The sequence below is a fragment of the Humidesulfovibrio idahonensis genome (genome assembly GCF_054657715.1).
The window spans coordinates 1143180-1200850 of record NZ_BAAHYE010000003.1 but is presented as its reverse complement, the minus strand read 5'-3'; the positions used below and the strand labels follow the sequence as shown (position 1 = coordinate 1200850).

At 67.9% G+C, this 57671-nt stretch carries 46 protein-coding genes (2 of these 46 cut by a window edge); 13 read left to right on the top strand and 33 right to left on the bottom strand.

The features are described from left to right. The 4 genes from ACYQ4W_RS11710 to ACYQ4W_RS11695 all read right to left on the bottom strand — a co-directional run. On the bottom strand, positions 1-898 hold the 5' portion of the coding sequence (locus ACYQ4W_RS11710) for a glycosyltransferase family 2 protein (RefSeq protein WP_459856766.1). 233 nt of this gene lie to the left of the window's left edge; 898 of the gene's 1131 nt are visible here — the first part of the coding sequence; its start codon is at positions 896-898; its stop codon lies off the left edge, out of view. A 14-nt stretch (positions 899-912) separates the two neighbouring features. Further along, complete coding sequence (locus ACYQ4W_RS11705) at positions 913-2106, bottom strand: radical SAM protein (RefSeq protein WP_459856764.1); 1194 nt, start codon at positions 2104-2106, stop codon at positions 913-915. Continuing rightward, entirely contained in the window at positions 2103-3080 is a 978-nt protein-coding gene (locus ACYQ4W_RS11700; protein ID WP_459856762.1) for a radical SAM protein, read from the bottom strand. The genes ACYQ4W_RS11705 and ACYQ4W_RS11700 overlap by 4 nt, the downstream gene beginning before the upstream one ends. Before the next feature lie 215 nt (positions 3081-3295). After that, positions 3296-4588, bottom strand: coding sequence for a radical SAM protein (locus tag ACYQ4W_RS11695; RefSeq protein ID WP_459856760.1), 1293 nt, complete (start codon positions 4586-4588; stop codon positions 3296-3298). A 239-nt stretch (positions 4589-4827) separates the two neighbouring features. On the opposite strand from ACYQ4W_RS11695, the gene ACYQ4W_RS11690 reads away from it, so the two are divergent. The 8 genes from ACYQ4W_RS11690 to ACYQ4W_RS11655 all read left to right on the top strand — a co-directional run bounded on the left by ACYQ4W_RS11690 (position 4828) and on the right by ACYQ4W_RS11655 (position 14605). Further along, entirely contained in the window at positions 4828-6858 is a 2031-nt protein-coding gene (locus tag ACYQ4W_RS11690) for a tetratricopeptide repeat protein (RefSeq protein ID WP_459856757.1), read from the top strand. Between the two features lie 85 nt (positions 6859-6943). After that, positions 6944-8113 carry a DegT/DnrJ/EryC1/StrS family aminotransferase gene (locus tag ACYQ4W_RS11685; protein ID WP_459856755.1) on the top strand — a complete coding sequence of 390 codons (1170 nt, stop codon included), beginning with the start codon at positions 6944-6946 and terminating at the stop codon, positions 8111-8113. Then, on the top strand, positions 8110-8874 hold the full coding sequence (locus ACYQ4W_RS11680) for a class I SAM-dependent DNA methyltransferase (protein ID WP_459856753.1): 765 nt from the start codon (positions 8110-8112) through the stop codon (positions 8872-8874). Before ACYQ4W_RS11685 ends, ACYQ4W_RS11680 begins: the two co-directional genes overlap by 4 nt. A 176-nt stretch (positions 8875-9050) precedes the next feature. Then, entirely contained in the window at positions 9051-9962 is a 912-nt protein-coding gene (locus ACYQ4W_RS11675) for a radical SAM protein (protein ID WP_459856750.1), read from the top strand. Beyond that, positions 9959-10903, top strand: a complete 945-nt coding sequence (locus tag ACYQ4W_RS11670) for a glycosyltransferase family 9 protein (protein WP_459856748.1) — start codon at positions 9959-9961, stop codon at positions 10901-10903. The genes ACYQ4W_RS11675 and ACYQ4W_RS11670 overlap by 4 nt, the downstream gene beginning before the upstream one ends. Beyond that, positions 10903-11841 (top strand): class I SAM-dependent methyltransferase, encoded by a 939-nt coding sequence (locus ACYQ4W_RS11665; RefSeq protein ID WP_459856746.1) that lies wholly within the window; start codon positions 10903-10905, stop codon positions 11839-11841. Before ACYQ4W_RS11670 ends, ACYQ4W_RS11665 begins: the two co-directional genes overlap by 1 nt. Next, complete coding sequence (locus ACYQ4W_RS11660; protein WP_459856744.1) at positions 11838-13403, top strand: TIGR04372 family glycosyltransferase; 1566 nt, start codon at positions 11838-11840, stop codon at positions 13401-13403. The genes ACYQ4W_RS11665 and ACYQ4W_RS11660 overlap by 4 nt, the downstream gene beginning before the upstream one ends. Further along, complete coding sequence (locus ACYQ4W_RS11655; protein ID WP_459856742.1) at positions 13400-14605, top strand: class I SAM-dependent methyltransferase; 1206 nt, start codon at positions 13400-13402, stop codon at positions 14603-14605. The genes ACYQ4W_RS11660 and ACYQ4W_RS11655 overlap by 4 nt, the downstream gene beginning before the upstream one ends. A gap of 271 nt (positions 14606-14876) precedes the next feature. On the opposite strand, the gene ACYQ4W_RS11650 is transcribed toward ACYQ4W_RS11655, so the two are convergent. Then, positions 14877-16895: a glycosyltransferase gene (locus ACYQ4W_RS11650; RefSeq protein WP_459856740.1), complete on the bottom strand. Its 2019-nt coding sequence runs from the start codon at positions 16893-16895 to the stop codon at positions 14877-14879. Further along, positions 16892-17686, bottom strand: coding sequence for a hypothetical protein (locus tag ACYQ4W_RS11645; protein WP_459856738.1), 795 nt, complete (start codon positions 17684-17686; stop codon positions 16892-16894). The genes ACYQ4W_RS11650 and ACYQ4W_RS11645 overlap by 4 nt, the downstream gene beginning before the upstream one ends. Positions 17687-17953: 267 nt before the next feature. On the opposite strand from ACYQ4W_RS11645, the gene ACYQ4W_RS11640 reads away from it, so the two are divergent. The 5 genes from ACYQ4W_RS11640 to ACYQ4W_RS11620 all read left to right on the top strand — a co-directional run bounded on the left by ACYQ4W_RS11640 (position 17954) and on the right by ACYQ4W_RS11620 (position 27266). After that, positions 17954-18952, top strand: coding sequence for a class I SAM-dependent methyltransferase (locus ACYQ4W_RS11640; RefSeq protein ID WP_459856736.1), 999 nt, complete (start codon positions 17954-17956; stop codon positions 18950-18952). 5 nt (positions 18953-18957) lie between these two features. Then, positions 18958-20004, top strand: coding sequence for a radical SAM/SPASM domain-containing protein (locus ACYQ4W_RS11635; RefSeq protein ID WP_459856734.1), 1047 nt, complete (start codon positions 18958-18960; stop codon positions 20002-20004). Then, the gene (locus tag ACYQ4W_RS11630) at positions 20004-20822 is read left to right on the top strand and encodes a class I SAM-dependent methyltransferase (protein WP_459856731.1); all 819 of its coding nucleotides are present in this window, start codon (positions 20004-20006) and stop codon (positions 20820-20822) included. The genes ACYQ4W_RS11635 and ACYQ4W_RS11630 overlap by 1 nt, the downstream gene beginning before the upstream one ends. Positions 20823-20925: 103 nt before the next feature. Further along, entirely contained in the window at positions 20926-26844 is a 5919-nt protein-coding gene (locus ACYQ4W_RS11625; protein WP_459856729.1) for a glycoside hydrolase family 99-like domain-containing protein, read from the top strand. Further along, the gene (locus ACYQ4W_RS11620; RefSeq protein WP_459856727.1) at positions 26841-27266 is read left to right on the top strand and encodes a cupin domain-containing protein; all 426 of its coding nucleotides are present in this window, start codon (positions 26841-26843) and stop codon (positions 27264-27266) included. The genes ACYQ4W_RS11625 and ACYQ4W_RS11620 overlap by 4 nt, the downstream gene beginning before the upstream one ends. Positions 27267-27281: 15 nt before the next feature. On the opposite strand, the gene ACYQ4W_RS11615 is transcribed toward ACYQ4W_RS11620, so the two are convergent. From ACYQ4W_RS11615 to ACYQ4W_RS11485, 27 genes are all read right to left on the bottom strand, one after another. After that, on the bottom strand, positions 27282-29417 hold the full coding sequence (locus ACYQ4W_RS11615; protein WP_459856725.1) for an N-acetyl sugar amidotransferase: 2136 nt from the start codon (positions 29415-29417) through the stop codon (positions 27282-27284). A 1-nt stretch (position 29418) separates the two neighbouring features. Then, positions 29419-30057: an imidazole glycerol phosphate synthase subunit HisH gene (gene hisH / locus ACYQ4W_RS11610; RefSeq protein WP_459856723.1), complete on the bottom strand. Its 639-nt coding sequence runs from the start codon at positions 30055-30057 to the stop codon at positions 29419-29421. A 33-nt stretch (positions 30058-30090) separates the two neighbouring features. Continuing rightward, positions 30091-30816 (bottom strand): phosphocholine cytidylyltransferase family protein, encoded by a 726-nt coding sequence (locus tag ACYQ4W_RS11605; RefSeq protein WP_459856721.1) that lies wholly within the window; start codon positions 30814-30816, stop codon positions 30091-30093. 55 nt (positions 30817-30871) lie between these two features. Beyond that, positions 30872-31471, bottom strand: coding sequence for a gamma-glutamyl-gamma-aminobutyrate hydrolase family protein (locus ACYQ4W_RS11600; protein ID WP_459856719.1), 600 nt, complete (start codon positions 31469-31471; stop codon positions 30872-30874). Continuing rightward, positions 31468-33822, bottom strand: coding sequence for a PEP-utilizing enzyme (locus tag ACYQ4W_RS11595; protein WP_459856717.1), 2355 nt, complete (start codon positions 33820-33822; stop codon positions 31468-31470). Before ACYQ4W_RS11595 ends, ACYQ4W_RS11600 begins: the two co-directional genes overlap by 4 nt. Positions 33823-33866: 44 nt before the next feature. After that, entirely contained in the window at positions 33867-34661 is a 795-nt protein-coding gene (locus tag ACYQ4W_RS11590; RefSeq protein WP_459856715.1) for a class I SAM-dependent methyltransferase, read from the bottom strand. Continuing rightward, positions 34658-35896, bottom strand: coding sequence for an SGNH/GDSL hydrolase family protein (locus tag ACYQ4W_RS11585; RefSeq protein WP_459856713.1), 1239 nt, complete (start codon positions 35894-35896; stop codon positions 34658-34660). The genes ACYQ4W_RS11590 and ACYQ4W_RS11585 overlap by 4 nt, the downstream gene beginning before the upstream one ends. 9 nt (positions 35897-35905) lie before the next feature. Then, positions 35906-36457, bottom strand: coding sequence for an adenylyl-sulfate kinase (locus ACYQ4W_RS11580; RefSeq protein ID WP_459856711.1), 552 nt, complete (start codon positions 36455-36457; stop codon positions 35906-35908). A 47-nt stretch (positions 36458-36504) separates the two neighbouring features. Continuing rightward, entirely contained in the window at positions 36505-38349 is a 1845-nt protein-coding gene (asnB, locus tag ACYQ4W_RS11575) for an asparagine synthase (glutamine-hydrolyzing) (RefSeq protein ID WP_459856709.1), read from the bottom strand. A gap of 39 nt (positions 38350-38388) precedes the next feature. Next, entirely contained in the window at positions 38389-39414 is a 1026-nt protein-coding gene (locus ACYQ4W_RS11570; RefSeq protein ID WP_459856706.1) for an N-acetylneuraminate synthase family protein, read from the bottom strand. 3 nt (positions 39415-39417) lie between these two features. Then, the gene (locus ACYQ4W_RS11565) at positions 39418-40167 is read right to left on the bottom strand and encodes a GNAT family N-acetyltransferase (protein ID WP_459856703.1); all 750 of its coding nucleotides are present in this window, start codon (positions 40165-40167) and stop codon (positions 39418-39420) included. A gap of 15 nt (positions 40168-40182) precedes the next feature. Beyond that, on the bottom strand, positions 40183-41247 hold the full coding sequence (locus ACYQ4W_RS11560) for an NAD-dependent epimerase/dehydratase family protein (RefSeq protein WP_459856700.1): 1065 nt from the start codon (positions 41245-41247) through the stop codon (positions 40183-40185). Positions 41248-41263: 16 nt separating this feature from the next. Continuing rightward, positions 41264-42421 carry a DegT/DnrJ/EryC1/StrS family aminotransferase gene (locus ACYQ4W_RS11555; protein ID WP_459856697.1) on the bottom strand — a complete coding sequence of 386 codons (1158 nt, stop codon included), beginning with the start codon at positions 42419-42421 and terminating at the stop codon, positions 41264-41266. Next, positions 42418-43440 (bottom strand): Gfo/Idh/MocA family protein, encoded by a 1023-nt coding sequence (locus ACYQ4W_RS11550; protein WP_459856695.1) that lies wholly within the window; start codon positions 43438-43440, stop codon positions 42418-42420. The genes ACYQ4W_RS11555 and ACYQ4W_RS11550 overlap by 4 nt, the downstream gene beginning before the upstream one ends. 4 nt (positions 43441-43444) lie before the next feature. Next, positions 43445-44101 carry a cytidylyltransferase domain-containing protein gene (locus ACYQ4W_RS11545; protein WP_459856693.1) on the bottom strand — a complete coding sequence of 219 codons (657 nt, stop codon included), beginning with the start codon at positions 44099-44101 and terminating at the stop codon, positions 43445-43447. Between the two features lie 22 nt (positions 44102-44123). Next, positions 44124-47066 (bottom strand): hypothetical protein, encoded by a 2943-nt coding sequence (locus tag ACYQ4W_RS11540; RefSeq protein WP_459856691.1) that lies wholly within the window; start codon positions 47064-47066, stop codon positions 44124-44126. Between the two features lie 4 nt (positions 47067-47070). Then, positions 47071-47826: an acylneuraminate cytidylyltransferase family protein gene (locus ACYQ4W_RS11535; RefSeq protein ID WP_459856688.1), complete on the bottom strand. Its 756-nt coding sequence runs from the start codon at positions 47824-47826 to the stop codon at positions 47071-47073. 102 nt (positions 47827-47928) lie between these two features. Then, positions 47929-48891: a GDP-L-fucose synthase family protein gene (locus ACYQ4W_RS11530; RefSeq protein WP_459856686.1), complete on the bottom strand. Its 963-nt coding sequence runs from the start codon at positions 48889-48891 to the stop codon at positions 47929-47931. A 9-nt stretch (positions 48892-48900) separates the two neighbouring features. Beyond that, positions 48901-49989 (bottom strand): GDP-mannose 4,6-dehydratase, encoded by a 1089-nt coding sequence (gmd, locus tag ACYQ4W_RS11525; RefSeq protein WP_459856683.1) that lies wholly within the window; start codon positions 49987-49989, stop codon positions 48901-48903. 90 nt (positions 49990-50079) lie between these two features. Further along, entirely contained in the window at positions 50080-50871 is a 792-nt protein-coding gene (locus tag ACYQ4W_RS11520) for a glycosyltransferase (RefSeq protein WP_459856680.1), read from the bottom strand. Positions 50872-50963: 92 nt separating this feature from the next. Beyond that, the gene (locus ACYQ4W_RS11515; protein WP_459856678.1) at positions 50964-51938 is read right to left on the bottom strand and encodes a UDP-glucuronic acid decarboxylase family protein; all 975 of its coding nucleotides are present in this window, start codon (positions 51936-51938) and stop codon (positions 50964-50966) included. A 90-nt stretch (positions 51939-52028) separates the two neighbouring features. After that, positions 52029-52679: a hypothetical protein gene (locus tag ACYQ4W_RS11510; protein WP_459856676.1), complete on the bottom strand. Its 651-nt coding sequence runs from the start codon at positions 52677-52679 to the stop codon at positions 52029-52031. 7 nt (positions 52680-52686) lie between these two features. Continuing rightward, positions 52687-53859: a DegT/DnrJ/EryC1/StrS family aminotransferase gene (locus tag ACYQ4W_RS11505; protein WP_459856674.1), complete on the bottom strand. Its 1173-nt coding sequence runs from the start codon at positions 53857-53859 to the stop codon at positions 52687-52689. Next, positions 53856-56132, bottom strand: coding sequence for an STT3 domain-containing protein (locus ACYQ4W_RS11500; protein WP_459856671.1), 2277 nt, complete (start codon positions 56130-56132; stop codon positions 53856-53858). The genes ACYQ4W_RS11505 and ACYQ4W_RS11500 overlap by 4 nt, the downstream gene beginning before the upstream one ends. Positions 56133-56256: 124 nt before the next feature. Continuing rightward, positions 56257-57018: a hypothetical protein gene (locus tag ACYQ4W_RS11495; RefSeq protein WP_459856669.1), complete on the bottom strand. Its 762-nt coding sequence runs from the start codon at positions 57016-57018 to the stop codon at positions 56257-56259. A gap of 9 nt (positions 57019-57027) precedes the next feature. Further along, complete coding sequence (locus tag ACYQ4W_RS11490; RefSeq protein ID WP_459856667.1) at positions 57028-57594, bottom strand: hypothetical protein; 567 nt, start codon at positions 57592-57594, stop codon at positions 57028-57030. Then, positions 57591-57671 carry the 3' end of a hypothetical protein gene (locus ACYQ4W_RS11485; RefSeq protein ID WP_459856665.1) on the bottom strand. It continues 459 nt past the right edge of the window, so 81 of the gene's 540 nt are visible here — the last part of the coding sequence; the start codon falls outside the window, past its right edge; its stop codon occupies positions 57591-57593. Before ACYQ4W_RS11485 ends, ACYQ4W_RS11490 begins: the two co-directional genes overlap by 4 nt.

Sequence of the window (57671 nt, the reverse complement as noted above, 5' to 3'; positions counted from 1 at the left end):
TGGGGTAGAAGACGTCGTAGTTCTGCAGCACGTGGTTGATCATGGTCCAGCGGAACAGGTCGTGGGGCGGGTGGTTGTCCAGGTTGCCCACGCTGTTGATGTTGCCCAGCACGGGGTTGGAGCCGAAGTTGTTGCCGCCGTGGCGGCGGTAGCAGCCGTGGATGGTGGGCACCAAGAGCGAGTCGCCGATGAGATGGCAGAAGTGCGCGATGTAATAGTCCGCGCAGATGCGGAAGGTGGTGCCGTCCGTGGGCATGATGAGCTCCACCGTGCTGCGGCGGAAGACCATGGAGCTGGAGGTGGCCCAGATCCAGATGCCTGTTTGGAAGCTGGTCTTGCGCACGTGGCGGTAATAGCCCTTGGACTGGTGGTCCATGTGCTGGCCGCCTATTATCTCGCCCTTGCCGTTGATCTGGTACTGGTTGGAGCTGGTGAAGGCCACGGTGGCGACGCTTAAGTGCGCGCGCATGTGCGCCTCCAAGAAGTCGTCCAGAAGCACGTCGTCGGCGTCGAGCATGACCACGAAGCTGCCCGTGGCGAGCTTGAGCCCGTCGCGGAAGGCCTCCATCTGCCCACCGTTTTCCGCCCGCTGCACAAGGGTGAACCGACCCTTGGCCTCCGGGCTTTCCACATAGGCGCGCACCACCTCCACCGTCTTGTCGGTGGAGACGTCGTCGACGATGATGCACTCCCAGTTGTCGTAGCTTTGCCGCGTGACGGAGCGCAGGCAGTCCACGATATAGGCCTCGTAGTTGTAGCTGGTGACGATGAAGCTGACGCGGGGGGGCTGCATCTCCGCGCGGGTCAGGCGTTCGTCCAAAAGGGCCTGGGGCAGGGTCAGGGGCGGCTGGTCCGGCTGCACCGGCGCGCGCCGCGCAATGAGGTCGTGAATGCTCATGTCTGCTGCCTTGGTTACAGTGCCCAGCCGGCGTCTTCGGACTCGACGACCTTTTCCTGCTGGCTGATGAAGTGGCGGGGATCGTCGATGGGCGCGTCCGTCTTGATGGGCGCGATTTCGCCAAAGCCGAAGAACGCGGCGTAGTCGCCGTGGAAGCCGTCGCAAATGGCCTTTGCGCCGCAGGCGTCGCAGGCGGGCGCGAACTTGTAGCCGCAGTGCTCGCGGGCGCGGATGAAGGCGCTGTGCCGGTATTCTTCCTCAGGGCTGATGGACGGGTCGGTGAGGTAGTTCGGCACGGATTTGAACATGGGCGAGCGGAAGTTGGCCTCGCGCAGGCTGAGCAGGGGCGAAAGCTCGCCCGCGCGCATGCGCTGGGGCTTCATGTCCGTCCACGACCAGGACGCGTAGTCCCACTCGTGCACGTCGTAGGGCAGCTGCTGGAAGTTGTACAGGTGCTTGCGGTAGGCTTCCGGCACCTGGCACAGGGGGAAGTAGCGCACGTTGGCCTCAATGCCCGCGGCGTTCAGAATGTCGAGGGCGGCGATGAGCGGCGGCGCCACCTTGGAGTAGGCGGCCACGTCGTCCAGGGAGCGCTCGCCCTTCTGCTGGTCCTCAAAGGGATTGAAGGCGATGAAGTTCACCGCGCGCGCGCCGACCTGTTTGGCCAGCTCGGCCACGTTGGACAAGTGGGGCAGGGCGGAGTTGGTCAAAACGCAGTTGAAGCGCACGGGCATGCCGATGGCCACGCAATTGTCCAGGGCCTCCATCTGCTTCTTGTGTGCGCCGGGCACGCCGACAACGTCGTCGTAGTTGGTGCCCAGGCCATGCACGCTGACGAGCAGGTCGCGCACGCCGGAGTCCTTAAGGCGCTGGCAGGCCTCGCGCCGGGCCAGCACCAGGGCGTTGGTGATGAGCGTGGGCAGCAGGCCGATGTCCGCGCTGTGGCGGCACAGCTCCTCAATGCCGGGAAAGATGGTGGGCTCGCCGCCCTGGATGTCGATGGCGCAGTTGCCATAGTGGTTGCGCAGGGTGTCCACGATGCCCTTGGCCTTTTCCAGAGACATGAACGGATGCTCCGGGTGGTCCTTGGCTTCGATGCGGGTTTGGAAATAGCAGAAGCGGCAGCGCAGGTTGCAGGTCTGGCCGAGCCAGACGACGCCGCGGCGGGTCAGCACGCGTTTGGTGGTCTTCACGACATCTCCGCTCATTTGATGCTCCCGGCGCAAGCGCCGTTGGTTTTGCCGGCGCACGCGCCATCGGATGTTTCGGGGCAGCCGGCCTCGCCGTGCCCGTCGGCCGCGCCCTCGGCGCCCTCGGCGCTCTCGGCGTCCAGGCGCTGGGCGATGCGGTCGCGGTATTCCAGCTCCGTGTCGCGCTCCATTTCGTTCATGTACCAGTTGGGACCGGGGTTCCAGTCCTCGGCCAGGCCGCCGCCGTAAATCTCCACGCGGCCGCGCAGGGCCTTGGGCGAGCGTATGGCCAGCAGAGCCTCCAGATTGCCGGGGCTCACGTCGTCGATCTCCTGGGCGCTGGGCCTGCGCTTGAGCGGAATGGCGCAGCCGCAGCGCGGGCAGGCGCGCTTCTTCTGCTCGTCGTAGTCGCCGGGCACGCGCTTCCACCAGCCGGGCTCAACCGGCCATCCGCCAGGGCCGTCGAAAAGCATGTCGAAGCTGGCCGCCACCTCGCAAAAGAACGCGCCCTTGGGCGTGATGGAGGCGGACCAGTACTTCTGGATCCAGCAGTCGTCGATGAGCCGCCACATTTCGTCCTCGTCGGCCACCACTTCCTGGGCGGCCACAAGCAGGGGCTGGTGCAGAATCTGGTCGACGCTGTGGTCGTTGAAATAGAAATTTCCGTACACCTCGCGGATGAGCGCGCCGTACTTTTCGCCCTGGGCCTTGGGCACCGTGGACCAAAGACCGCGGCGCTTTTTGCCGGGAATGGTGGCGGCCAGGTACTGCGCCATCTCCGCAAACTGCGGGTGCAACAGCGGCTCCCCGCCGATCATGCCCACCATGCCCGGAAAGTCCACCAGGGAATCCACCGCGCGTTTGAAGGTGTCCATGTCCATGAAGAACGGCTTGCGGTGGTGCCCGGTGAAGCGCGTGCAGTTGGAGCAGCGGTTCATGCAGGCGTTGGTCACGTCGATCTGGATAATCTGCATCTCGGCCAAAGGAATCATAGCGGCTCCTTTCTCCCCGCGCTGGCCCGGGCCTGGGCCTGGGCTTCTGCGCGCGGGGGCGTGTGCGGGGTGCGGCGCGCTGGTGGCGGCTGTATGGCCTCTCTTCAGCGGTCCGTCGTGTCAAAAACGCGACGCCTCCGGCCGGAGCAACCGTGCCGGGCGAACGTTGCCGGGGTGGGATGCAAGCACCGGGCCACTGGAGCTTTGCGCCGTCCTCAGCCTTGGGGGCGTTCGCGCAGCCGGGCGATGGCCGCGCGCATGTCCGCCAGGGGCCGGCGCTTGAGGGCGAAGGCCGGCAGATACTCGCGCCGGGCCTGCACCAGCGGTTCGCTGCCGGGCATGTGCGCAAAGGGCGCCAGGCCTGCCAGGCCGTGCAGCAGCACGTATTTCGGGTCCAGGCCGTCGCAGTAGGGCATGGCGGCGCAGTTGGCGCACAGGGGCGGAAAAACCTTGAAGTCGTCGCCGCGCACGGCCACGGCGTCCACCGCGCCGTCCGCGCCGAAGTCCAGGCGTCGCGGCCCGCGCTTCAGGGCGTAGATCTCGCGGGGGCCATCCTCCGGCACGGGCAGCACCTCGGCGCAGTAGTCCGGCTCGCGGTCCGGGTTGCCCGCGCGGTTCATCCACTCGTGCGGGTCGTGGTGCACGCCCACCACGCCGACGATGTGCCTTGCCAGCTCCGGCGCGGCGCACAGGGGCAGGTAGCGCACGGTCACGGCCGCGCCCGCGGCGTTCAAAATGCCCACCGCCCGCGTCAGCGGCGCGGCGATGGCCGTGTACGGCGCTTGCAGCCCGGCGATGCTGGCCGGAGAATCCCAGCGGTAATAGGCGTTGAACACGATGAAATTGTGGTGGTACACCCCGTGGGCGGCCGCAAGCTCGGCGATTGCGGGCAGCTCGTGCACGTTGCCCGCGTGCACCACGGTGTTGGCCGCATACTGAAAGCCCTTGGCGTCCAGCTCCGCCATGGCCGCCAGGACCTTTTGCAGCGAGCCGCGCGTGGCCTCGCGGAAGCCTTCCTCGGTGGAGGAGTGCAGCGAGAAGAGAAAATCCGTCACGCCCGCGTCCAGCAGGGTGTCCAGAAGCCGCTGCCCTGGGCGGGCGGGCGTTTTGCCCAGCAAAAATTGCCCCAGGGTGATGACGCGCACGCTCATGCCGCGCTCCACGGCCCGGCGCACCATGTCCGGCAGGCCCTCGTGCATGGTGGGCTCGCCGCCGGTGATGTCGAAGTTGACGAGGCCGCCCTCTGCCATGCGGTCGATGATGGCCAGACAGTCCTCGGTGCTGCGGAAGCTGGCGTGGCGCAGGGCGTCGAACTGCCCGGCCTTGCCGTCCGCGCCGGCCTTGGCCTCGGCCATGAAGCTGTAGTAGCAGAAGCGGCAGGAGTGGGCGCACTTGAGGCCCACATCGAGCACGCCGCTGGGCGAAAGCGCGCCCGGAGGGTGAAGGAGGATGTCTGCGGTGCCGGCCGGCATAGTGGTCGGCTTGTTCGTCGGCATTGTGGTGGCCATGTCTGCCTTAAGCCCCTTTGCTGCGGTTGCGTGGAGCCATGCGGGGGCATCGCCTCCGGTCCGGTCATGCCGGTCGGCTCAGATCATCTGTCCAACGTCTCTGGATGTTAGCAGCTTTGCCCCCAGGCCATCAAACACTTTCTCCCGCCGCTGCGAAAGGCTTGACACTATTATCCCGGCAGCATTAGTTTGTTGTATACGTTGAAGAATTCCTACCATCCACCATAAGGCAACGCACCGTGCACACTGCGGAGAAGACGAAAACACCCACCGGGCGGCGGCCCCACCTGCTCATTCACAATTTGTATAATTACGGCCATTTTCTCGTCTATGCAGACAACCTGACCGTGTGGGCGCTCTCCCGCGGGTTTTGCGTCACGCTCATGGGGCGCGGGCTTGCGGGCACCTTCTACCAGCGCCGCCATCAGGACGACCCCAACGTGCAGCTGCTGGACGCCAGCCCCGGCGAGCGGCTGGACCAGAACCTGCCCCTTCCGACCAAGGCCGAGCTGACCGCCCGCGCCTGCGACGAATTGTGCCAGGCCCAGGCCAGGCTGAAACCCGAGGCCTGCGTTCTGCTCAGCGCCGATGAATTCCTGTTTCAGTCAGCCAGCATCCTCGACCCGGACTTCGCCTTCCCCGCGCCCACGGTGGGGGTGGTCACCTTTGGCCACCGCGACTGCCATCTGGGCTTCAAGGATGTCTATGCCCGCAATCTGGACGACGTGCTGGCCCGCCGCCGCCCCTTCCGCTCGGTGCTCACCCTGGACGAGCATCAGGTGGCCGCCGTGGACCCCGGCGAGGAGCACCTCGTCTTCCTGCCGGACATCTACGCCGATCCGTCACGGCCGAAAACCGTGGAGCAGGCGCGGCGCGAGGCGGCCGAAACCGCGGAACTGGCCGCATTTCTCGACCGGGCGCGCGGACCGGTGCTGCCGGTGCTGGGCAAGGTCGACCAGCGCAAGAACGCGCTGTGGGTGCTGCGCGCCGCAAGCCAAACCCCGGGCGCCTGCTGTGTGCTGCTGGGCCAACGCGTGCCAAGCCCGGACGACGCGGCCGTCGACGGCCTGCTGGCGGAGCTGGCGGCCCAGGGCAGGGCCTTCGTCCGCACGGACTACGTGCCGGAGAGCCTGTTCCGCGCCGTGCTGACCCACCCGGCGGTGCCGTTTCTGCCCCTGCCGTATTCCTGCCACTACGGATCGTCCGGTTTGCAGCTCCAGGCGCTGGCGGCGGGCAAGCCCACCCTGGTGCCGGATGTGGGCCTCATGGCCTGGCGGGTGCAAGCCCATGCCTTGGGCCTGTGCTACCGCCACGGCGATGAGGCGGACTTCCGCCGCGTGTTCGACCGTTTGCTCCAGCAAGGGACCGGACCCTACGCCGAGGCCATCGGGCGGTTCATGGGGGGCTTTGCCCCCGAGGCGCGCAACGCCCAGTTGGACAAGGCCTTCGGTCTGGCCGGAGCATCCGCGGCGCCGCGGTCTTGCCTGGTGGCTTGCGCGGCGTCGAGCGAAAGGCTTGACGCCGCGGCGCAAGCCCTGGTGCTGCTGCACGCGGGCAGGGCCGAGGAGGCCTTGAAGCTTTTGGAACATGCCGAGGCCGGCGCGCCGGAAGATGCCGGACTTTTGCGCTGCCGGGCCCTGGCCCTGCACGCCCTTGGCCGCCAGGCGGAGGCCTGGGAGGTTGCGCAGCGCTGCGGCCCCGCCATTGGCGAAACGCTCACGGCCTTTCAGCTCAACCTGTGTTGCGACGCCATGACCGCCGCGCGCACCCGGGCCGAGCGCCAGGAATCCTTGAGCATGCTGTGCCTGCTGCTGCATTTTGTCCCTGTCGCGGACATCCCGGAACCTCTGCCTGCGCCCCAGCACCCGCTGGAACTGGCGCTCCGCAAGCGTTGGAGAGCTCCCTGCATAGGGCCCGCGTCCTGGCGCAGCCTGGCCGATGAACTGGTCCGGCTCAAGCGCAACGAGACCGCGGTGCCGGCGTACCGCCGGGTGCTGGAGCTGGACCCGCAGGCCCTCGACTGCTGGCTCAATCTTTCGGATGTGCTGCGCTACGAGGGGCGCTACGACGAGTCCGACGCGGCCCTGGACGAACTTGCCGCCCGTTCGCCGGAGCACAGCGGCCTGCGCCACAAGCGCGGCCAGGTGCTGTTTGAGCGCGGCAAGCTGGTCCAGGCGCGGGAGGAATTTCTGCGGGAGCCTCTGGATTCGCCGCACCGGCAGGCGGCGGAAGCCTATTTGCGGAAGTGCCCGGTGCCGATCGGCGGATGATTTCACGCTTATTGCATGACCTCCGCGAATTGGCGGCGGCACCCCGGCAAGGCGTCCCGCGCACAATGTAAAGGAGACCGCTCCCATGTCCGACACCAACAAGCCCTTCCTCCCGGTGAACGAGCCGGTTCTGGACGGCAATGAGCAACGCTACCTGGCCGAATGCATCGAAACCGGCTGGATCTCCTCGGAAGGCCCGTTTGTGGAGCGCTTCGAACGGGGCATGGCCGCGCGCGTGGGCCGCAAGCACGCCGTCGCCGTGACCAACGGCACAGCCGCCCTGGAGGCCGCCGTGGCTTCCCTGGACCTGGCTCCCGGCGATGAAGTCATCCTGCCCTCTTTCACCATTATTTCCTGCGCCGGGGCCGTTGTGCGCGCCGGCGCCACCCCCGTGCTGGCGGACTGCGACCCCCTGACCTGGAACATGGACGTGGCCCAGGTCGAAGCGCGCATCACCGGCCGCACCCGCGCCATCATGCCCGTGCATCTGTACGGCCTGCCCGTGGACATGGACCCGCTGCTGGCCCTGGCCCGCCGTCATGATCTCGCCGTCATCGAGGACGCGGCCGAGGCCATAGGCCAGACCTGCGTCCTTTCCGCCGGGGCGGCCGGGGCTGCCGACGGGGGAGCCGCGTTTCCCTGTGGCGGCATGGGGCGCCTGGGCGTGTTCAGCTTCTACCCCAACAAGCACATCACCACTGGCGAGGGCGGCATGATCGTCACCGACGACGACGCCCTGGCGGAGAAATGCCGCGGCCTGCGCAACCTGTGCTTCCGGCCGGGGCGGCGCTTCGTGCACGAGAGGCTGGGCTGGAATCTGCGCATGACCAATCTGCAGGCCGCCCTGGGCGTGGCCCAGTTGGAGCGGCTGGATGAATTTCTGGTTCGCAAGCGGGCCATCGGCGCGCTCTACCAGGAGCTGCTGCGCGGCGTGCCGGGCATCCAGCTGCCGCTTGAAAAAACGCCCTACGCCGACAACCTGTACTGGGTCTTTGGCGTAGTGCTGGGCGACGAGATCGGCATGGACGCCGAGGAGGCCATGCGGCGGTTGGCGGAAAAAGGCATCGGCACGCGGCCGTTCTTCTGGCCCATGCACGAGCAGCCGGTGTTCCAGCGCATGGGGCTGTTCCAGGGTGAAAGCCACCCCAACGCGGAGCGGCTTGCCCGCAGGGGCTTCTATCTTCCCAGCGGCCTGTCGCTCAGGCCGGAGCAGATCGAGCGCGCCGCCCAGGCTCTGAAGGAGGTGCTGGCGTGAGCATTTTTCAGGACTATGCCCGCTACTACGACCTGCTCTACCGCGACAAGGACTACCAGGGAGAGGCCAGGTACGTGCATGGGCTTATCCAGGCCCAGCATCCCGGCGCGCAAACGCTGCTGGACCTTGGCTGCGGCACGGGCGGCCATGCCTTCCCGCTGGCGGAGCTGGGCTACGCCGTCACCGGGGTGGACCTCTCCGAGGTGAGCCTGGGCCTGGCGAAGGCCAAGCTTGCGGCCCGCAAGGACGCCCGCGTGGAGTTCCTGCACGGCGACATCCGCACCCTGCGGCTGGGCCGGCGGTACGACGTCGTGGCCGCGCTGTTCCACGTGCTGAGCTATCAGACCAGCGCCGAAGACCTGCGGCAAACCCTGGCCACGGCGCGGGAGCATCTCGCTCCGGGCGGGTTGTTCCTGTTTGATTTTTGGCATGGGCCGGGCGTGCTCTCCGACCCGCCCAAAGTGGCCGTGAAGCGGCTGCAAGGCGAGGGGCTGGCCGTCACGCGCATCGCCGAGCCGACCATGCACCCGGCCCGCAACGTGGTGGATGTCCATTTCACGCTTTTCGCCCACGACACGGTCCGCGACCACATCAGCCAGACCACGGAAGTGCACAGCATGCGGTATTTTTTTGACATGGAATTGCGCGAGCGGCTGGCCGAGGCGGGTTTGACGCCGCTGCTGCACCATCGCTGGCTGACGACCGAGACGCCCGGAACGGACTGCTGGAACGCGGTCATGGCCGCGCGGCCGGCCGGCTAGCCGCCGGGACTGGAATGCGGGCCGGGGCCTCAAGCGCGCGGCCCCTTTTGCCGATGGAGCATTGCGCGATTTTCGCCGCGAGGGTTTGAACGTTGCGCCGGTTCGCAGGACAAAACGACATGGAAAAGGTGACGGCGCGTCAAGCGCAGGCAGCAATGAGAGGGGGAGAATCGGGAATGGGGAAGACGACCAACGCCGCCCTGGGAGACATCCGGCCCACGGAGCGGCACAATTATGTGGCCTTTTTTTTGACCCTGCGCTGCAACCTGAAATGCCCGTACTGCATCAACCTGCACGACGGCGGCTCGCGCAGCGCCATGAGCAAGCGCGTCATGGAGGTGGAGGACTGGATACGCGCGGCGGACAGGCTCAAGCTGCGGGCGGACCTGCCCCTGACCCTGCAGGGGGGCGAGCCCACGCTGTACCCCGGATTTTTCCGGCTGGTGAACGAGGCCCGCGCCGACCTCAAGTTCGATTTGCTGACCAACCTGACCTTCGACGTGGCCGAGTTCATCGCCAAGGTCCCGCGCGAACGCTTTCTGCGCGAGGCGCCCTACGCCCCCATCCGCGTGAGCTACCATCCTGGCCAGAATGACATCGACGAACTGGTGCGCCGCTACTTCCAGCTGGTGGAGGCGGGCTTCCGCGTGGGCATTTACGGCATTCTGCACCCGGAAAAGGCCAAGCGCGACCATATTCTGGAGACCAAGGAGCGCTGCCAGGGGCTCGGGGTGGATTTCCGCACCAAGGAATTTCTGGGCGAGTGGAACGGCGAGCTCTACGGCGAGTTCAAGTACCCCGGCTCGGTGCTGGGCCAGGAGCGGCGCACCTGCCGCTGCCGCACCAGCGAGCTGCTCGTGGACCCTGCGGGGCTGGTGTACAAGTGCCACTCGGACCTGCTGGAGGGCCGGGCGGCGTATGCGCATGTCCTCGACGCGGATCTTTCGGCCGAATCCATCGACGAGTTCCGCCCCTGCGAAAGCTACGGCGAGTGCAATCCCTGCGACGTGAAGGTGAAGACGAACCGCTTCCAGCAGTTCGGCCACACCTCCGTGGACATCATCGACTTGGCCGGGGGCGGGCAATGAAAATCCTGCTGCTGAAGCTCGGCTACTCCGAGACCCTGGACCCCGAGGTGGGCAAGGTGACCAGCCTGGGCGACGTGCTGCGCACCACGCCGCTGCTCACCGCCCTTACCGCCCGCCACCCCGGCGCCAAGATCACCTGGCTGGTGGACGAGGCTGCGGTGGGGCTGCTCAAGGGCAATCCGCTCATCGACCGCATTCTGGTGGCCGATGCCTTTGTGCCGTTTCAGCTCATGCGCGAGAAGTTCGACATCGTCATCAACCTGGAAAAGCACCCCGGCGTGTGCGCCCTGGCCGACATGGTCGACGCCTGGGCCAGGTACGGCTTTCGTTTTGACGTGAACACCGGGACCTACCGGGCCTATGAAAAGGGGCAGGCCTTTCTGGAATACATCCGCGACAAGGGCCAGGCCCAGGCCGGGCGGTCCTGCTGGCAGCAGAATCTCATCGAGATGCTGGGCCTGGAATGGACGGAGCAGCCCTATGTGCTGGGCTACCAGGCCAAGGGGGCTGTGCGCTTCGACGTGGGGCTGAACCACATGATCGGGTCCAAGTGGCCCACCAAGCGCATGCCCGAGTCCCGCTGGATGGAGGTCGCCAAGGGCCTGGAGGCGCATGGACTCAGCGTGTCCTGGCAGCAGGGGCTGGACAACATCCATGACTACTGCGACTGGCTGGCCTCCTGCCGGGTGGTGCTGACCCAGGACAGCCTGGGGCTGCACTTGGCCCTGGCCCTGGGGCGGCGCGTGGTGGGCCTGTTCGGCCCATCGGACCCGCAGGAGGTGTTCTGGTACGGCGCGGGCGAACTGCTGCGCCACGAGGGCTGCCCGCATATGCCCTGCGGCCGGCCAGACTGCACATGGGAGGAACACTGCATGTCCAGCATCGATCAAGCCGCCGTCACCGCGGCGGTATTGCGCCAGCTTGAGGCGGGCGGCAACTGATGGCCCGCTTCACCTTTGCCGCGCAGCCCCGTTTTGACGCCAACGCCCCATGTGGCGAGGTGGAAGGCGCCGCCATCCGCGACTGGCTGCTTGCCCAGGCCGAGAACATGGCCGACGCCGCGCCGGGAGAAAAGGACTTCGCCGCACTTTCCGAGCGCTTGCTGCTGGAGGGCAAGAAGGACCTGTTCGTCTGGGACGACCTGCTCAAGGCCGCGGAGATGACCTACTACGCCGACCAGACCCCGCTCAAGGGGCCGTCTCTCGACATCTGCTGCGGCTTCGGCTTTTGGACCAGCCGCGTGCTGGGCAAGATCGACCTCGGGGTGGATTTGTTTCCCGAGGAAGGCGCCTACACCCGCACGGTGCAGCAGTTTGTGGACCGCGACTTCATCGGCGGGGCGTACCGCTCCGTGCTCCGCGCGGACGTCACCGGGGAGCTGCCCCTGCCGGACAACTTCTTTGAAAGCATCGTGTCCGTGTGCTCCCTGGAGCACATCGAGCGCGCGGACAAGGTGCTGGCCACCATGGCCCGCGTCCTCAAACCCGGCGGCAGGGCCTATTTGAGCCTGCAAACAGGCAAGTACATTGAAAAATTTGCAGAGATCTTCCACCCGGACTACGTGCGCTGGGTGCGCGAGAGCTTCGCCATCCATGTGGACCGCACATGGGAGCAGTGGGAAAAGCTGGTGGCCGGGGCCGGGCTCGGCATCGAAAGCCGCCGCTTCGTGCTCTCCGAGCGGGAGACCGCCCTCAAGGCGCTGACCTACTGGAAAGATCCCTTCGCCCCGGTCATGGGCGAACTGGGCCTGGAGCAGGCGGTGAAGGCCATTCCCGAGTTCCGCCGCCACTATTACGACAAGGTGCGGGAGTGGAGCCGCCGCGAAGCCGCGCCCGAGGAAGCGGCCATTTTGTGCCTGACCTGCCGGAAGCCCCAGTGAACCCGGAAGCCGGCATGAGCGTGGACGAATTGCTGCGCGGCGCCGATGCCTTGCGCAAAAGCGGCAAGGACGAGCTGGCGCGCGCGCTGCTGCGCCAGATTCTGGAGCAAGCCCCGGACAACCTCGCGGCGGGCCTGCGCCTGACGGAGCTGGAGATAGCGGCGGGAGACCTGAGCACCGCCCTGGAGACGCTGGCGGCCCTGTGGCGGCACACCCGCAAGCCCGAGGTGGGCGACCTGCTGGCGGAGCTGGGGCTGGAGGCCGCGCGCAGCCAGCGCGCCGCGCAGCAGGACGACCGCAAGGTGGTGGAGCGCCTGGCCGGGCTTTTGCGCGCCCTGCACGGCCCGGACAAAATCCTCGTGGACACGCTCCAATACGACATCATCGGCGGGCTGGCCATCGACGCCACTGTGCTCGTGCCCATCTTCAAGGCCGGCCTGGCCGAGCGCACGGGCAAATCCGTGGTGTTCTTCTCCGGCCAGTCGGCCAACCCGGCCCTGGTGGAGATGCTGGGCCGGGAGCTGCCCGTTTTTTGCGACGAGAGCTTTCCGCGGCTGATGCCCCTTTGCGGCTATGACTGGGACAAGGGCCGCTATGCGCTCAAGCCGGAGTTCGCGCGGCTGTTTTTCGGCCGCCATGCGGCGTTGTTCGCCGATCTGGTGGAGTTCACGCATTCCACAAACGGGCGCGCCTATTGCCGCACCCCGGAGGAAGGCAGCATGGGCATGCGGCTGCCGGAGCCGCAGGTCGGCTTCAGCCCGGAGGAGGAAGCGCTGGGCGAGCGGTTCCTGCGCGAAACCCTCGGCGTGTCCGCGGACGGCTGGTTCGTCTGCCTCTATGCCCGCGACGGCGCCTACTACAACGAATCTCCAGCCAGCCCCAACTGGTTCCGCAACTCCGACATCGGCACCTTTCTGCCGGCCGTGAACGAAATTTTGGCGCGGGGCGGGCATGTGGTGCGCATAGGCGAGCGAACCTCCCAGGCGCTTTCCCACCCGGACCCGCGTTTTTTGGACTATTCCAATTCGCCCTGGCGCACCCCCCTGCTTGATCTGTATCTGCTGGCCAAGTGCCGGTTTTTGTTGGGAACGCCCAGCGGCCTGTGCCACGTGGCCTATTCCTTCCGCACGCCGGAACTCATGGTGAACACGGTCAACGTGTGCATCATCAGCTCAACGGACCTGTACATTCCCAAACTCCCGCGCGACACCCGCACCGGCCAGGTCCTGCCCTTCGGCGAATTTTTGGAGCGGTTCTACGGCTATGGCGACATCGGCCTGTTCCTGGAGAACGGCGTCAACCAGCGGAACCTGCTGCACGTGGAATACCAGGACAACACGCCGGAGGAGATCCGCGCCGCCGCAGCGGAGATGCTCGACCGCCTGGACGGACGTTACGCCGAGCAGCCCGAGGCAGCGCGCCTGCGCGAGCGGTATCGCGCCCTGTGGACGCCGCGGGCCCCGCACATGAGGGACACGCCCATCGCCGCCAGCTTTCTGCTGGCCCATCCGGAGATTTTGGGGCCGGAAACGCCGCAGGCAAGGCAGGAGGCCAAACCATGATCCTCTGTCCCGTGTGCGGCGCGGACGCAGCGAGCGGAGCCGTGACCCCGGCCGTGTTCCGTCGGCCGAACCAGCCCGGCAGCGTGCACATGCCCCAAGGCGACCTGGGAACATGCGGCGGGCGGGAGCTGGTCGTCTCCGGCTGCAAGGCCTGCGGCTTCTTTTGGAACGCCGCCGCCTTCGCCGATCCTGCGGAGTTCTCGGCCTGGATGGCTCCGGCCTATCAGTCGTACACCTTGTTGGACAACGACCTGCATGGCTTTCCCCTGGTGGATGGACGCACGCTGACCGCGGCGGGCCTGCTGGACGCGCACTGCGATTGGCCCGCCATGCGCTGCGTGCTGGAGGTCGGCTCCAATCGCGGAGATTTTCTCGCATTTTTGCGGCAACGGCATCCGCACGTGCAGCTCATGGGCGTGGAGAGCTCGCCCCTTTCGCTGGTGGGCGTGCCCACGTTGTTCAACAACGTGCATGATCTGCGCTTTTCGCCCAGCTTCGACCTGGTCATCGCCCGGCAGGTGCTGGAGCACATGGCCGATCCGCAGCGCTTTGCGCGGCACATCGCCTCCTTTGTGCGGCCTGGGGGCTGGGTGCTCTGGGAGGTGCCCCTGCTGGAGAACGACCTGACCGAAGGTGTGGACCCCTGGCTCATGGAGCATGTGGGGTATTATTCCCCGCGGTCGCTGGAGCTTTTGGGGCGCGCGGCAGGGTTGTCGCTCGCCGGTGAGGACCGCAGCTATCAGCTCACCATGCTGTTTCGAAAAGATCTTGCGGACACGGCGGCGTCAGCGCCGCGCGCCAGCCTGGGCGACGCCCGCTGGGGCTTGGTGAAGGCGTTTTTGGCCGGGGTGGACGAGCGCCAGAGGCAGTGGCGCGAATGGGTGGAGCAGGGCGGGGAAATCTGCTTCTACGGGGCCAGCAACATCTATCTGGCCATTTGCGCGGTGCTGCGCAGCGCCTGGGGCGAGGATTTCTGGAGCCGCTGCCGCCTGAGCCTTGCCGACGATTCCCCGGGCCGCCAGGGCGAAAGCGTGGGCGGCCTGCGCGTGCAAACGCTCGAATCCCTCCGGCCTTCGGGCAGGGCGCTTTTCGTTGTTTGCGCCACATACCGCTACCACAGGGAGAAGATGGTGCCCCGCGTGCGGGCGCGTTTGCGCCCCGGTGACCGCCTCTGCACCATGTGGACCCCGCTGCCGGAGTAGCTCCGGACCCAAGGAAAGGAGCCTGGCCGTAGCGTCCGCAGACGTTGTTCGCGGGCCCGCTGCCTCGGCCCATTGGCGCATTTGCCGCGACTTGTGGCGTTGCTTTCATGACGCCGCAGGAACCCCGGCCGTGGTTCGCCGCGCCATCTCCCTCCGTCGAACGGCGGCCGCTCCGGCTTGCCGTGGCTGTCCGCTCGCTTTTCCCCGGCAATGGCGTCGTCGCATTTCCAGGCCAGCCGTATTCCGGCCGGGCGGACGGCCTCCTGTGAGCTTACGTTTGGCTTGGCGCGGATGGGCGCAGTAGGCGAAACGTCACGGCGGCTTCGCCGGGCTCCGTTGCCTGGACCTGGGCGCGCAGGCCCGCCTGTTCAAACAGCGGCGTAAGCCGGCCCGCGTCCATGGACTTGCCCGCACCGGCCGGCTGGCGCAGCAAGGCCGTGCCGCCAGGGGCCAAATACAGCGCCAGCAATCCGGCCAGGCGTTGGGCCGCTTCCGGGGTCAGGGGCGCGGCGAGATGCAGGTCCGCCTCGTCCGGTCCGCGCCGGGAGAAATAATATTCCCACAGCTCGGCATCCAAGGGGTTCATGTTCACGGCGACGCGCCCTGGCGTGAGCGCCTGTCCCGAGTCATGGCCCGACCCGCCATGGTTGGCGCCGCTGCCGCTTGGCTTGGGCTCCGCAGCCAGGCGCACCCGCAACGGGGCCGTGGGCGGCGCGCAGAAGATGGCCGCCTTGGCGTGGGCAGGATTGCGCGCCAGCGCCTGGGCGAAAAAGCGCAGGGCCTCGCCTTCGCCGCCTTGTTCGCGGCGGAGTTCGCCGCTTTTGAACAGCGCCCACGCGGCGAGGGCGTCCGTGGCGCCGGCATGTTCGAACACGCCCTGGTACACGGCCAGGGCTTGCTGCAGGCTCCCGCCCCGGTGCAGGGCCAGGGCCACGCCGTACGCGGCTTCGACCTCCGCCGCCGTGCCCGCCGATCGGAGCGCGGCCAGCAGGGCGCTGGCGGCCTGTTCCGGGCGGCCGTCCGCCAGATGCAGGCGGGCCAGGGCGCACAGCGCGTCACAGTCCGGCGGGGCCTCGTCCCGTCCGTCCGCGCCGCCGGCAAAAGCCGCCCGGCCGCTCGGGCGCGAACAGGCTTCCTCGATGGCGGCGAGCAACGGCGGCGCAGTGGTCGCGGCATCGCAGCGGCGGGTGAAAAAATCCAGGCACGGCCCACGCCGCGCCTCTATTTCCCGTCGGTCGAGAGAGGCCAGCAGACGGTGGATTTCACCAATGCCGTCCACGCGCCAGCCGAGGCTTTGCTCCAGCACATGCCGGGCCATTTCGCCCTGGCTGTTGACCACCACGGGCAGCCCGTGGCGCAGGCAGGTGGTGAATTTGCCGGAGGCCATGCCGATGTGCCGCAGGTTGCGGCCCAGCAGCGGGTGGTCATACGTCGGCGTGTACAGGCACAGGCCCAGGTCGCAGGCGTGCAGCAGCAGGTGCAGGTCTTCATCGGGCAGGCTGGGAAAGGGGGAGACGTGCACCTTGCCGCGCACGTGCGGGTCCGCTCCGGCCAGCAGCCGGTCCAGATCGCCCGCCTGATAGCGGTGGTGCAGCACAAGGGCCCAGTCCCCTGGCCACAGGGCCACGTCGGCCAGCAACTGTGCGGCCCCTGTCCAGGCCGCTTCCGCGCTGCCCAAAACCAGGGCCAGCTTTGTCGAGCGTGGAAGCCCCAGCGCATCGTGCAGGCGAAAGGTCCGCGGCCCGGGCCGCGCGCCCCGGCCCGCCACGGGCGCGTTTATGATGTGCGCTTGGTCGAAGCGGTTCTCTGCGGCCAACTGCCCAGCGCGTTCGTCGTCCTGGCAGAGGGCGAAGGCCAAGTCGCGGCAGGCGTCGATCTCCGGACGCTTGAAGTCCGCGCCGACCTCTGCCGCGAAAAGCAGTTCGTAGGAGAGCAGGCCGTGGGCCGCGCCCTGTGCCCGCGCCATTTTGGCCGCTTCCGCCACGCCCAGGTCCACGCCCAAGAACAGCGCGAACTTCGGCAGGTGCCGCCGCGCAAGCCAGCCCACGGATCGTGGGGAGGCGAGGGGGCCGAACAGCGCGCCGCGCAACGGGTCCCAGGCGCCGCCCGGGGGGGGCACGCTGTGGAGGGTGAGGCGCGGGTGGCTCTTGGCCTGGCTGTGGCTCGCGTTTGGCGGGCAGAACACGTCCACGGCGTGGCCGCGCTCCAGCAGCAGGTCCAGCAGGCTGGACAAGTGCGGATTGTTGGGGAAATTCCCTTCCGGGTGGATGAGGGCGATGCGCGGGCTCACGCGGTTCCTTTGGGGATGACGCCCTGGGCCGTCAGCTCGCGGCGGACTGCATAGGTCAGGATGTCCGCCAGGGCCAGACGGTACACCTCGGCGGCGTCGAAGGCCTGCACATCCATGTCCAGCCGCAGGCACAGCTCGCGCAGGCGCTCGAAGCGTCCAGGATCGGCCATGTGGTACTTGCCGCCGGGGCGGCACTCGGTGCCGATGACGACTTTGATGCGGCCGAACTCGTGGCGGTATCTGGCCAGGTCGTCGACAAAGGCCACGGATTCGTCGAAGGAGCCGTGGCGGGTGTGGAAGATGATGTCGGCGTCGGACTGGGTATAGAGCATGTGCCGCGCGGCCTTGGCCGAACCGGTGACCAGGTAGCTGCCGGCGAAGGCCACCAGATGCCGGGGCCGGCCCTGCGCCACCTTTGGGCAGGCCTCGCAAAAGGCGCGGACAGCGCCGGAAAACAGACGCACCGCCGCGCCTTTCAGGTCCTCGGCCGAAACCGGGATGAGGTTGCCCCCGGCAAACCCGGCGTTGCACATGGGCTCCGCAATGGTGGTCACCACCAGCGACTTTCGGCTCATCCTCTGCGCAAAGCGCATCGAGGCGACGGAAAAGTGGTCGTAGAGCACGCGGTCATAGGCGGTCATGGGGAACTCGCTGGGGTTGAAACGTTGGATGTCGATGCCGCCCTGCTTCCAGATGGCGTCAATCTCCGGTCGCAGCTTAAGCAATGCCAGCAATGGGCCGATATCCTCTGGCAGGAACCAGCAGCACCCGATGACGACATTGAACTCCACGGTTCCTCCGGCGTGCGGAAAAACGGTTCGCCTGCATCATGCCGAACTGGCATGCGAACATCAGGCCAAAACCGAGGAGGGGGGCTGGTTTATTTATACCAGCCACGCCGTCCGTGGCAAGAAGGCTTATGGCAGGGGGGCGAGCCGGCGCACCCGACCGTAAAAGCCGGGCAATTCCCGCCCTTATGGACATCATCGGCCACATGTGCTTTGCTCTTGCATCAGCGTCCTGGTGCCGGAAAAATCTACAGGGAACGGACAGACAGCGTGAAAGAAGACGAAATACGGCCCGACAGGCTCCGCGCGGCGCAGCAGGAGGCCATCGACTGGGACATCGCCTGGCTGCTGGAGCGGTCAGGGCAGTGGGCAGAGGTGGATTGCCCCGCCTGCGCGGGTGCGCACCACGCGCCCGAGTTCGACAAGCTGGGCTTCCGCTACCGCCGCTGCGCGGACTGCGGCACGCTCTTCACCAGCCCGCGCCCGGCCGAGGCCGTGCTCGAGGAGTTTTACGACATCTCGCGCAATTACGCCTTTTTCAACCAGCACATTTTTCCCGCGTCCGAGTCCGCGCGCCTGGAGAAGATCTTTAGGCCGCGGGCGCGGCTTGTGGCCGGGCACTGCGCGGCCCAGGGCATCCGCGGCGGCCGCATGCTCGAAATCGGCGCCGGCTTCGGCACCTTTGTGCGCGCCATGCGCGAGCTTGCCCTCATGGACTCCATCACCGTGGTGCAGACCGGCCCGCTGGCCGGCCAATGCCGCGAACGCGGCGCGGACAAGGTCATCTCCAGCCTGATGGGCGAACTCTCCGGCGAGGAGCCCTTCGACCTCGTCACCAGCTTCGAGGTCATCGAGCACACCTTTGACCCGCTGGGCTTCTTGCGCAACGTCCGCAACTGTCTGCGGCCGGGCGGGCTGCTGGTGCTCAGCTGTCCCAACGCCGCGGGCTTCGACATCGCCGAGCTTGGCCCGCATTCCGATTCCGTGGATCACGAGCACCTGAACTACTTCAATCCGGCCTCGCTGCGGCTGCTGCTGGAGCGCGCCGGTCTGCGCCATGTGGACCACGGCACGCCGGGCAAGCTGGACGTGGAGCTGGTTCGCAAAAAGTGGCTGGCGCGGCCGGAGCTGGCCCGCGACCCCTTTCTGGCCGGGTTGGTTCTGGGGGCGGACGAAACCGCGCGGCAGGCCTTTCAACAATTCCTTGCGGCCAGCGGATTGTCTTCGCACCTGGTCATGGTGGCGGCCCGCACAATGGAGGAGAAGTAGCAGCGATGGAAGACCCCCGAAAAGAACTTGTGGAGCGCGCGGACTTTCGCGGCCACCTCTCCCCGCATTTCAAGATCGACCCGAACACGGTGATCCACGCCGAATACCTGCGTCTGCACGGCCCGGCCATGGCGGAGCGCTTTTTGGCCTATCGCAGGACCTTCGAGAGCGTGAACCGCGAGCGGTCCGTGGCGCCCTTTCCCCTCACGGTCAACGTGGGCCTGCGCGACGCCTGCAACCAGCGCTGCCCCCACTGCTACCGGCAGTACGACCCGGACCCGCACACCGGCACGCGGCTGAGCAAAACGGCCGCCTTCGGGCTCATCGACCAGTGCGCGGCCCTTGGCACTCCGGCCATGCTCTTCGGCACCGCCTCGGAGCACTTCACCCATCCGGACGCCATGGAGATTTTGCAGTACGCCTGCTCCAAGCCGGAGCTGCTGGACATTTTCCTCGCCACCAACGCCCAGCTGCTCGACGAAGAGAAGATCGACGCCCTGCTGGCCATGCGCCTTTCGCGCGTGACGGTCAGCATAGACGCCATAACTCCGGAGACCTACGCCAAGGTGCGCGGGGGCGACTACCCGCGGCTGGTGCGCAACCTGCAATACCTGCTGCGCCGCCGGAAGGAGCTGGGGCAAAAGCTGCCCATCCTGCGCGTCACCTTCGTGGACTACAATCTGAACCACCACGAGAACGAGGCGTTCTGGCGCTACTGGGTGGACCAGGCGGATATCGTGGACATTCAGAAGTTCATGGATGTCCGGCGCATCGACGACCTCCAGGATTGCGAGATGAAGACGCTCAACTGCGCGTACCCGTGGAACATGCTCTACGTGCGCTGGGACGGCGAGGTGTTTCCCTGCTGCAGCGAGTTCTGCAAGCACATTCCCGTGGGCAACCTCAACGAGCGGACCCTGGGCGAGATTTGGAACGGGCCGCAGCTGGCTGAACTGCGGCGGCGGATGACCACATACGGCGAGTTCCCCAAAACCTGCGTGAACTGCTTGTCCAGCCTGGGCAGCGAAACGCCCGTGAACGGGCTGGGCTGATGGCGGCTGAACGCCATTTGCGCCGGGCCTGCGCCCTGTGCGCGGCCGAGGATTCGGAGCTGCTGCATGTTTTTGACGCGCCTCCGCCCGGCGAGACGGACTTCGGCCTTCGCCCCTACCGGCGCGAGCTGCGCCGCTGCCGGGCCTGCGGCGTCTACTTCAACGCCCATCAGCTGGATCTCTCGCGTCTGTACAGCGAAGACTACAACCGCGCCAAGTACGCGGACAAGCTTCTGCGGACCTTTCAAAAGATAATGGCCCTGCCGCCGCAGGCCTCGGACAACCACGGCCGCGTGGAGCGCGTGCTGGACTGGCTGGCGCGCTCGGGCCGCGGCGCCTCCGGGACGGCGATCCTCGACGTGGGCTCCGGGCTGGCCGTGTTCGCCGCCGGGCTGGCGCGCCGCGGTCTGGCCTGCCACTGCGTCGATCCCTCGCCCCTTTCCGCCGCGCACGCCCTGGAGCACGCCGGCGCCGCCTCCGCCCGGACGGGCAGCATCGGCGACTGGCCGCTCCGCCATCCGCTTGATCTCATCACCTGGAACAAGGTGCTGGAGCATGTGCCCGACCCCGTGGCCCTGCTGCGGGAAAGCGCCCGCAGGCTGGCCCCCGGCGGCGCGGTGTACGTCGAACTGCCCGATGGCGAGGCGGCCTTGCGCGAGGGCGGACCCGGGCGGCAGGAGTTTTTCGTCGAGCATGTGACGGCCTGGAGCCTTCCCGCCCTGGGCGTTCTTGTCGAGCGGGCCGGGCTTGCGCTGCTGGAGAGCGGGTCCCTGCGCGATCCCTCGGGCAAGTTCACCCTGTTCGGCTTCGCTGGGTGAACCCAGGGAGTGTGGTTCCTGCGCGCGGCGTGGTGTGCTTCTTGCTTGAAAACACCGGCCCGGGTTGCCTTCGTCAGCATAACAACAGCAGGACAACGACAGCATGTGGAACAAACGCATCACCCACTGGATAGCCGAGGCAGGCGCGGCCCTTTGCCCCAGGCCCGGCCGCGAGGCCACCACAGTGGGCGTCATGGCCGCCATACTGGAGAACCTGGGCGTTGATCCCCATGCCTGGTTCCTTGCGCCCGGGGTCGAGGGCATAGAGGACCGCCTGAACCGTGCGGTGGACCTGCAACTGGACCACTACCGCGCCCTGCTGGCGGGCCAGACCGTCATCGTCTTCTGGGTGTTCGAGGATTTCCTCTCCAACGTCCAGCAGGTGGCTGTGGCCCGCGATCTGCTGGCCGACGGCCGCTACCCGGTGGTGTTCCTCATCACCAACCGCTGGCGCTCCCAGGACGAGTTCCACGTGGACGACGTATTCTGCGGCCACCAGCCGCTGTATTTTCCCGACCGCGACCGGCTGGACCGCATCGACTTCGCCTCGGTGTTCTGGGCCATAGACTGCCTGTACGACACCGCGCTGCCCCCTGGCGCGGTGCGCCTGCTGCAGCCCCACGGCACGGACATCCGGTTCGACTACTCCGTGGAGTTTTACGGCGCGGGGCTGCTTTTCGACTATCTGCTGAGCCCCTCCTTCGAGCCGGAGCTGTTCCGCCCGGACTACCGCGCGCGCTACGAGGACGTCTTGCCGCGCTGCCTGGCGGACCACGCCGCCCCGGCCCTGCACGCGCTCAACATCGGCTCCTTCAAGCTCGACCAGTTCGCCCGGCGCTGCCGGAACAGCACCCCGGCGGACATCATCTACAACCTCTCCGCTTGGGATTTGGAGCACGCCCAGGTCAAGCGCGAGCTGACCGCGACCCTGCAAGAAATTCTGGAGCGCCACCCGGACCGGCGGCTGGTGTTCCGCAATTTCCCCGGCGACGAGGACTCGGTGCGGCCGCACATCGCCCCGTTGCTGGAGCATCCTCGGTTTTTCTGGAGCACGGCCCCGACCTACATCGACGACTACGCCGGCGGCGCGGCGCTCATCCACCACCGGGGCAGCTCGGCGGAGATCTTCAGCGTGGCCTCCGGGCGGCCTTCCATCCGGCTGGACTACTTCGAGCCCCATGCCGACCACAGCATTGAGACCCCCGTGGGCTGGCTGGTGCACGACCACGCGCAGCTCTGGGCGGCCCTGGCCGAGTCCCTGCGGCCCGACACCCCCAAATGCGCGGCGATCCGCGAGCTGCGCGCCCGCAAGTACCCGGCCCTGGGCCGGGGCATGGAGCTGGTGCTGGAGAGCATTCCCGCAATGCTCGCCGGCAGGGCGGACCCGGCGTGGCGCACCCTGCCCCTGGCCGAAACGCCTGCGGGCCTGCGCGACGAGGACTTCGTGCTCCAGGCGCTTTGCACCGCCCTGCGCCGCGACATCCTCATCCCCATTTTGGCCCAGCGCGCCCTGGCCCTGCTGCCGCACTCGGCCCTGGCCCATTTTTACGCGGCCAAGTCCCTGTTCACGCACATCTATCCCGACCCCATGCGCGACGACGATCCCTGGCTCGCCGCATTGGAGCACTATGCCGAATATCACCGCCTGAGCGTGTCCTCGGGCGCGGCGCACGACATGCCCGAGGACCTGCTCGAGGGCGCGCGCGACTGGGCCTCGCGGTTTTTGCCCGCGCGCCTCATCGGGCTTGTGGGCCGTGGCGCGCGCAAGCATGACGCCCAGCAGGCGGCGCGGCTGCAGCAGGCGCTCCGCGCTTTGCCGCTGGATTTTTTCGCCACGGATGGCCTGCCCCAGTGGATGGAGGCGGCCGCCCGCGGCGACAGCCGCGAGCGCGACGCCCTGCGCGACAAGGTCCGCGCGGCCGAGTCCGGCCAGGCCGCGCGCTTTGTGCTGACGCCGCTCGCCCTTGAGACGGCCGCGCCCGGCAAGATGTACCTGGCCGATCCCTTTCTGGCCTGCCGGACCCGCTGGGACAAGGCCCTGGCTGCCGCGCCGGGCGTGCGCCAGGCCGCCGCCGCGCCCTGGCGGAACAGCCCGCCGGAGGAGATCGAGGCGCTGAACGCCGCGCTCACCGCCCGCATCGAGGCGCTGACAAGACAGCTCTGCGTCGGGCTGGACGCCGCGCATGCGGGCGCGCCCGAAGCCCCCCCCCGCGGGCCGCACTTTTGGCGCAAGGCCCTGGGAATGGGCCCCTCGGAGCTGGTCCATCTGTTGTGGGAGTGCTTTGCGCTCTTTGAGGCCGAGTACCGGCCCGAGCGGCACGAGGCTGTCCTGCTGGACTCCGCCGGCTACCATGTGCCGCTTGATTTCGACGACCTGCGCTGGTTTCTGCAGCATTCCGACTTCGGCATGGAGCAGGTCTTCTCAGTGTACGCCCGCGCGCTGCACCCCCGCGCGCCGCACCGCACGCGGTTGCTGCGCTACCAGTCGCCCTACCGCGTGCGCAACGTCGGCGAACCAACCACGGCCAATCCCAGGGTGGGCATTCTGGGCGCATTTCCCGCCGCGCCCTACATGGAGCGGCTCGTGGCCGAATCCGGCGGCGAGATCGCGCAGATAGGCTTCACGCGCGAGCGCGGCTTGTACGCGACCCCGGCGAGTCATGGCCGCCGCCAGGCCCTCTTCCCCCCTGCGGAGACGCCGGATCGCTTCGACCGTTTTTTGACGGCCTGCCTGCCGTGGCTGCTGCCCAAGAGCATGCTGGAGAATTTCGCCGAGCTGGAGCGCGGCATCGAAGCCGACCTGGCCGCCCAGACACGCCTCACCCATGTGGTGAGCGAGTTTTGGATCGGCGAGTCGTACGAGTGCCTGGCCCTGGCCGTGCTTTCGCGCCGGGGCGTGCGCCACGTGTACAACGAGCATGTCATGAGCTGCGCGCCGTTCTCGGCCTCGCTGCTGCACGATCACCGGAAAATCTGCGACCTGTACGTCGCGTGCGGCGCCGAACCCCGGCCCGAGCTGCCGAATCTTGTGCCCGCGGGCAGCCTGTACGACTTTTGCGCCACGCAGCCGGATGCGCGTCCCGCGCGGGCCTGCACCTACTTCAGCGCCAAGCCCTTTGCCCGCACCGTGGGGCACAGCGGCCAAGACTGCGCCATCGGGCGCGGACCCTGGGCCAAGCCCTACTACGACTGGAAGCGGCGCTTCTTCCGCGCCCTGCCGGAGCAGGCCAAGGCCCGGGTGACCTACCGCCGCTACCCGTACGACGACTTTTTCCGCTTGGCCAATCTGGCCTGGGACGACGAGGCCATGATGCGCGCCCAATTGGACGCCGCGCTGGACGGACAGGCGGACACCGGCGCGAATGGCCAGATGGGCGGCCAGATGGGCGGCCAGATGGGCGGCCTGCTGGACGGCTGCATCTTGGACAACCACGCCGACTCCGCCCGCGAGGCCATCGCCGCCTCCGGCCTGGTGCTTACGGACCAGTTCAGCACCAGCTTTCTGGAAGGGGTGGCCCTGGACCGGCCCACCGTGCTGCTGCTGCACGACGCGGCCGTGTTCGCGCCCGGCCACGCGCGGCTCATGCAGCGTTTGCTGGCCTGCGGCATGGTGCAGAACAACGCCGAGGCCGGGGCCGCTTTCGTTGCCCAACTGCTGGCTGGCGGAGCGGAGGACTGGTGGCGTTCCGAGGAGGTGCGCCAGGTGCGCCGGCAGGTGCTGGATGGTTTCCTGGGCGAGCCGGAACGGACCATCGAGCTTTTGCTGGGCCTGGCGCGCGGCGAAGAGGAACCCCGCCCGGAGCGGCCCCTGGCGGATTTTGTCTGCGCCAACCCGTTTTTGTACGCGGAGCTGCGGTCCGGCGGGCAAATAGCCCCTTGCTGCTATTTGGACATGAGCTGCGGCAGCCTCTGCGAGGCGCCCTTGGCCGAGGTTTGGAACAGCCCGCAAGCCGAGGCCCTGCGCGCCTCCATCCTGGACGGCTCCTACCGCTATTGCGACGCAGCCAGATGCGCGGGCATGCAGAAGGCCCTGCGTCTTGCCGAAAGCCCGGAGTCCGCTCCGGCCCGGCGCTACCAGCTGCCCTATGAACTGTTCCACCGCTCGGAGCTGGACAGCCTTGGCCTGGGCTGGGTTGCCGGCTGGACTTCCGGGACGGCCGCGCCCGCGCCGCGCATCATTTCCCTGGAGGACGACCCCAGCTGCAACCTGCGCTGCCCCTCCTGCCGCACGGAGCCCCATGTCTTGCCGCGTGCGGAAAGCGACCGGCTCATGCGGGTTCATGCCGGGCTGCTGGACCAACTGGCCGGTGGCGGCGAGCTGTGGCTGTGCGGCGCGGGCGATCCCTTCGCCAGCCGCGCCTATCGCGCGCTTCTGGAGGGCTTTGATCCTGCCGCGCATCCCGGCCTGCGTCTGCGCATCGACACCAACGGGCAGCTGCTGACCCCGGAGATGTGGGCGAAAACCCTGGGCCGCTATCCGGAGCGCGTGTCCGTGGTGGCCGTTTCCGTCGACGCGGCCGAGGCTGCGACGCACGAGAAGCTGCGGCGCGGCGGCGACTGGCGGCAATTGTTGCGCAACCTGGAGTTTTTGGGCCAGCGGCGGCGCGAAAATCCGGGCATGACCTTTTTGCTGCGCATGATCGTGCAGCGCGACAACTTCCGGCAAATGCCCGCCTTCAGCCGTTTGGCGCGCGCGGTGGGCGCGGACCGGGCCGTGTTCTCCGCCCTGGAGAACTGGGGCAGCTTCGCCGAGGCGGACTGGCGGGACCGGGCCGTGCACCGGCCGGAGCACCCCCTGCACGATGAGCTTCTTGCAATGTTGCGCCACCCCGACCTTGCGGGCGGCGGCCTCAAGCGTGGAGAGGAAATGAGCACAGACATCGACCTGGGCAACCTGACCCAGCTGGTTCCGGGCAACGCGGGCGAAACCACCGGCAACAAGGCCAATGGGGGCGCGCCGCAGTCAAAACGCGCCCTGGCCCTGGCCTTTCATCTGCCGCAGTTCCATCCCATTCCGGAAAACGACCTGTGGTGGGGCAAGGGCTTCACCGAATGGACCAACACGGCCAAAGCCGTGCCGCTGTTCGAGGGCCATGAGCAGCCCCACGTTCCGGCGGATTTGGGCTTTTACGACCTGCGCCTGCCCGAGGCCCGCGCCGCCCAGGCCGAGCTGGCCCGCGAGTACGGCCTGGACGGCTTCGTCTACTGGCACTATTGGTTTGGCAACGGGCGGCGGCTTTTGGAGCGCCCGGTGGAAGAGATTGTGCGCAGCGGCGAGCCGGATTTTCCCTTCTGCCTCGGCTGGGCCAATCAGACGTGGTCCGGCATTTGGCACGGCGCGCCCGGCCGCGTGCTCATGGAGCAGGTGTATCCCGGTCCTGCGGACGAGCTTGCGCACTTCGAGGCGCTGGCGCAGGCCTTCGCCGATCCGCGCTACGTCAAGATCGAGGGCCGCAACCTGTTCCTGGTGTATAACCCCTCCGGCCTGCCCGACGCCACGGCCTTCACCCTGCATTGGCGCACTCTTGCCCGCGAGCGGGGCCTGCCGGACTTTCATTTCGTGGAGCATGGCAGCCGGGAGTGGGTGGGCCGGGGCTTCGACTCCTGCGTGGACAACGCCCCGTTCATCAATTTCAACGACGAGGAAGCCCCGGTGCGCTTTCTCGATCCCGAGGTGCGGCCCACTGTGCGCGAGTATGCGGCCTATGTGCGGCACATGGCCCAGAAGCCCCTGCCGCCGGAGGAGCACCCCCTGGCCGTGCACGCCTGGGACAACACCCCGCGCAGCGGCGGGCGCGGCCATGCCCTGGTCGGCTCCACGCCGGAGCTTTTCAGACGGCATCTGCGCGACCTGTTGGAGAAGATAGCCCACAGGCCGGCGACCCGGCGGGTGCTGTTCCTCAAGTCGTGGAACGAGTGGGCCGAGGGCAACCACCTGGAGCCGGACGTGCGCTGGGGCCGGGCCTATCTGGAAGCCCTGCGCGACGCCCTGACCGATCAGACCGAACCGGAGAAGCCATGAACACCCCCCACGTGGAGCAGCTGAACAACGGCGAGGCCGCCATCGCCATCATCATCCGCGCGGAATACAGCGAGCCGGGCATCGCCTTCTTCACGCCCGGCAGCTACTCGCAGCAATTGGCGGCCATGCGCCATCCCAAGGGGCACGTCATCCAGGCGCACCTGCACAAGCCGGTGCCGCGCCAGGTGCTGCACACCCAGGAGACCCTGTTCGTCAAAAGCGGGCTGGTGCGGGTGAACTTTTATGACGAGGCCAAGCGCTACCTGGACACGCGGGTGCTCAAGACCGGCGACGTGATCCTGCTGGTTTCCGGCGGGCATGACTTCGAGATGCTGGAAGAGACGGAGATGATCGAGGTGAAGCAGGGCCCCTATGCCGAGGCCGAGGACAAGGAGCGCTTCGAGCCTGCGCCGCGCGGCTAGGTTTGCCGGCTCTGGCTACAGCGTGTCGCGCACCCAGCGGCCGTCTTCCATGCGCCACACGCGGGGGTCGCGGAAGGTGTCGGCGATGCGGTCGAACTCCTCTTCGCCCATGCCCACATACTCCAGCCAGCGCTTGAGATCTCTGGGCTTCACCGGATCATAGCGGTTCACCAGCTCCACGGCTTTTTCGCGCGTCAGCAGCCCGGCGCGGATGTCTTTGCAGGCGTGGTCCGTGGCGCGGCCATAGCCGAACTTCACATACTTCAGGTAGTCGTGGGCGCCGTTCTCGTGCATGTCGTCCAGGTTGGACATGGTGCGGTAGGTGCGGTCGAAGGGTTCCGTGGGCACTTCGAAGCCGTAGCGCTCCTTCACGAGCTGGAAGTGCTCGTTGGCCTCCCAGTACACGTAGTTGCCCAGAAACAGTCCGCGCAGCCCCAAGTCCAGCATCTCCTGGTCCGAGGGATAGCGCCAGGGCGTCAGCTCCTGCTCGGTCAGCCCTTCGCGTCCCACAAAATAGCTCCACTCGAAGCCCCGGTTGAAGTGCTCCAGGCGGTAGCGGTAGCTCACCTCGGGAAAGTCGTTCATGGAGAACTGGCCGCAGAGATCCACGTAGCCGTGCTCGCCATAGAACACCAACGGGATGCGCCGGCGCACCGCCTCCATCATCGGCACGGTCATGATGCCCGCATGCCCGTGCCAGTTCATGTCGCCCATGATGGTGAAGGCCAGGCGGTTCAGCTTTTTCAGCGTGCCCACGGCCGGACGGACGATGATGTGGTCGACGTTGAAGACCTCGCGCATGCGCAGCAGGTTGCGCCAGCCCACGTCCGTGTAGTTGTTGCCATCGTAGGTCACCAGCAGCGGATTGAGCCCGAATTCCTCTTTCAGCACATGCACCTGGAAATACGAGTCCTTGCCGCCGGAAACCGCGATGACCACGTCGTGCCGGCTGCCGTCGCGGCAGCGCCCGCGCTCCACGATTTCGCGCAGCAGCTCGCGGCGGCGGGTCCACTCTGCAGCGGGAATGGACGCCTTCATCACGGCCATTTGGCAGCCGGTGCACACGCCCTCGGCGTCGTAGTCCATGGGCGTTGCGGAAAGCGAGGGATACACGCAGCGCGTGCACCAGCGCACGGACTTGCCCGGCCTGCGCTGGGCGGCGGCGGGGTAGTCGCCCTCCCTGGCTTGGCGCAGGCGCTTTTCGATGCGCGCGTCCTCGCGGCCGCGGTCGTAGTCCGGCTCGCGGCGGAAGAAGCGGGACCCCACGCCCACGGGCCGCATGGGCACACCCGCCTCCAGGCAGGTCCGCTTGGCCAGGGGGTAGCTCAGCTCGAAAAAGTGGAAGATGTTGGCCGCAGCCGCGGCAGCCGCCCCGGCCTCGGTTATGGCGGCGGGGAAATGCCCGTACTCGCCCACGCCGCCGCAGGCCACCACCGGCACGCCGATGCGCCCCGCCACGTGGCGGATCAGCTCCAGATCGTAGCCCAGCCCGGAGCCGTCGCGGTCGATGGAGTTGAGCAGGATTTCGCCCGCGCCCAGGCTCTCGGCCTCCTGCGCCCAGTCCGCGGGGTCAAGGCCCGTCGCGGTCCGGCCCCCGTGGCTGAAGACCTCCCAGCCGCCGCCGTTTGCCTTGCGCGCGTCAATGGAGACGACGATGCACTGCGAACCGAAGCGTTGCGCCGCTTGCGTCACCAGGCTTTTGTCCCCCAGGCCCCGGTCAGCCAGGGCGGCCGTGTTCAGGGTGATCTTGTCCGCGCCGTTGGCCAGGCGCGCCTCGATGTCCGCCAGGGTGCGGATGCGGCCGCCGAAGGTCAGGGGCATGAAGCAGACTTTTGCGATTTCGCGCAGCACGTCCAGCGTGGTTTCTCCGGCGTATTGCTGCTGCAGGTCGTCGCGGCGCAGGTCGTGGCCGGTGTCCTCGCGGCTTATGTCCAGCACGACGAGCTCGTCGACGTTCCAGCTGGAAAGCCGCTGCACCGTGCTCATGGGGTTGCCGATGACCTGATGCACGGTGAAAAGCTGGCTGCGGACGATGAGCCCGTTTTTGAGCAGCAGCACCGGGATGAGCCGCGGGCGCGCCCCGGCCACCAGCGTGCCCGCCTCCGTGTCCCGCATCGTTGCGGCGTTGCCGCTGGCGTCTGGCGTGGTCATCCTACTTGCCTCCCGCCGCTGGCGCTTGGGCGTGGCGCACAAAATTGCCAAGCACTTCCAGCCCCGCGTCCTGGCTTTTTTCCGGGTGGAATTGCGCCCCCCAGACATTGCCGCGCTCCACCGCCGCGCATACCGGGCCGCCGCCGAAGCGAATGGTCCCGGCGCAGTCGGCGGCCTCGGCGCAGACGAAATGATAGCTGTGCACAAAGTAGAACGGCGTGCCGCGCTCCACCCCGGCGAACAGGCGGGATTGCGCGCCCGGCAGAACGTCGCACCAGCCGATGTTCGGCACGCGCTCCACCCGCAGCGCCGGCCGCAGCAGGCACACGCGCCCGGGCACCAGCCCCAGGCCCGGATGGGTTCCGAATTCCTCGCTAACGTCCGCCAGGAGCTGCATGCCCAGGCAGATGCCCAGGATGGGCGTTCCCGCTTTGGCGGCAGCCTGGATGGGCTGAACCAGTCCGTGGCGGCGCAGGCTTTCCATGCCGTCGGCAAAGGCCCCTACGCCCGGCAAAATGAGGGCGCGCGCCCCGGCAACCCGATCGGGGTCGCTGGTGACCTCGGCTTCGGCTCCAACCCGCTGGCACGCGCCAAGAACGGATGCGATGTTGGCGATGCCGCTGTCGATTATGGCGATCACACGACCTCCGGTATTGTTGTGCCGCGCGCGGGCTTACAGCCCCAGGTCGCCCACGCTGGCCAGGTCGCTCTCGCTGTCGAACTCCGCCCAGCGCGAGGGCGCGGGAACGCCATGCACCGGGAACCCGGACTCTATGAGCAGCTGCAAGGCCCCGGTCATGTCCAGCTTGTCGCGCCGACCCGGCTCCAGGCCGGCGCGCACACGCTGCAGCGCGGCCCAGCCGCCGGGGCGGAACAGCACCAGACCCATGTACTGGCCCTGGATTTCCTGCACGCTCTTCGGCTTTTTACCTATATCCAGAATGCGCGCGTCGGCATCGATGCGGAAGGTTTCGGCGTCCTCCAGCGGGTCGCCGAAGCGCGCCTCCCATTGCCGGCGCCAGTCCAGGTCGTAGGCCACGGCGAGCTCTTCTCCGCTGCGCAGCAGGGCGGCCACGGCCGCGCTGCCGTACACGATGTCCGAGTAGGTCACCAGGCAGGGCCCGGCCTCCAGCCATTCTTCCGCGCAGGCCAGGGAGGCCACCATGTTCGTCTGCTCCCAACGCTCGTTGTGGAACTCGCGCAGGCCGCGCGCGGCCAGCATTTCGCGCCGGTAGCCGGTCACGATGGCGATGTCGTCAACCCCGGCGTCGCGCAGGGCGGCGAGCTGCCAGTCCAGCAGGGCGCGGCCCTGATATTGAACAAGGCACTTGGGCCGGTCGTCCGTCAACGCGAGCATGCGGCTGCCGCGCCCTGCGGCCAAAATGATTCCCTTCGTCATGGTCCTGTCCTTTTCCTTCACGCCTGCTTCCTGCTGCGCTCGCACGGGCGCATTCTCAAAAAAACGACCGGACCAGGGCGATGTCCTCCGGCGCGAAGGCCGGCTCCCGCTCCGGGTGCCACATGATTCCCGCGCGCAGGCCGTCCTGCCGCCGGGCCTGCTCCACGCTGCCGTCCGGCGCAAGGGCCAGGGGCTCCCATTGTTTGCCCAGGGTGATGACGCCCCACTGATGGAAGCTGTTCACCTCGCGCCCGGGCTGGGCCTTGCCGCCCGCAACGCGGTGGCGGCTGGCCACATGGCCGGGCACGGCGTTCAGCACCGCCCCGTCGAGCCAGGCCAGAAACTGCAGCCCGCGGCAAATGCCGAACACTGGCGCGTCGTGGCGCCCGGCCAGCTCGGCCAGGGCGGTTTCGGTGCGCTCGCGTTCCGGGGTGTCGCCGCCAAGGGCCAAAAGATCGTTGCCGCCGGAGAGCAGCACCCCGCAGGGCCGCACCGCGTCCCACAGCGCCGCCGCGTTCTCGGCGATGTTGGGCACCGGCACGGCCAAAAGGCCGCAGGCGGCCAGAAATCCGCACAGCCGCTGGTCCAGGGCGTCGCGCCGCTCCCCGCGGTCCGGGTGGGCGTCCACCCGCTGGGAGACAAGCACCGGCCTCACGCCAGCACCTCCACCTTGCAGTTGGCGCAGTCCACGTCCAGCATCCGCGCGCCGGACCATTGCTGGTAGCGCGCCTCGCCGGCGCCCACCACGGCGGGAATGCCCAGCTCGTTGGCGCGGATGGCCATGTGGCTGTTCGCCCCGCCGTAGGCGGTGATGAGCCCGGCGATGCCGCGGGAGAAAAGCCAGTCGTAGCCGGGGTCGGCGCTGGGCACGCAGGCGATGCGTCCCTCCAGGGAGCCGGGGGCGGCCAGGTCGCCCACCTCTGCCCGCACGCGGCCAAGGGTCACGAAGTTCGGCTCGGCCTCGGGCAGTTCAAAGCCCCAGACATCGGCCTCGCAGGTGATGAGCGGCGGCAGCAGAATGCCGCAGGCTGTGCCGTGCTGCTCGCGTCCGGCGGCGATGGACCGCTCGAACACGGCGGTGATGTCCGCCGAGGAGCGGTACAGGTCGTAGAACACGTCGCTGCTGAGGTAGGAGAGGTCGTCGCGGCTGAAGCCCCGGCGCTCGCCCAGATCGCAGGTGAAGGACAGGGCGTCGCTCAAGTTGCGCGTGAACTCGAACTTGGAGGACTCGCGCAGTTCAATGCCCGCCTGGAGAAAGTCGAAGAAGCCGATGACATCGTGCTCCAGCCCGTGATTTTTCAGCAGTTCGGCGATCTCCCGCATTTGCCGCAGCGAAAGGCGGAAGGGCTCCTTCTTGTGGCTGGCGGCCGCGCGGGCGTTCCAGTCGAAGTACGTGTCCGGGGCTTCATCGTAGCGCTGCGACAGGATGTCGTAGGTGCCGGGGCGCAAATGTCCGTACTTGGCCAGAAAGGTGGACCGCTCCAGGTTGGCGTAGTCGCGGGGGAGCTGGCTTGAAACCGTGTCCAGGTTGTTCAGGAAGCAGTCGCGCTCGGCCGGGGTCAGCACGCCCTCGGCCACCAGGGAGCGCAGCAGGATGACCGCGATGAACCCGGCACGGGCAAGCCCGGCAAAGGGCAGGGTGCCGTGGCGCTTGCAGTCCTCCAGCAGCCAGTAGATGCGCGAGACCGGATCCGTGGCGCTTTCGTACAGCTGGCGGCGGCGCGCGGCGAGCACGCCGATGCGCTCGGCGTCGCTGCGCCACAGCCCGCTTTTGGCGTTGATGATGCGCGTGGTGAGCCTGCGCAGGCTGTCCTTCAGGATGCGGCAGTCCTCGGCCGAGAAGCCTGCCCCGCGCAGGTCGCGCAGCTTGGCGTCCATGTCGAAGGAATAGCAGGTCAGCACGATTTCGAATTCGATCTTGTCGTGCAGATGCGGATTTTGCAGCAGGCGGTCCAGGTAGTAGTCGGCCAACCGGTCGGCCAGGCCGTCCTCTATGTCCGCCGGGATGAACGAGTTGAAGCTCACGCGCACGTCCACGTAGGGCAGGCCGCAGAGGTCCTTCAACAGCGGGTGGCTGCGCACGTTCTTGTAGCCGTACTTGTCGCGCTGGTAGGCCCAGGTGGAGTTGGTGATGAGCTCCCGGTACAAGGAAAAGGCCAGGGGGCGCGGGCGGATGCCGATGATCTCCGCCGGGTTCCAGTCCGGCATGACGCCGAAGATGGTGCGCTTGCCGAAGAGAAAGGGATGCGGGGTGAAGCCCTCGGCCGTCTTGGCGGCAATGCCGGCGATGACCGGGGCGTGCGCCTGGGCCTCCAGCACCGGCCCGCGCATGACAAGGGGCCGCGCCTGAAGCAGGATGACTTCCTCGGCGCCGCCCTCCTGGCGGGCGACAGCGAATTCCACGTCCAGGGGAACGCCGGGGAACAGGCCTTCCAGCTCAAGGAGCAGGGCCACCACTCCGGCCAGCTCCGCCGGGGCGGGGGTGGGGGCGGCCTTGTGCCGGGTGTAGCGGCGCGAGGCCCCGCCGGAGGTGACGGCGCAGGTGTCCGCGCCCTCGGTCCACTGGATGATGTGATAGGGAGCGCCGGAGGCCGCGTCCGCGGTGAAGGCCACGCCCGCCCGCAGCACGCCGCGAAGCGAGGTCTGCACCAGCACTTCGTCGGGGCCGTTGGCTGCGGCCTGCTCTCCGGGCCGGATGTCCGCGTAGGAGGCGATGACGGTCTCGATGGCGGCGCGCAGCTCCGGGCCGCAGACCACGCCGTCGCAAGAGACGAAACGGCCTGCAAGGGACTGGCGCGCGCAGTCCTCCCGCGCGCTGCTGGAGCGCACAATGAGCCGCTCCCCGTCCGTGAAGCACCGGCGGAGCTCCATCAGCACGGCGTCCGCCTCGGCGCGCCAGCGCTCGACGGAGAAATAGCGCAGGGGCAGCACCCGGGCGCACCGGACTGTCCCGGCAAGGGACTCCAGGGTCCGGGCCTTGGTACTCAGCGTTGCTTTGCCAGCCATGACCGCACCTCGCCTGTTAGCATATGTCCGCCCCGCACAGCTGTCTACACGGGCTTGCGGGCGGTGAGCACGTAAATGTTGCAGAACTGGTCCGGCGCCAGCCGCATGAGCGTGGACTGCAGCAGTTGCCCCAGCCAGGAAAGCCGGTAGCCTTCCTTGCGGGCCATGTTCTCGTCGAACACCTTGTGCGTTGGCGCGCGGAAAAAGGCGAACTTGTAGAAGATCGGCATGTTTTCCACGCGGAACACCTGCTCCACCTGGAACCCGCCCCGGCGGAAGGCTTCCACGAATTCGGCGCGGGTCAGGTTCATTTTGTGAAAGTGCCGCTCGCCGCTGCCCTGGTGCCGTTTTTTGGCGCGCGCGCGGGCCAGCCAGTCCGTCAGCCGGGTTTGGATGTTGTCCGCCCGGAAGGAGGCGCAGACCGTGCCGCCGGGCTCCAGCACGCGGCAGGTTTCGGCGATGGCCGTGTCCAGCCCGTGCTCCAGATTGTGGTACAGGCCAAAGGCCAGCACATGGCGGAAGGAGGCGTCCGCGAATTGGAGGGCGGTGATGTCGCCCACCACAACGTTCAGGGTCGGGTCGGCCTTTTTCAGCTTGTCCACGGCCACCTGGATGAAGTCCATGCCCACGATGTCGCGGCCGCGCTCGTGATAATAGCGCAGCACGCGGCCCGCGCCGCATCCGGCCTCCAGAATGCGGCCCGGCTCCGCCCCGGCGGTGAGCTCCGCGTATTTCAGCGGATAGCCGTCCGGGTTTTCCGAGGCGCTGTCCGCCTCGATGCTGGCCCAGCGCTCGGTCCAGTAGTCCTTGTTCGTCGCCGAACGGTAGGTGGTTCTCATTCTTGCGCCGCCTTCACCACATTGTTGCCGCGCAGCCATGCGGCCACGCGTTGCGCCACCAGGGCGTTGCCTTTGGCGGACAGGTGCCCGCCGTAATTGTCGTTGACGTATAGCATGCGAAAATCGTGCTGGAGGAGTTCGTCGGTCATGTCCAGCACCGGGAGCAGGGCCCCGGCCTCTTTGAAAAAACGCTGATACGCCGCCACGCCCGCGCTGCCCGCCGCGGCGCGCAGGTCCATGAGCTGCGGCAGCACAAGCACCAGGGGCGTGTGCCCCCGTGAGGCCGCCAGCCGGGCAAAATGCTCCAGCACGGCCCGAAACAGCCGCGTGGCCTGCGGATCGGCGTACTGGGCGTGGGCTTCGCTCAGGTTCCGGCGCATCACCAGGGCAAAGGGGGCCTCCTCCAGCTTTTGGTCGCAGCGGCCCAAGAAACGCGCCGCCTTGCGCAGCAGCAGCAGTCCCAAAAGCGGCAGGTTGCGGCCGCGGCTTTGCAGCAGGCGCAGCACATACGACGGCCCCCGGAACTGCACGGCCCGGAATTTCTCGGCGTAGAACCTGTCGCGGGCCTGAATGTCCGGCAGCAGCCGGGACAGCCCCGCCACGTCCTGCGGTCCGCGCACGGGGCAGGGCGCCAGCCGCAGCCCGCCCGTGTCGTCCAGTTCGTAGCGGGGCTTGAAGGCGAAGGTGTTGCCGAACTCCAGGTAGTGCTTCCAGCGGCTCTGGATGCGGCAGATGGTCTCGGGCACGAAGGCCAGCACGGCCACCCGCACGGAATCCGGCAGAACCATGCCCTCATAGCGCAGCAGCGCCTGGTCGGCTCCATAGTTGCCCACGCCGTAGTTGCCCACCCCCAGGCCGGCCAGGCGCGAAAGGCCGCTCTCCCACGTCTCCTCGTCCGCCACTTGGCGGCAAAAAGCGTAGGAGTCGCCGAACACGGAGACGGTCTCCGGGGCGTGCGGCAACATCTTGGCCCGCGAGCCGTCCGCATCGATGTGGAAACGGATGTCGCCGTTCCTGCCTTTCTCCACGCCCTGGGTGCCTGGCTTGCGCGCCCAACCCAGCACGGGGTCGAAGCTGGTGCGGAAGAATTTGCCCAGGGCCTCGGCGTCGAAGGCCGGGAGGTCGTCGGCCTCGGTGATGAGCCACTGGAAGTCGCGCCGCAGCCAGCGCACCACGGCCCGGAGCAGCAGCTCCAGCAGCAGGAGCACGCCACAGGCGGCCAGCACAAGCTCCATGCCGCCTTCCTACCCGGCGCGGGGCGGCGTTGCCCCGTCTGGTCCAGTCAGCTTGGCCCGTTGGGCTATCTCCCGGGCGAAACGGTCGGGAGGGGTGTCAAAGCCGCTGTTGTCCAAAACGAGATCGGCCTTGGGCGGCGGCGGAAAGGGAATGTCCACGCCAACCACGTTGCGCGCGGTGCCGGCCAGGGCCGGGGCGTAGATGCCCTTGTCGTCGCGCCGGGTCAAAATGTTCAGCGGAACATCGACGAACACCTCGAAATAGCTGGAGTAGTTCTGGCGCGCGCGGGCCTGCACATCCGGAAAAATCGAGAGCAGGCAGCAGACCACGTTGATGGCCTGCCGGTCGAGCCACAGGCACATTTCATAAATGCGCTCGGCGTTTTTGCGGCGCCCCTCGACGGTATAGTCCACGGGGGAGCGGTCTTGGCCGAAGATGGCCCGCACCTGGTCGCCGTCCACCAGCACGGTGTTCGCGGCGCGGGGCTTCCACAAGGCGTACAGCTCGCGCCCGATGGTCGATTTGCCCGCCCCGGACATGCCGATTATCCAGATGACCATGCCGATTCCCCCCGCTTTTTTCCGCCGGCCGCCGCCACAATGCGGCCCTAGCCGAACAGCTCCAGAAAGATTCTGGCATTCATGAAGGAAAACAGAAATTTGCTCAAGTGATTGGGCAGGGGCGAGCGCGCCATGAGCTCGGCCACCGGCTCGCGCCGCACCAGCTCGAAAATCCGGGCCGAGGGGTCCAGCAGATAGTCGCGCACGGCTGGGTCGCGCAGGTCCACAATGCTGTCCACCGAGGTGTTGAAGCCCTTCTTTTGGCGGTCCAGGCGCACCGTGTCGTTCAAAATGCCCTTCATGGCGCTGCGCAGCACATATTTGCCGTAGCCATCGCGGATGAGGTGCCGTGAGGGGATGGCGTTGGCGAACTCGAACAGGGCCGTGTCCAAAAACGGGCTGCGGTTCTCCACGGAGCAGCGCATGGAGTTCAGGTCGTCCTCGTGCAGAAACACCGGTGTGGCCTCGTGAAACAGCTCGTTCAGCATCCTGTTGCGCAGGGGCTCGGCGGTGTAGGCCTCCTCGAAGAACGGTTCGTCGCAGGGCTCGGTCATGAATGCGGCCAGTTCGGCGCGGCCGTCGTACATGTGCTCGCGGTAGTCCGGCCTGCGCACGTAGAGCTCCGGGTCGCGCAGAAGCGGATTGCGCACCAGCCCCAGAATGTGCCGCCGCCACGACTCCAGGGCCTCGGCGTGGTCCGGGGTGCCGTGCACGGCGGCCAGGTGCAGCAGAAAATGGTCGTAATAGCCGGTGAACAGCTCATCGGCGGCGGCGCCGGAGAAAGTGACGCGGTAGCCGCCCTGCTGCACGGCCTCCAGGATCAGCGAGTGGGAGTAGTAGGTCGCCGTGGTCAGCGGGCCGTCGTGGTAGTCCACCAGGTCGCGCAGGCGCGCAAGGGAGCCGCGCCGCGAAATGGGGTGCAGGTGGTGCCGGCAGCCCAGGTCGCGCACGGTGGCCAGAATGTTGGCCTCCTCGTTGTAGCGCTCGTCCTCGTCGGTGATGGAGAAGGTCACCAGCTCGCAGCCGCAGTGCTTCACCGCGATGGAGGCCAGGCTGGCCGAGTCCACGCCGCCGCTCAGGCACAGGGCCAGGGGCACGTCGGCGCGCACGCGCAGCCGCATGCTCTGGATGAGCCGCTCGCGCACGCCGCACACGGCCTCTTCCATGCTCATGGCCGGATTTTGACGCGGCGCGGGCGTCCAGTAGGGCCGGGGCCTGGCGTTGCAACCGTTGTCGCCGTTTGCGGCGCTCAGGGTCAGGCAGTGCGCGTGGGGCAGCTGCTCAACGCCGGTGAAAAATGTGCGCTCTGTTTTGTGCAGGCATTTGTAGCCCAGGGCCAGGTAGCGGCGCAGCTGCCCGGTATCGACCTGGGGCCAGGACCCGGCCAGCGCGGCGAGCAGCTTGACCTCGGAGCCGAAGTACAGGCCGTGGTCCGCGCGCATCACATACAGCGGCTTTTCGCCAAAGCGGTCGCGCGCCAAAAATAGGCTCTGCCGCGCGGCGTCGAAGATGGCGAAGCTCCACATGCCCTCGAAATGCTCCAGGCAGGCCTCGCCATACAGCCTGTAATACTGCAGCAGAACCTCGGTGTCGCTGTCCGTGCGCAGGGCCACGCCCTGTGCGAGCAGGCGCTGGCGCAGCTCCAGGTAGTTGTAGATTTCGCCGTTGAACACCAGGGTGGTGTCGCCGATGGTGAAGGGCTGGTTTGAGCGCGGGTCCAGGTCGATGATGGACAGGCGCGAGTGCAGCAGGCGCACGGAAACGCCCGGCTGGGTCTCGGCGCCGAAACACTGGCGATGGTCCGGTCCGCGCCGGCGCATCAGCTCCAGGGCGCCATGGACCGCCGCGTCGTCCGGCGGCTGCGCGCCCCAATATCCGGCTATGCCGCACATGCTGCTTCCTCGCTGCGCGCCGGTTTGCGACGCGCGCCGCTAGGCCGCGCCACCGGGCTCAATGTCGTCCTGCGTGATCTGCGCGCCCAGGCTGCGGTCCCGGCGCAGGCGCCCGCCCACGAGCAGCGCCTCACGTCCCGGAGCCAGGCCCGTGCCCGGCCGGGCCCAGGTGAGGTCGCACAGGGTCAGCACGGTTCCGGCCTTCAGGTCGCGCGCGGCGGCTATGGACCGGCGCATGGCGTCCTCGCACGCGGCCTCGCAGGCCTGGGGGACCTTGCACTCCGGCCCCAGCATGGTTTCGGCGGCGCGGATCTCCTCCACCATGCGGCGCAGGGCCTCTGGATTGGCGGAAAGCTGGTGGTCGCGGAACGCCGAATGGTCGTTGGCGATGGTGAAATGCTTTTCGATGATGCGCGCCCCGGCGGCAACGGCCAAAGACGCGGCCTGGATGCCCAGGGTGTGGTCGGAGTAGCCCACCTCCGCGCCGGGGAAATGGGCGCGCAGGGCGCGTATGGCCCCCAGGGCGGCCTGCTCCGGCGGCACGGGATAGCTGGCCACGCAGTGCAGCAGCGCCAGGCCGGGGGTGACGCCAGCGCGCTCCCAAATGCCCTGGATGCGGTCGTGCAGGCGGCGCACGAGGGCCACGTCCGCAAGCCCCGTGGACACGAGGAGGGGCTTGGCGAACCCGGCTATCGCATCGACGAGCGGGAAAAAGGTGTTGTCGCCGGAGGCGATCTTGAACACCGGCTGAAGGCCGTTCAGGAACAGCGCGCTGTCCAGGTCAAAGGGCGTGGAGAAGAAGAGGATGCCCAGGTCTTTCGCCTGGCGCGCCAGCAGGGCGAACTGCTCCCGCGTGAGCAGAAAGGAGCGCAGGCGCTCCAGCCGCGCTGCATCGACCCCGGCCAGAATCTCCGGCACGAAGGTCTGAAACTTCACGGCGTCGGCCCCGGCCTCGGCGGCAAGGCCGACAAGCTCTTGGGCGAGGGCGAAGCTGCCCTCATGATTGTTGCCTATCTCCGCAATGACGAAGACTTTCTCGGCGGTGTCGAAGTTGCCTATCTTCATGGCTTACGCGCCTTTTTTGTGCAGGTGCAAAACATAGGAGGCGGACTCGTGCCGGAAGCCCAGCCCGGCGTACAGCCTGAGGGAAGCCGCGTTGCCCAGCTGCGTCCCCACCCGCATGGGCGGCGGCTGCGTGCGGCAGGCGCCCAGCGCTTGGGCTATCATGGCCCGCGCCAGGCCGCGCCCGCGCCAGGCCGCGTCCACTGCGACGAGGTCGATGACAAGGGCGCCGCCAGGACCGGACAGGAGCTGCAAAAAGCCCGCGACCGCGCCGGTTCCGGGCGCGGCCTGCGCCGTGGCCTCGGCCACGATCATCCAGTCGCCGCGCCTGCCGGCAAAGAAGTTCGCGGCCCACTCTTCCTTGATGCGTCCGGCCAGTTCCGGTCCCACCTCGGGGTCGCGGTGGAAGCGGTTGTGCTCAAAGGCCGCGCGGGCCAGGGCGCGCACGCCGGGCTCGTCGCCGGGGCTGGCGAAGCGCACGCCGCCGGCCGTGCCCGCAGCCATGACGAGGGGCTCGGCGGGGCGGACCAACTGCAGGTTGACGTCCACCACGCGGAAGCCCAACTGCTGCAGGCGCAGCAGGGCGGGGGCGTCGTCGGCCGCGGCCTTTGCCCCCACAAAGCATGGGCCGGCGGGCACGTCGGCAGGGTCGAGCCCGGCCAACGCGCCGGAGAGGTGGAAGCACGGCTTGCCCAGCAAACCGGCCAGCCAGGCATCCGGCGAGGACGTCACGGCGTCCGTCATGCGTCCGGCCACGTCCCCCTCCCGATCCTAGTCGTTGAGCTGGGACGCCAGGCCCCGGGCCTTGGGCTGCAGCTCGGCAAAGAGCTTCTTGTACCACTGGATGTAGTGCTCGTAGCCCACCTCCAGCGGATTGGACGGATTGTAGCCGATGAGCCGCTTGGCCTTGTCCACGGAGAGGGTGCCGCGCTCGGGCACCAGGGCGTCGCGCTGAATGTGCTTGATGCTGATGCCGGGGAAGTGCTTCTGCACCATGGCGGCCATGGAGTTCAGGCTGCGGCCCTGGCCGTAGGTCATGTTGAAGATCTCGTTGCGGGCCTCGGGCCGGGTGATGGCTTGGCAGATGCCGTGGACCATGTCGCCGATGTAGGTGAAGTCCAGGCACTCCTCGCCGTCGCCCTTGATGGTGATGTCTTGGCCGCGCAGGGCGTTTTCGATGAATATCTGCCCCACCCGGCGGCTGATGCAGCGCTCGCCGTACAGGGCCGAGGGCCGGATGATGGTGTATGGCAGGCCGAACACCTGATTGTAGGCGATGACGAGCTTTTCTCCGCCGAACTTGAGCGCGCCGTAAATGCCCAGCGGGTTGCAGGGGCTTTCCTCGTTGACGGTGTCGGTTTCGAAATTGCCGTACACCATGCTGGAGGAGAAGTAGATGAACTGCTCCGCCCTGCCGCGGGCGTTGTCCAGGGCGTTCTCCAGGGTGCGGAAGCTGTGGTCGAAGGTGCTGTACGGGTCCTTGTTGGATTTGCCCGCGTGGGAAATGGCGGCCAGCAGCACCACCACCTGGGGTTTGATCTTGTCCAGCACGTTGCTCAGGCGGAAGTAGTCGCGCACGTCCTCCACATACAGCGGCACGCCCGCCTCCTGCAGCAGCTTCAGCCTGCTCTGCACGATGTGGATGTACAGGTCGCGCTCTTGTCCTGCGTAGTTTGCGCTGTAAAGCGAAAGCAGGTTGTTCACCTCCAGCCCGTCGATGACCGAAACCTCGGCACCGCGCCGCTTGAGCTCCAGGGCCAGATTGTGCCCGATGAAGCCCGCGCCGCCGATGAGAACGACTTTGCGGCCCTTGATCTCGATTGCGTTGCTGTCCATGCGGCCTCCTCGAAGTCTACAGGTAGGAGCGGAGCGTTTTGCAAACGTGCTCCGCAATGTAATTCATGTCCTCCGCCCCCAGGTGCGGCCCCACAGGCAGGGCGATGCTTCCGTCGCTGATCTGCTCGGCCACGGGGAAGTCCCCGGGCGAGTATGGGGCGAGGCTCTGGTAATGGCTCATGCGGGGCACGGGCTGCGGATAGTAGATGCTGGTGCCTATGCCCGCGGCGTTGAGCGCGGCGATGAGCTCGTTGCGCCGCGGCGCGAGCGGGCCGGAAAGAACCAGGGAAAGGCAGTAGTGGCTGTTCTCGGCCGCCGCGTTCTGGGAGTCGAGGACGCGCGTTTCGTCCACCCCGGCCAGACCGGCCTTGAGCAGGGCGAAGTTTTCGGCGCGGCGGCGCAGAATCTCCGGCAGGCGCAGCATTTGCGCGCGGCCCAGGGCGGCGTTCAGTTCGCTCATGCGGTAGTTGAGCCCCAGCTCCACCACGTCGTAGTAGCCCGGCACCTTGCGTTCGGTGTAGGTGCGGTCCACGCCGAAGGCCCGCTTGCGGGCGATGCGCTTGGCCATGTCCGCGTCGCGGCAGGAGAGCATGCCGCCCTCCGCCGTGGTGATGTGCTTGACCGGATAGAAGGAGAAGCAGCCCGCATCGCCCCACAGGCCCGCGTGCACGCCTTTGTAGCGCGTGCCGACGGCCAGGGCGCAGTCTTCCACCACATAAAGCCCGTGGGCCCTGGCCAGGTCCATGATGGCGTCCATTTCGCAGGGAATGCCCAGATAGTGCACCAGGGTGAGGGCCTTGGTGCGCGGGGTTATGGCCCGCGCCATGGCTTCGGCGGTGATGTTTCCGGTCAGCGGCTCGGCGTCGGCGAACACGGGCGTGGCGCCGACGGCTGCCACCGCGTGCGCCGTGGCCACGTGGGTCAGCGCCGGAACCACCACCTCGTCGCCAGGGCCGATGCCCCGGGAAAAATAGGCCATGTGCAGCGCGGCCATGCACGAGCTCATGGACACGCAGTGTGCGCCCTGGCCCAGAAACGCGGCGAAGTCCTCCTCAAAGGCCTTGCCGCGCGGGCCATGCGCCAAAATATCGCCGTTCAACACCTCCAGAACGGCCTGCCGTTCCTCGTCGCCTATCCACGGCCTGCCAAAGGGAATTTTGCGTATCTGCGTCATGAATACTCCACCTGTACAGTGCGCCTGTCGCGCAGGGCTTCGTCGCTGGCCGCACATACGGCCACAACGTCCAGCATCGTTTGCACTTCCCGTGCCCAATCGCGCCCTTCCCGTATGCCGCGCACAAAATCGGCAATGAGATCGCCTTTGCCCGCAGGCAGCGGAGCCTCGGTCCAAAGCTGCGGCGGCTCGGCCGGGTCGCGGCTGGCGTGCAGCCGGGCTCCCGCGTCGTCGTAGATGAATGTGCCCTTGGTGCCGTAAATGCGCAGCACGTGCTGGTGCCTGTGCACGCAGCCGAAATTCGCCGTGAACCGGGCGATGGCGCCGCCGGTCAGCTCCGCCGTGGCGGTGACGAAATCCTGGTGGCGGAAGGCCGTGCCCTCGGTGCAGATGGCGTTGCCCACCGCAGAGATGCGCACGGGCCGCAACCCGGTGAGCCACAGCGCCATGTCGATGAGGTGCACGCCGCCCCCGGCCATGACGGAATAGTCCCGCTCCACGCTGCGCCAGCCCTGGGTGATTTTGTGCAGGCGTCCGTAGAGGTATTCGCCGTCCAGGGCGTAGATGCGCCCCAGAGCGCCCTCGTCCAGGGCGGCGCGCAGGCGGCGGTACAGGGGCGCGGCGCGCAGCACAAGGTTGGAGGAAAGGGCCCGGTCTGGACCGCCGGCCTCCAACCAGGCTTGCCGCACACGCCGGACCTCGTCCATGGTGCGGCACACGGGCTTTTCCACAAAGACGTGCTTGCCCGCGGCCAAAGCCGCCGCAACTTGTCCTGCGTGGTCGGCATCATATGTCGCAAGGGAAATGGTGTCCACCTCGGGGTCGGCCAGGATGGCCTCGAAGGACGGGGCCACGCGGCCCGCGCCCAGGGTGGCGGCCAGGGTCTCGGCCTTGGCGCGGTCCAGGTCGTGCAGCCACAGCAGCCGGCAGCCGCCCTCGCGCAGGTAGGCCCGCGCGTGCTGCTCGCCGACGCCCAGGCCCACCACGGCCACGCCGAGCTTCTTGCCGTTTGCGCTCATGGCCTCACTCCCGGAACCCCGCGCAGGGGTACTCGCCGTTGCTTTGCCGCCACTTTTCCAGCCGCTCCATGTCGCCCGGCTCATCCACGGCCAAGCGCAGGTCCGGATCGGCCGGGCGCAGGCTCTCGATGTTGCTGATGCGGCAGAATTCCGGGTGGGCGTACAGGTAGCGCGTCACGTGCTCCCGGTCCTCCGGGGCGGCGGCCCGCTGCGCCATGTTCCGGAAAACCGAGGTGCGCAGCAGCTCCACGCTCAAACCCGGCGGGTAGGTGCGCGGAAAAACATTGGTCACCAGGTCCGCCTGGCCACGGGCGAACACCTCCAGCGCCTTGACGAACAGAAACGGCTCCAGCAGGGGGCTGTCCGCGCAGACGCGGAAAAACGCCTCGCAGGGGTGCTCGGTCAGGGCCAGGTCGAAGCGGCCCAGAACGTCTTCCAGCGGACCGCGCACAACGGCGAGGCCCAGGCTTTGCGCATACAGGGCCAGCGGGTCGTCGGACTCCTCCCGGCTGGTGGCCAGCACGCGGGCGGCTATTCCCGGCACGGGCTCCAGCCGCCGCGCCACCTGGGCCAGCAGCGGCCGCCCCAAAAAGGGCGCCAGCATCTTGCCGGGAAAGCGCCGGGAGCTCATCCGGGCTTGAATGATGATGTTCACGATCATGCCGCATCCTCTGGTTGCCGCTTCAAGCGTTCCGTCCGCGCGTGGCCGCCGCCGGTTCCGGGCATTGTCCGCGGAAGGAAGCGGGCATCAGCGCCTGCACGTCCTCTTGCCGATACCCCAGCATGCCCAGGCGGGCAACGCACAAGTCCAGAGTCAGCTGCGCGACGGGCTCGCCGCGGCCCTCCTCCTTGCCTTGCGCGGCCAGAGCCTGGAAGGCCCGGCGCACCAGCAGCATGTCGGTGCTGCGCAGGCGGCCCAGCTCGTCGTCGCGCCGGAACAGCTCCAGCGCGCGGTCCGTGTCGCGGTGGGCAAGCCAGTGCGTCGTCCCCAACTGGGCAAGGCAGTTGCAGTGCAGGGGCGAGCGGTCATACGTCTCCAGCACCATGCGCTCGGCGGTTTCCATGTCGCCCAGAAAGGCGTGCAGCATGGCCTGATAATTCATCCACGAGGCGTCAAGGCGGCCCAGGCCCGCGTCCCTGTCGAACAAGGACAGCGCCGCCCTGGCGTCGTGCCGCAGCAGATAGTGATGATGCCAGCCGATCATGGCATAGCCGTTGGCAACCGCCACATTTTTGACGTACGCGCGCTCCACGATGTCGTTGGCGTGTTCCAGCTCGCCCGTGTAGGCCAAGGCCGCGGCATACAGCGGCGCATACTCCTCGCCAAGCCGTCCTTCGCGCTGGTCCAACTCGAAAATCGGCAGCGCCCGGGCCGGGTCGAAGTCGCGCAGGGCGAAGCGCCACACGGCGATGATGGCGTAATGGCTGCGCAGCGAGGGCTGCTTGGCGTAGGCCGCCGCGGTGAGGGCCAGGGCCTCCTTCTCCCGCTTGCACACGGCCAGGGCCTCGCAATAGTGGTACAGCCAGCGCGGCGACATGCGCCCAGCCAGGGCGTCGCGCTCCAGCCAGCGGAGATATTCGTCGAAGCGGAGCCGGGGCCGGAAGCACTCCACGGCGATGCGCGCATACTCGTCTTGCAGCCAGGGCGATTGGCGATATTGTTCATCCAGCAAGGCCTCGGCCTCGTCGAACATGTCCCGGCGCGCCAGCAGAAGCGGCAGCCCAGCCGACCACCCCCCCGGCAGCGCGGCGGCGCGTGCGTGTTGCCGCATGCCCGCCAGGGCTGCGTGGGTGGAAGGCAGGGCGGACATGCCGGGTTGGGCGTCCTGGCTCAGCTTTTCCCAAAGCTCCAGCAGGTCCTCCAGCAGCCGGGGCAGCTCCACGCGCTCGAAGTCCGCAGGCAAGAGCGAGAGCAGCTTGGCCCAGTGGATGGAGTGGATGCGCAGGGGCAGCAGCTCCACCCCCAAATCGACCTCGCGCAGCTGCCTGTCCACAAGGGCGAATTCGAAAGTCAGCGCGGCATGCAGCCGGCGCAGTTCGGCCAGGGCGGCCAAAGCCTTTTCCCCATGCGGACGGGCCGCGCCGGATGGCTCGCCCCCCAGGGCCGCGCGGGCCAGGGCCAGTTCCGACCGCGCCTCGTCCAGGGCCGACAGCAGGTCCGCCGGCAGAGCCGCCCCGGGCTGCGGGGCGGTGCTTTGCCCGGTGGATGTCTCCGATCCGTGCGGACCATCCGATTCCGCCCAGGCCGATTCCGTCCAGTCCGATTCGGCCCTGTCCGATTCGGCCCAGCCAAGCCCCGTCCAGTCCCGGCCGGGTCCGCCCCGGCCAGACACCCCCGGCGCACCGCAGGCATCCTCTGTCAGGCGCTCCTGGTCATTCAGAACGACGAACTCCATCCCCGTGACCGCGTTCAGGGCGGACAAGGGGTCGCGCAGGCCCGCGGCGGAAAAGCCCAGCAGCGAACCCTCCAGCTCCAGCACATCCGGAAAAGACTGCCGGCCGTGGATGCGTTTCCCCGTGGCGCAGTTGACGGCGGCCATGATGCGGTAATCCAGCTCCCAGCCGCCGCAGGCCGAGGTGAAGGGAATGAAGATGTCCGCCTGGGGCAGCTGCGCCGGGGCCAGGGCGTTCAGCACGAACACCGGGGAACCGGTCTGGGGCGGCACGGTTCCCGCCTTGCGGAAGACACCGCCGGCGGCCGTGAAGCTGCCCGCTTCCAGCGTTTGGTTGCGCAGGATCAGGGACCGTTCCAAGTTCTGGGGCTGCCGTTTGTCCGGCAGGGGAAAAAGCTGGTTGCGGGTGGCGGCGAGGAGCTTCGTCCCGGCGCCCATGAGCCAATCGGCGCCCTGGCGGACAAAGCACGCCGGGCCTTCGCCCACCGGCCGCAGCAGCGGCATGGCGGCAAGGTCCTGCTCGCAGAACACCACTTGGCGGACGAAAATGCCGTCCTCGCGGCGCAGGAACACCCGCCCGTGGGCGGAGAGCGGTTGCGCCTGCGCGCCAGGGGCCAGGCGCACAAGGCGGCTGGCGCTGCCCAGCCATTCAAAAACGCCGCCCTCGTCTCCGTCCGCATTTTGCGGCCAGGGTGCGCTTGAGGGCATGCGGAACGGCGCGGAAGCATGGGCGCGGCCGGTCAGCCCAGCGGCCGCAGCCACGGCCGCGCACGCCTGCGCGGCGTCGGGATCGACCGGTGAAAACGCCTGGCAGGCGACGATGTCGAGATATTCCTGCCATTGGCAGGGGTGGTCGCGGCAGGGCGCCACGGAGAGCAGCACGTCCGCTCCGTTCCCGGTTCCTGCGCCCGCCAGGCGCTCCAAGGCCTCGGCCACGCGTCCGGCGGTCAGGTTCGGGTTGCGGGGGGTGACGAACAGGACGGCTTCCGCCTTGAGCCCACGAAGGATTTCGGCCGCGGCCAGCCAGCCGGCGGGCAACGTGGCGCAGGTTTCCGGCCCGGTGGAAAGCTGGTGGCCCCGCACGCCGGGCGGCAGGCGCAGCGCTTGGCCGGGAGCGTGGAACACATGCACGGCCAAGCCAAGCCCGTCCAGCAGGGCCAGGGTGCGGTCCAGGGCGTGCTGTGCGCCCTCCGGCGGCAGGCCGTGGCAGGGAATGGCCAGAAGCGGCTTCATGGCTTTACCTGCCGGCAACGGACTGCTCCGTCACGGCCTGCGCTGCCGGGACTCGGGGCGTCGCCGCCTCCGGATCCCAGGCGCAAATGAGTTCGTTGGCGCGGCACAGGTGCTGCGGTTCATCGATGTCGATGAGCTCCGCCTCCGTGCGCAGGGGGCGCAGATAAAATTCCCGCGTTCCGCCCTGGCACCGCGCGCCCACGTACAGCCCGTAATTGCGGTAGAAAAGACGCGAGCCGAACCTGCCGTCTTCGTCCAGCGAGCGCAGGCCGCCGGACCCGGACGGCACGAAATGGCTGAATGCCCGGGGAGCCAGCACCCGGACCGTGCGCACGTTGCGGTAGCCCTCAAGCAGCTTGGCCGTGAGGGTCTGCATAAGCTCCCGCGAGCGGAACGGGTGGGTGGGGTACAGGTTGACGTAGGCCTCCGGCGCGTAGCCCTCGGCGTTGCGCAGGGCCTGGAGCGCGTGCTGCACCACGTCGCCGATGGAGGCCGTGTCGCCGGAGAGCGAGGCCGGGCGCATGAAGGGCGTTTCCGCACCCCATTGGCGCGAGACCGCGGCGATTTCTTCGCTGTCCGTGGAGACGATGACCCGGTTGATGAGCGCACAGTTGAGGGCGGCGAGGATGGAATGGGCGATGAGCGGCTTGCCGCCCAGGTCGGCGAGGTTTTTTCCCGGTATGCCCCGGGAGCCGCCGCGCGCGGTGATGATGGCGACGACCTTGCGCCGCGCCGCACCGCCTGTTGTGACCTCCTTCATCGTTCCGCTCTCCCGCGCCCCTGCCGGGGTTCCGCCGGCTGCGCGCCGGCCCTGTTCATTCCGATTCTTCTAAATATGCAAGGCAAATGCCGCCAATGGGCGTTATCCTGCCAGCCGCGCAACATAATCCGCATAGGACCTTTCCAGGCCGCGGCGCAGCTCCACGCGCGGCCGCCAGCCCAGGGCGAACAGGCGCGAGACGTCCAGGCGCTTCAGCGGGGTGCCGTCCGGCCGTGAGGCGTCGAAGACCAGCTCGCCCTCGTAGCCGACAACCTGCGCCACCAGGTGCGCCGCCTCGGCGATGGTCATGTCCTCGCCGCCGCCCACGTTGATGAGCGGCCACTGCCCTTGGCCCAGCAGCACGGAGTATTCGTCGTCCGGCAGGGTCATGAGGTGCAGGCAGCCCGCGGCCATGTCGTCGCTGTGCAGAAATTCGCGCCGGGGCGTGCCCGTGCCCCAAACCACAACCTGGGCCGCGCCGCTGGTCTTGCCCTCGTGCATCTTGCGGATGAGCGCCGGGATGACGTGGGAGTTCTCGGGGTCGTAGTTGTCGCCCGGGCCGTACAGATTGGTGGGCATGGCGGCGAGAAAGCGCGTGCCGTACTGCCGGTTGTAGCTGGCGCACATCTCGATGCCGGAAATTTTTGCCACTGCGTAGGCCCGGTTGGTGGGCTCCAAGGGGCCGGAGAGCAGGTGCTCCTCGCGCATGGGCTGGGGGCACAGGCGCGGGTAGATGCAGCTGCTGCCCAGGAACAGCAGGCGGTCCACCCCGGCGGCCCAGGCCTCGTGGATGACGTTGGTCTCGATGGCCAGGTTGATGCGGATGAACTCCGCCGGGTAGGCGCTGTTGGCGTGGATGCCGCCCACCTTGGCCGCGGCCAGGAACACGTGCTCCGGCCGCTCGCCTTGGAAAAAGGCGCGCACCGCGGCCTGGTCCGTCAGGTCGAGCTCGTCATGCGCGCGGGTGATGATGTTGGCGTAGCCCCGGGCCGCAAGCGCCCGCACCAGGGCCGAACCGGCCAGCCCCCTGTGTCCGGCGACGAAGATCCTGCTGTCCTTGCGCATCAAACCGTCCTACTCGTTGTAATCGCACACCGTATAGCCGTGCTTCTTCACCAGCTCGTCGCGCTTGGCGTCCTTCAGGTCCTCGCGCACCATCTCGCGCACCAGCTCGTCAAAGCCGGTGCGGGCGGTCCAGCCCAGGCGCTCCCGGGCCTTGGTCCCGTCGCCCAGCAGGGTCTGCACCTCGGTGGGGCGGTAGTAGCGCGGGTCGATGGCGATGCGGCACACGCCGCCGGCGTCCAGGGCCTTTTCCTCAACCCCTTGGCCCTGCCACGAAAATTCCAGCCCCAGCTCGGCCGCGGCGGCGTTGACGAAGTCGCGCACGCTTTTCTGCTGCCCGGTGGCGATGACGTAGTCGTCGGGCTTGTCCTGCTGGAGCATGAGCCACATGGCCTCGACGTAGTCGCGCGCGTGGCCCCAGTCGCGCTTGGCGTCCAGGTTGCCCAGGTAGAGGCAGTCCTGCAGGCCCAGCTTCACGCGCGCCAGGGCGCGGGTTATCTTGCGGGTGACGAAGGTCTCGCCGCGCACGGGCGATTCGTGGTTGAACAGGATGCCGTTGCTGGCGTGCACGCCGTAGGCCTCGCGGTAGTTCACCGTGATCCAGTAGGCGTAGAGCTTGGCCGCGGCGTAGGGGCTGCGGGGGTAGAAGGGCGTGTTCTCGTTCTGCGGCGACTCGCGCACCTGGCCGTACAGCTCGCTGGTGGAGGCCTGGTAGAAGCGGGTCTTGGCCTCCAGCCCCAGGATGCGGATGGCCTCCAGCACGCGCAGGGTGCCCAGGGCGTCGGAGTTGGCGGTGTATTCCGGTTCCTCGAAGGAGACGGCCACATGGCTCTGGGCCGCGAGGTTGTATATTTCGTCGGGCTGGATGCGCTGGATGATGCGCAGAAGGCTCAAGGAATCGGTCATGTCGCCGTGGTGCAGAATGAACCGGCGGCTTTGCTGGTGCGGGTCCTGGTACAGGTGGTCTATGCGCCCGGTGTTGAACAGGGAGCTGCGCCGCTTGAGCCCGTGCACGGTGTAGCCCTTCTCCAGCAGAAACTCCGCGAGATAGGCTCCGTCCTGGCCGGTGATGCCGGTGATGAATGCGACCTTGGCCGTCATTGTTTCTCCATGAGCGCCAGCGGCGCTCTGCTGGCGTGCTGAATATTGACCTCGCCCGGCCCATGGCGCGGACCGCGGAAAATTGCGCCGCTATTTCGCCGCGCGCGCCCTGGCCACCAGCACCTTGGACTCCTCCAGCAGGCGGTTCCAGCTGGTGGGGGCGTGGATGTCCACCTCGCGCTTGGCGTGGTCGCGCACGTACATGAGCACGCGGGGAATGTGGACCATGACCGCGCCGCCCTCGGCGAAGCGCTGGAACAGCTCGTGGTCGTGGGCCAGCAGGCTTTCGTCATAAAGGCCGAAGCGTTTGTGCAGCCCGGTCTTGTACAGCTTGGCCACGCCGCACAGGTACCAGTCCTTGAAGCAGCGCTGGAAGGAGTAGTCCGGCAGGGCGAAGCGACGCACCCAGTGCCCGGCGTCGTCCACTATGGCCATGTCGGCGTAGACGAAATCCGCGCCGCGCTCCAGCTCGGCCACCATCTCGGTGATCATGGAAGGCAAAAGCGCGTCGTCCGAGGGCACATAGGTGCAGTATTCGCCCGTGGCCGCGGAAAAGCCGGTGTTCAGCGCCGGGGCCAGGCCCTTGTTCTTCTCGTGGTGGATGATGCGCAGGGTGCGCCCGGTTTGCGGGTAGCGCGGCTCGTACACGCGCTCGATGACGTTCTTCTCCGCGTCGTAATAGGAGGCGTAGGACACGGTGTCCTCGGCCAGGGCGCGCTCGAACCCGCGCAGCGTCTCGGCCGTCGCGTCGGAGGAGCCGTCGTTGACCACGATGACCTCAAGCTCCGGGTAGTCCTGGAACCAGATGGAGTCGAGGCACACGCGCAGGTACTGGGCCTGGTTATACGTGGGCACGATGAGGGAGACGGTTTTGGGCGGCATGGGCACCTCTTCTGTTGACGAAACCGACGCTGCGGCCGGGCCTTGGCGGGGGGGCGCGCGGCCCGCTCCGCTCTTCTTCTTCCGCGCCGGGGCTAGAGCCTGTAGCTCGGCGCGCCTTCCTTCAGCAGCATGTCGAAATAGGCGATGGTCTTCTTCAGGCCGTCCTCCAGGGCGACCTTGGGTTCCCAGCCGAACTTCTCCCGCGCGAGGGTGATGTCCGGCTTGCGCTGGCGTGGGTCGTCGGCGGGCAGCGTCTCGCAGATGATCTTGGACGCGCTGCCGGTGATGGCGATGACCTTCTGCGCCAGCTCCATGATGGTGAATTCGCCGGGGTTGCCCATGTTCATGGGGCCGATGAAGGCGTCCTCGCTGTCCATGAAGCGCACCATGAGCTCCACCAGGTCGTCCACGTAGCAGAAGGAGCGCGTCTGCTGGCCCTCGCCGTAGACGGTGATGGGCTTGTTCTGCAGCGCCTGGACGATGAAGTTGGAGACCACGCGGCCGTCGTTGGGGTGCATGCGCGGGCCGTAGGTGTTGAACAACCGCCCCACCTTGATGGGGATGCCGTGCTGCCGGTGGTAGGAGAAGAACAGGCTTTCGGCGCAGCGCTTGCCCTCGTCGTAGCAGGAGCGCAGCCCGATGGGGTTGACGTTGCCCCAGTATTCCTCCGGCTGTGGGTGCATGTCCGGGGCGGGGTCGCCGTACACCTCGCTGGTGGAGGCCTGGAAGATGCGCGCGCGCAGGCGTTTGGCCAGCCCGAGCATGTTGATGGCGCCGTGCACGCAGGTCTTGGTGGTCTGCACGGGGTCGTGCTGGTAGTGGATGGGCGAGGCCGGGCAGGCCAGGTTGTAGATCTCGTCGGCCTCGACATAGAGCGGAAAGGTTATGTCGTGGCGCAGAAGCTCGAAGCGGCTTTCGCCCAGCAGGTGCTCCACGTGGAAGCGCGCGCCTGTGAAGAAATTGTCTATGCAGAGGACCTCGTGACCGTCAGCCAACAGACGCTCGCAAAGGTGCGAGCCGAGAAAACCAGCGCCGCCGGTGACGATGATGCGTTTACGCAGATGCATGCGGTTTCTCCATATGCTGAACGCCGCCCAAGAATGGGAAAACGAAGATTGTGAACACCTTAAGCCTTATCGGCCGCTTCCGCCCTTTGTTTAGGGAGCCGCCTGGGGCGCGAGCTTGAGCCAGCGGCTCACCTGTCCGCGCCGGAGCAGAACCTGATCGGGGCGCACCTCGGCCAGGGTCCAGCCGCGGGCCTGCTCTCCCGGATGCAAGGATAATGCCTTGCCCTCCACCTGGAGCATGGCCACGGGAGCCTGGCCGCCGGCCATGACGCCCACGAGCCGGAAGGCTTCGAAGTTTGCGGGGGCGCCCAGGGCGGCGCTGGGCTGGGCGGCTGCGGCCACCAGACCCTGCACGCTGGGGCCGCCGGAGACGGGCGGCGTGGCTCCGGCCGCCGCTCCCGGCGCGCCCTTGGGGGCGAGCACGGGATCGGGCGGTGAAAAGGCCGCGCCCGGCAGCGATGGCCGGGCGATGGCCGCGGCGGCCTCCACCGGAGCATCCGGCGAGGCCAGAGGACTGTTTGGCGGCGTAAAGGGCGGCGACTTGAGGTGCAGCACGTTGCGCTCCAAAATGGCGCGCACGGGCGAATCCTCATCCATGCCCTGGCCGTGGGCGCGCAGTTCCTCCGGCGGGCGCAGCGTGGGCTCCGGCCGGGGCAGGAAGCTGGTGGCCAGGTAGGCGAGCCCCAGCCCCATGATGGCGGGCACGGCCAGCTTGGGCAGCAGACGCCAGAGTTTCTGCATGTGGCTCCTATCCCGCCAGGGCGTCGGCGATCTCTCCCTGCACCGCCGCGGTCAGGTAGGGGTGCATGGGGATGCTGAACACGCGGTCGGCCGCGGCTTCGCTGGCGGGCATGGCGCCGCGCGCGTAGCCCAGGTTGGCGAAGGCCGGCTGCAGGTGCAGCGGCGTGGGGTAGTAGATGCTGGAAGGCACGCCGCCGGCCTTGAGCCGTTCCAAAAGCTGGGCGCGGTGCTCGCCGGACTCGGCCAGGATGCAGTACTGGGCGAACACGGAAAGGTGCCCGGCGGGCACGGTGGGCAGGGTCAGACCGGGAATGCTGCCCAAGAGGTCGGCGTAGCGGCGGAACACGTCCTGGCGCAGGCGCGTCTCGTCCTCGAAGATGTCCATCTTGGCCAGCAGCACGGCCGCCTGCATGGTGTCGAGCCGGCCGGTGACGCCCAGGCGCACGTTCTCGTACTTGTCGCGGCCCTGGCCGTGGGCGCGGATGGACTGCAAAAGCTCCAAAAGCTCCGGGTCGTCGGTGAAGCACATGCCTCCGTCGCCGTAGCAGCCCAGCGGCTTGGCCGGGAAGAACGAGGTGCAGGCGATTTGGCCGAAGCTGCCTGCGCGGCGCGTCACGCCGCCCATCTCCACCGTGGCGCCAAAGGCCTGGGCCGCGTCCTCCACCACAAAGAGGCCGTGGTTGGCGGCAACGGGCAAAATGGCCTCGTAGTCGGCCAGCAGGCCGAAGAGATCCACGGGCATGACGGCCTTGGGCGTCAATTTGCCGGTGTGCGCGGGCAGGGGGTAGATGGAGCTGTCGTCGGCCTCGACGGCGCGCACGGCCAGCTCGAACTTTGCGGCGTCCATGTTGAAGGTCACGGGGTCGATGTCGACGAACACCGGGGTTGCGCCCAGAAGCGCGACGACCTCGGCCGTGGCCATGAAGGTGAAGGGCGGGCAGAACACCGCGTCGCCCGGGCCGACCTTGAGGGCCATGAGGGCCATCATGAGCGCGTCCGTGCCGGAGGCGCAGCCCACGGCGAAGCGCGTGCCGGAAAATTCGGCCAGGCGCTTCTCCAGTTTGGCGATGTCCGGGCCGTTGACGAAGGCGCCGGATTGCAGCACGCCGTCGATGCCTTGCCCCACCTTGTCGGCGATGCGGGCGTACTGGGTCTTGAGATCGATGAAGGGAATGCTCATTTGTTTTCCACCTTCGCCTGTTCCCGGGCCGCTGGCCCCGGCAGGACTTCGTATATGCGCACCAGGGGAAAGCCCTCGTGCAAAAGTTTGAAGTAACGCGCCTGCTCCGGCCTTTCCGGATCGCCGATGAGCAGCTGCACGGCCATGCTGTTGTAGGCCGCGTCGTCCAGCAGCATGGCCTGGCCCGCAAGGCTGTTGACCAAAAGATGCGCCTCGCCGGGGTGTTCGGGCATGGCGATGCGCTCCACCCCCTTTTCGGACAAGATCTCCGCGCTGGCAAGAGGCAGTGTGACGCCGTTTTTCTTGCGGGTGAAGGTGCCGTTGGTCTCGTCGATGTCGACGGGGTCGCGCAGGACGCTGACGCTGGCGTGCCTGCCCGCGCCGGCCACCACGTCCCAGGAGCCGTAGTAGCTTATCCAGTACAGCAGCACCAGATTGTCCCAGGTGGCCACCAAGTGCTGGGGCCGGGCCGGGGGCAGGACCTGGTCGCGTTCGCGCAGGCCGTCGATTTCGTCGCGCACGGCCTCGGCGGTCATGGTGTCCCAGCGGCGGGCGGGGTCGTTGCCCTGGCTGGCGGAAAGGCGGATAACCTGCGCCGCCTGACGGAAGCTGTCCGTGGAGAGGACCAGGGCCGTGGCGAAGATGTCGCGCCCGGCGTGCTTGCCCCCGTCGGAGGGGGTCATGCGCTCGCCGAAATACTGGCTGGCGTAGCCGTAGTCCCACCAGGTCCACAGCTCGGCGTCCTTTGGGGCCAGCTCGCGGTAGGCCAAGAGGGCCTGGGCGTGCGCCGGGGAAAGCACCGAGGTGCCCCGCGCCGTGGAGTACACGGGCACATAGGCCAAAAGCAGGCAGCCCAGGGCCACCACGGTCTGCGCCCAAAGGGCCAGGCGCGGCGCAAGGCCGAAGCGCAGCGTCAAGGCCTTGGCGGCCCAGTGGATGCCGATGCCCAGCCCCAGGGCCAGCACCGGCCCGCCGAACATGGTGAAGCGCGTGCCCAGCACCAGGCTGGCGAAGCCCAGGGCCATGGTGGGCGCAAGAAGCAGGAAGGCCGGGCGCAGCGCCAGCAGCGCGGCCACGCCGAGCAGCCCCAAAACGCCCAGGGTGGCGCTCATGGACATGCCGGCCAGCACAGTGCCCACGTCGGCCACGTTCTTGGCCTCGCGGATGCTCTGGGTGATGCCGGGGTAGCTGGGGCCGTGGGCCAGGGCCGCGTCGGCCACGGGTTTGAAGTAGCTGAGGGCCTTGGCCCAGAACGCGCCCAGGGGCAGCAAAAGCCCGCAGGCCAGGGCCAGAACGGCCAGGGCCGCGAGCCAGGGCCAGGGCTTGTCGCGCCAGGTGACGAACCACGTGTGCAGCCGGGCGGCGTAGCCGTGTTCATCGGCGGGGCGCAGCCACAAGAGCCAGGCCAGCAGGGCGGCCAGGGCCAGACCGAGCAGATCCGCCAGGCCGGGCGCAAAGACCGCGACGCCGAAATGGCGCGGCCCGGCGTAGCCCGCAAGGCCGTAGATCAACAGCAGGCGCAGGGCGGCCACGCGTTTGCCGCGCAGGCCGGTGACGGCCGCGAGCCCCAGGGCCAGCCAGAACAGCCCCACGCCCAGCGGCTGCACGTCGTCGTGGGCGAAGTGGGCCACGCGCGCCACAAGGCCGAAGCCGAAAGCCAGCCAGGGCAGCAGGCGCGGCAGGGGCTCGCCCGCGCGTTCGCGTTCGGCCCCGGAGGCGGCCCAGGCACGGGCGCAGCACGGCGCAAGAAGCGTGGCCAGCAAGAGCCCCAGCACCAGGGGCATCAGCTGGGTGAACACGTCGGAGTCGTAATAGCCCAGGCGCGAGCGGAAAAAAAAGCCGGGCGAAAGCGCGCCGAGCAGGGACGGAATGAGGATGGCGCGGCGTCCGGCCAGGCGCCAGGCCCACAGTCCCGTGGCCACGGCCGTGAGCGCGGCCAGAAACGGCGGCGCCCAGAAGCCGATGCTCCACAAAGGCTGGCCCGTGAGTGTGGACAAAAGCCGGGCCAGGGCGGCCATGCCGAACTGCGCGTAGCCGTTGACGCCCTTGGCCCCGGCCAGCCAGCAGTAGGCGTCGTGGGTGGAGAGGATGCGCTCCCCGTTGATCCAGTACGACGGGCCTTCCCAGTTGGGCAGCCCCAGCAGGTGCACCGCCACGGTGACGCAGTAGCCGAGGGTCAGGATGAGGGCCAGGGCGCGCCAGTCCGCCGCGAGGTCCGGGCGGTCGTCGAGCAGCTCGCTGAGCTTGGTGTACCGGGGAAAGGTGGGCGTCATGACCTGCTGCCTGCATCGACGTTAGGGGTTGGTCCGGGCGCGGGTCGCCGGGCAGCCGTGGCGCGGCGCAGGGCGGGGCTCTCTCAAGGCAGAGCGTTTAGCCGTTTTCGCGGCCAAGGGCAAATCACTCCGGGGGCAGCGTCTCGCCGAAGAAATCGCCCAGGGCGCCCTGGGCGCTGAAGGGCACGGAGTCGCGTCCGCGGACGATTTCGCCCGCCACGGCGTAGGTGGAGGCCAAGAACGCGTCGGGCCGCCACAGGGCCACGCCTTCCGCGCGCACCTGCATGGGCTCGCGCAATGTGAAGTTGCGGATGCGCAGGGCGTTTTCCTTGTATTCCACGGCCAGCACCGCGTCGCCCAGCCACAGGCCGCCGGGCAGCTGCAAGGCCTTGCCGCGCAGATCGAGGAAGCCGTGGTCCAGGGCGTTGGCCCCGGGCGGAACGCGGCCTTCCGCGCGCACCTCCACGCTGCCCAGAATGTCGCGGCGGCCCAGGCAGGCCAGGTTGGCCGCGCCGCGCACGTCGAAATCCCCGGTGTCGAGATAGACCAGCCTGAGCTCGCGGCCGCCCGTGTCCGCGCGGACGGTGAGCTGCGGGCTCACGCCCAGGCGCACCTCGACCCACTGCGCGCGCGGCGAGACCGGCCACCGGGGCGAGCCCATGACCAGGCCGTTGATGCGGAAGCCCAGCGGCGTGGCGCGGTCGATGCTCTGCCAGGTGATGTGCAGGTCGGGCCTGCCGGCCACGAGACGCCGAAGGCCCATGTCCCACACGGTGTCCCACGGCAGGTACAGCACCACCCCGGCCAAAAAGCCGAGGATGAGCCCGAGGATGCCCGCGCCGCCGAGTCCGGGCGCCTTGGCCGTTTTGTGCGTGTCTGTGCCCATGGGGTCCTGCTAGCGGGAAAGGACCATGTCGAGGTCCATGAGGTTGTCCGCGCCGGGGGTGGGGGCCAAATGGGCGGAGACTGTGCTCAGCCCGGCCTCGATGCGCAGGTCGCGCAGCACCTCCACCAGTTCGCGCAGGGTCAGCCCCTGGGCGTGCAGCGAAAGGGTCTGGCTCGGCCGCGCCGTCGCCTGCGGGTCCGTGTCGGACCGGGCCGGCGTCGGCTGGCTCGGGGCGGGCTGGTTCGAGAGAAGCTGGATGCGCAGGCGCTCCGGCGTCACGCCCGCGGCGCGGGCTATCTGCTCCGCCGCCACCAGGGGCGGCTGGCCCTCCAGCTGGCCCTTGCGGTCGTGCATCTCCATGACCTCCGCGGCCAGGGGGGCCACGGTGACGTAAGTCTGCCCGGCTTCCTCGCCGGTTTTTTCCTCGGCGCGGGTAAAGGCGGACAAGGCCGCCCAGGAGGCGAGCAGAAGCACGCTCCAGCCGAAAATGAGCATGCGCCAGAGCCGCCGCTGCGCCGCGGCCTCAAGGTGCGTCAGCCGTGCCACCATCCGCCAGGGACCGTTCTTCCAGCTCACTGGTCGTCTCCCTTGGGCGGGGCGGCCCGGTCGCGCACCTTCACGGCCAGTTCAAAGCGCACAGGCTGTGAAAGGGT

Excerpts from the sequence above, each read along its gene's own strand:
- ACYQ4W_RS11705 (WP_459856764.1), bottom strand. The coding sequence starts at position 2,106 with ATGAGCGGAGATGTCGTGAAGACCACCAAACGCGTGCTGACCCGCCGC.
- ACYQ4W_RS11700 (WP_459856762.1), bottom strand. The coding sequence starts at position 3,080 with ATGATTCCTTTGGCCGAGATGCAGATTATCCAGATCGACGTGACCAAC.
- ACYQ4W_RS11695 (WP_459856760.1), bottom strand. The coding sequence starts at position 4,588 with ATGGCCACCACAATGCCGACGAACAAGCCGACCACTATGCCGGCCGGC.
- ACYQ4W_RS11685 (WP_459856755.1), top strand. The coding sequence starts at position 6,944 with ATGTCCGACACCAACAAGCCCTTCCTCCCGGTGAACGAGCCGGTTCTG.
- ACYQ4W_RS11675 (WP_459856750.1), top strand. The coding sequence starts at position 9,051 with ATGGGGAAGACGACCAACGCCGCCCTGGGAGACATCCGGCCCACGGAG.
- ACYQ4W_RS11670 (WP_459856748.1), top strand. The coding sequence starts at position 9,959 with ATGAAAATCCTGCTGCTGAAGCTCGGCTACTCCGAGACCCTGGACCCC.
- ACYQ4W_RS11665 (WP_459856746.1), top strand. The coding sequence starts at position 10,903 with ATGGCCCGCTTCACCTTTGCCGCGCAGCCCCGTTTTGACGCCAACGCC.
- ACYQ4W_RS11655 (WP_459856742.1), top strand. The coding sequence starts at position 13,400 with ATGATCCTCTGTCCCGTGTGCGGCGCGGACGCAGCGAGCGGAGCCGTG.
- ACYQ4W_RS11635 (WP_459856734.1), top strand. The coding sequence starts at position 18,958 with ATGGAAGACCCCCGAAAAGAACTTGTGGAGCGCGCGGACTTTCGCGGC.
- ACYQ4W_RS11630 (WP_459856731.1), top strand. The coding sequence starts at position 20,004 with ATGGCGGCTGAACGCCATTTGCGCCGGGCCTGCGCCCTGTGCGCGGCC.
- ACYQ4W_RS11625 (WP_459856729.1), top strand. The coding sequence starts at position 20,926 with ATGTGGAACAAACGCATCACCCACTGGATAGCCGAGGCAGGCGCGGCC.
- ACYQ4W_RS11620 (WP_459856727.1), top strand. The coding sequence starts at position 26,841 with ATGAACACCCCCCACGTGGAGCAGCTGAACAACGGCGAGGCCGCCATC.
- ACYQ4W_RS11615 (WP_459856725.1), bottom strand. The coding sequence starts at position 29,417 with ATGACCACGCCAGACGCCAGCGGCAACGCCGCAACGATGCGGGACACG.
- ACYQ4W_RS11605 (WP_459856721.1), bottom strand. The coding sequence starts at position 30,816 with ATGACGAAGGGAATCATTTTGGCCGCAGGGCGCGGCAGCCGCATGCTC.
- ACYQ4W_RS11595 (WP_459856717.1), bottom strand. The coding sequence starts at position 33,822 with ATGGCTGGCAAAGCAACGCTGAGTACCAAGGCCCGGACCCTGGAGTCC.
- ACYQ4W_RS11590 (WP_459856715.1), bottom strand. The coding sequence starts at position 34,661 with ATGAGAACCACCTACCGTTCGGCGACGAACAAGGACTACTGGACCGAG.
- ACYQ4W_RS11585 (WP_459856713.1), bottom strand. The coding sequence starts at position 35,896 with ATGGAGCTTGTGCTGGCCGCCTGTGGCGTGCTCCTGCTGCTGGAGCTG.
- ACYQ4W_RS11580 (WP_459856711.1), bottom strand. The coding sequence starts at position 36,457 with ATGGTCATCTGGATAATCGGCATGTCCGGGGCGGGCAAATCGACCATC.
- asnB (WP_459856709.1), bottom strand. The coding sequence starts at position 38,349 with ATGTGCGGCATAGCCGGATATTGGGGCGCGCAGCCGCCGGACGACGCG.
- ACYQ4W_RS11570 (WP_459856706.1), bottom strand. The coding sequence starts at position 39,414 with ATGAAGATAGGCAACTTCGACACCGCCGAGAAAGTCTTCGTCATTGCG.
- ACYQ4W_RS11560 (WP_459856700.1), bottom strand. The coding sequence starts at position 41,247 with ATGGACAGCAACGCAATCGAGATCAAGGGCCGCAAAGTCGTTCTCATC.
- ACYQ4W_RS11555 (WP_459856697.1), bottom strand. The coding sequence starts at position 42,421 with ATGACGCAGATACGCAAAATTCCCTTTGGCAGGCCGTGGATAGGCGAC.
- ACYQ4W_RS11550 (WP_459856695.1), bottom strand. The coding sequence starts at position 43,440 with ATGAGCGCAAACGGCAAGAAGCTCGGCGTGGCCGTGGTGGGCCTGGGC.
- ACYQ4W_RS11545 (WP_459856693.1), bottom strand. The coding sequence starts at position 44,101 with ATGATCGTGAACATCATCATTCAAGCCCGGATGAGCTCCCGGCGCTTT.
- ACYQ4W_RS11540 (WP_459856691.1), bottom strand. The coding sequence starts at position 47,066 with ATGAAGCCGCTTCTGGCCATTCCCTGCCACGGCCTGCCGCCGGAGGGC.
- ACYQ4W_RS11535 (WP_459856688.1), bottom strand. The coding sequence starts at position 47,826 with ATGAAGGAGGTCACAACAGGCGGTGCGGCGCGGCGCAAGGTCGTCGCC.
- ACYQ4W_RS11530 (WP_459856686.1), bottom strand. The coding sequence starts at position 48,891 with ATGCGCAAGGACAGCAGGATCTTCGTCGCCGGACACAGGGGGCTGGCC.
- gmd (WP_459856683.1), bottom strand. The coding sequence starts at position 49,989 with ATGACGGCCAAGGTCGCATTCATCACCGGCATCACCGGCCAGGACGGA.
- ACYQ4W_RS11520 (WP_459856680.1), bottom strand. The coding sequence starts at position 50,871 with ATGCCGCCCAAAACCGTCTCCCTCATCGTGCCCACGTATAACCAGGCC.
- ACYQ4W_RS11515 (WP_459856678.1), bottom strand. The coding sequence starts at position 51,938 with ATGCATCTGCGTAAACGCATCATCGTCACCGGCGGCGCTGGTTTTCTC.
- ACYQ4W_RS11510 (WP_459856676.1), bottom strand. The coding sequence starts at position 52,679 with ATGCAGAAACTCTGGCGTCTGCTGCCCAAGCTGGCCGTGCCCGCCATC.
- ACYQ4W_RS11505 (WP_459856674.1), bottom strand. The coding sequence starts at position 53,859 with ATGAGCATTCCCTTCATCGATCTCAAGACCCAGTACGCCCGCATCGCC.
- ACYQ4W_RS11500 (WP_459856671.1), bottom strand. The coding sequence starts at position 56,132 with ATGACGCCCACCTTTCCCCGGTACACCAAGCTCAGCGAGCTGCTCGAC.
- ACYQ4W_RS11495 (WP_459856669.1), bottom strand. The coding sequence starts at position 57,018 with ATGGGCACAGACACGCACAAAACGGCCAAGGCGCCCGGACTCGGCGGC.